The 55393-nt window shown below is 38.3% G+C and carries 50 protein-coding genes, 3 pseudogenes and 1 riboswitch (1 of these 54 running past the window's edge); of the genes and pseudogenes, 11 read left to right on the forward strand and 42 right to left on the reverse strand.

All coding sequences use genetic code 11. From position 1 onward, the window contains the following. From AC1DVK_RS09915 to AC1DVK_RS09925, 3 genes and pseudogenes are all read left to right on the forward strand, one after another. Positions 1-520: the 3' portion of a chromate transporter gene (locus AC1DVK_RS09915; protein ID WP_477626380.1), read on the forward strand. The gene continues 110 nt to the left of window position 1, outside the view; only the last 520 of its 630 coding nucleotides appear in the window; its start codon lies off the left edge, out of view; its stop codon occupies positions 518-520. A 71-nt stretch (positions 521-591) separates the two neighbouring features. Next, a complete protein-coding gene (locus tag AC1DVK_RS09920) occupies positions 592-1137 on the forward strand; it encodes a chromate transporter (protein WP_410861654.1) in 546 nt (181 codons plus the stop codon). Positions 1138-1517: 380 nt separating this feature from the next. Then, positions 1518-1848, forward strand: a pseudogene (locus AC1DVK_RS09925) (transposase); the annotation flags it as partial. On the opposite strand, the pseudogene AC1DVK_RS09930 reads toward AC1DVK_RS09925, so the two are convergent. The 9 genes and pseudogenes from AC1DVK_RS09930 to hutG all read right to left on the reverse strand — a co-directional run. Then, a pseudogene (locus AC1DVK_RS09930) lies at positions 1849-2382 on the reverse strand (D-serine ammonia-lyase); the annotation flags it as partial. Between the two features lie 74 nt (positions 2383-2456). Then, positions 2457-2771 (reverse strand): DMT family transporter, encoded by a 315-nt coding sequence (locus AC1DVK_RS09935; RefSeq protein WP_410861655.1) that lies wholly within the window; start codon positions 2769-2771, stop codon positions 2457-2459. Between the two features lie 39 nt (positions 2772-2810). Continuing rightward, positions 2811-3140, reverse strand: a complete 330-nt coding sequence (locus AC1DVK_RS09940) for a DMT family transporter (protein WP_477626381.1) — start codon at positions 3138-3140, stop codon at positions 2811-2813. A gap of 29 nt (positions 3141-3169) precedes the next feature. Continuing rightward, a complete protein-coding gene (locus tag AC1DVK_RS09945; RefSeq protein ID WP_477626382.1) occupies positions 3170-4042 on the reverse strand; it encodes a Cof-type HAD-IIB family hydrolase in 873 nt (290 codons plus the stop codon). 626 nt (positions 4043-4668) lie between these two features. After that, on the reverse strand, positions 4669-5985 hold the full coding sequence (locus AC1DVK_RS09950; protein WP_477626383.1) for a Na+/H+ antiporter NhaC family protein: 1317 nt from the start codon (positions 5983-5985) through the stop codon (positions 4669-4671). Positions 5986-6177: 192 nt separating this feature from the next. After that, positions 6178-6285: riboswitch (SAM riboswitch) on the reverse strand. A 323-nt stretch (positions 6286-6608) separates the two neighbouring features. Continuing rightward, a complete protein-coding gene (locus AC1DVK_RS09955) occupies positions 6609-7280 on the reverse strand; it encodes an SOS response-associated peptidase (protein ID WP_477626384.1) in 672 nt (223 codons plus the stop codon). Positions 7281-7340: 60 nt separating this feature from the next. Then, the gene (locus tag AC1DVK_RS09960; protein WP_155727292.1) at positions 7341-7496 is read right to left on the reverse strand and encodes a hypothetical protein; all 156 of its coding nucleotides are present in this window, start codon (positions 7494-7496) and stop codon (positions 7341-7343) included. Between the two features lie 280 nt (positions 7497-7776). Beyond that, on the reverse strand, positions 7777-8982 hold the full coding sequence (gltS, locus tag AC1DVK_RS09965) for a sodium/glutamate symporter (RefSeq protein ID WP_477626385.1): 1206 nt from the start codon (positions 8980-8982) through the stop codon (positions 7777-7779). Between the two features lie 29 nt (positions 8983-9011). Next, positions 9012-9968, reverse strand: a complete 957-nt coding sequence (gene hutG, locus AC1DVK_RS09970) for a formimidoylglutamase (RefSeq protein WP_284470995.1) — start codon at positions 9966-9968, stop codon at positions 9012-9014. A 123-nt stretch (positions 9969-10091) separates the two neighbouring features. Here hutG and AC1DVK_RS09975 point away from each other — a divergent pair, with 123 nt between their 5' ends. Next, entirely contained in the window at positions 10092-10994 is a 903-nt protein-coding gene (locus AC1DVK_RS09975; RefSeq protein WP_477626386.1) for a LysR family transcriptional regulator, read from the forward strand. A 157-nt stretch (positions 10995-11151) separates the two neighbouring features. Here AC1DVK_RS09975 and ggt read toward each other — a convergent pair whose 3' ends face one another. From ggt to AC1DVK_RS09995, 4 genes are all read right to left on the reverse strand, one after another. Beyond that, on the reverse strand, positions 11152-13227 hold the full coding sequence (gene ggt, locus AC1DVK_RS09980) for a gamma-glutamyltransferase (protein WP_477626387.1): 2076 nt from the start codon (positions 13225-13227) through the stop codon (positions 11152-11154). A gap of 240 nt (positions 13228-13467) precedes the next feature. Beyond that, positions 13468-15462, reverse strand: coding sequence for a TRAP transporter permease (locus AC1DVK_RS09985; RefSeq protein WP_477626388.1), 1995 nt, complete (start codon positions 15460-15462; stop codon positions 13468-13470). Further along, the gene (locus AC1DVK_RS09990) at positions 15455-15961 is read right to left on the reverse strand and encodes a DUF1850 domain-containing protein (protein WP_061462879.1); all 507 of its coding nucleotides are present in this window, start codon (positions 15959-15961) and stop codon (positions 15455-15457) included. The genes AC1DVK_RS09985 and AC1DVK_RS09990 overlap by 8 nt, the downstream gene beginning before the upstream one ends. Positions 15962-16045: 84 nt before the next feature. Beyond that, positions 16046-17020 carry a TAXI family TRAP transporter solute-binding subunit gene (locus AC1DVK_RS09995; RefSeq protein ID WP_061462878.1) on the reverse strand — a complete coding sequence of 325 codons (975 nt, stop codon included), beginning with the start codon at positions 17018-17020 and terminating at the stop codon, positions 16046-16048. A 453-nt stretch (positions 17021-17473) separates the two neighbouring features. On the opposite strand from AC1DVK_RS09995, the gene AC1DVK_RS10000 reads away from it, so the two are divergent. Beyond that, a complete protein-coding gene (locus AC1DVK_RS10000; protein WP_289320521.1) occupies positions 17474-18388 on the forward strand; it encodes a LysR family transcriptional regulator in 915 nt (304 codons plus the stop codon). Positions 18389-18773: 385 nt separating this feature from the next. Here AC1DVK_RS10000 and AC1DVK_RS10005 read toward each other — a convergent pair whose 3' ends face one another. After that, a complete protein-coding gene (locus AC1DVK_RS10005; protein ID WP_125162106.1) occupies positions 18774-19112 on the reverse strand; it encodes a YmaF family protein in 339 nt (112 codons plus the stop codon). Positions 19113-19389: 277 nt separating this feature from the next. On the opposite strand from AC1DVK_RS10005, the gene AC1DVK_RS10010 reads away from it, so the two are divergent. The 3 genes from AC1DVK_RS10010 to AC1DVK_RS10020 are packed head-to-tail and all read left to right on the forward strand — an operon-like array spanning position 19390 to position 22376. Next, a complete protein-coding gene (locus tag AC1DVK_RS10010) occupies positions 19390-20424 on the forward strand; it encodes a FecCD family ABC transporter permease (RefSeq protein WP_061462876.1) in 1035 nt (344 codons plus the stop codon). A gap of 12 nt (positions 20425-20436) precedes the next feature. Next, positions 20437-21441, forward strand: a complete 1005-nt coding sequence (locus AC1DVK_RS10015) for a FecCD family ABC transporter permease (protein WP_410861839.1) — start codon at positions 20437-20439, stop codon at positions 21439-21441. Between the two features lie 20 nt (positions 21442-21461). Beyond that, complete coding sequence (locus tag AC1DVK_RS10020) at positions 21462-22376, forward strand: ABC transporter substrate-binding protein (RefSeq protein ID WP_477626389.1); 915 nt, start codon at positions 21462-21464, stop codon at positions 22374-22376. A gap of 602 nt (positions 22377-22978) precedes the next feature. On the opposite strand, the gene AC1DVK_RS10025 is transcribed toward AC1DVK_RS10020, so the two are convergent. Beyond that, positions 22979-23806 (reverse strand): TrmB family transcriptional regulator, encoded by an 828-nt coding sequence (locus AC1DVK_RS10025; protein WP_289337668.1) that lies wholly within the window; start codon positions 23804-23806, stop codon positions 22979-22981. 139 nt (positions 23807-23945) lie between these two features. On the opposite strand from AC1DVK_RS10025, the gene AC1DVK_RS10030 reads away from it, so the two are divergent. After that, positions 23946-24575, forward strand: coding sequence for a homoserine/threonine efflux transporter (locus AC1DVK_RS10030; protein ID WP_477626390.1), 630 nt, complete (start codon positions 23946-23948; stop codon positions 24573-24575). 169 nt (positions 24576-24744) lie between these two features. Here AC1DVK_RS10030 and AC1DVK_RS10035 read toward each other — a convergent pair whose 3' ends face one another. The 6 genes from AC1DVK_RS10035 to AC1DVK_RS10060 all read right to left on the reverse strand — a co-directional run bounded on the left by AC1DVK_RS10035 (position 24745) and on the right by AC1DVK_RS10060 (position 31185). Beyond that, a complete protein-coding gene (locus tag AC1DVK_RS10035) occupies positions 24745-25242 on the reverse strand; it encodes a PTS sugar transporter subunit IIA (RefSeq protein ID WP_054397421.1) in 498 nt (165 codons plus the stop codon). A 220-nt stretch (positions 25243-25462) separates the two neighbouring features. Continuing rightward, positions 25463-26437 (reverse strand): carbohydrate kinase family protein, encoded by a 975-nt coding sequence (locus AC1DVK_RS10040; RefSeq protein ID WP_289337670.1) that lies wholly within the window; start codon positions 26435-26437, stop codon positions 25463-25465. Between the two features lie 16 nt (positions 26438-26453). Next, a complete protein-coding gene (locus AC1DVK_RS10045) occupies positions 26454-27926 on the reverse strand; it encodes a sucrose-6-phosphate hydrolase (protein ID WP_289320525.1) in 1473 nt (490 codons plus the stop codon). A 69-nt stretch (positions 27927-27995) separates the two neighbouring features. Further along, complete coding sequence (locus tag AC1DVK_RS10050) at positions 27996-29444, reverse strand: sucrose-specific PTS transporter subunit IIBC (protein WP_477626391.1); 1449 nt, start codon at positions 29442-29444, stop codon at positions 27996-27998. 193 nt (positions 29445-29637) lie between these two features. Continuing rightward, entirely contained in the window at positions 29638-30633 is a 996-nt protein-coding gene (locus tag AC1DVK_RS10055) for a LacI family DNA-binding transcriptional regulator (RefSeq protein ID WP_477626392.1), read from the reverse strand. Between the two features lie 276 nt (positions 30634-30909). Continuing rightward, on the reverse strand, positions 30910-31185 hold the full coding sequence (locus tag AC1DVK_RS10060) for a hypothetical protein (RefSeq protein ID WP_289337672.1): 276 nt from the start codon (positions 31183-31185) through the stop codon (positions 30910-30912). Between the two features lie 195 nt (positions 31186-31380). On the opposite strand from AC1DVK_RS10060, the gene AC1DVK_RS10065 reads away from it, so the two are divergent. Together AC1DVK_RS10065 and AC1DVK_RS10070 are read left to right on the forward strand one after the other, a co-directional pair. Beyond that, complete coding sequence (locus tag AC1DVK_RS10065) at positions 31381-32556, forward strand: SLC13 family permease (protein ID WP_089363114.1); 1176 nt, start codon at positions 31381-31383, stop codon at positions 32554-32556. A 330-nt stretch (positions 32557-32886) separates the two neighbouring features. After that, complete coding sequence (locus AC1DVK_RS10070) at positions 32887-33909, forward strand: NAD(P)H-dependent amine dehydrogenase family protein (RefSeq protein ID WP_061462869.1); 1023 nt, start codon at positions 32887-32889, stop codon at positions 33907-33909. A gap of 291 nt (positions 33910-34200) precedes the next feature. On the opposite strand, the gene AC1DVK_RS10075 is transcribed toward AC1DVK_RS10070, so the two are convergent. From AC1DVK_RS10075 to AC1DVK_RS10175, 21 genes and pseudogenes are all read right to left on the reverse strand, one after another. Continuing rightward, on the reverse strand, positions 34201-34956 hold the full coding sequence (locus AC1DVK_RS10075) for an IclR family transcriptional regulator (RefSeq protein WP_477626393.1): 756 nt from the start codon (positions 34954-34956) through the stop codon (positions 34201-34203). A gap of 207 nt (positions 34957-35163) precedes the next feature. Further along, positions 35164-36891: a PAS domain-containing sensor histidine kinase gene (locus AC1DVK_RS10080; RefSeq protein WP_477626394.1), complete on the reverse strand. Its 1728-nt coding sequence runs from the start codon at positions 36889-36891 to the stop codon at positions 35164-35166. 20 nt (positions 36892-36911) lie between these two features. Next, positions 36912-37373, reverse strand: coding sequence for a GAF domain-containing protein (locus tag AC1DVK_RS10085; RefSeq protein ID WP_410861823.1), 462 nt, complete (start codon positions 37371-37373; stop codon positions 36912-36914). After that, on the reverse strand, positions 37363-38016 hold the full coding sequence (locus AC1DVK_RS10090; protein ID WP_061462865.1) for a response regulator transcription factor: 654 nt from the start codon (positions 38014-38016) through the stop codon (positions 37363-37365). Before AC1DVK_RS10090 ends, AC1DVK_RS10085 begins: the two co-directional genes overlap by 11 nt. A 101-nt stretch (positions 38017-38117) precedes the next feature. Then, positions 38118-38768: a sensor histidine kinase gene (locus tag AC1DVK_RS10095; protein WP_061462864.1), complete on the reverse strand. Its 651-nt coding sequence runs from the start codon at positions 38766-38768 to the stop codon at positions 38118-38120. A 177-nt stretch (positions 38769-38945) separates the two neighbouring features. Continuing rightward, the gene (locus tag AC1DVK_RS10100; protein WP_410861821.1) at positions 38946-40451 is read right to left on the reverse strand and encodes a nitrate/nitrite transporter; all 1506 of its coding nucleotides are present in this window, start codon (positions 40449-40451) and stop codon (positions 38946-38948) included. Next, a complete protein-coding gene (locus AC1DVK_RS10105) occupies positions 40444-40731 on the reverse strand; it encodes a hypothetical protein (protein WP_410861820.1) in 288 nt (95 codons plus the stop codon). The genes AC1DVK_RS10100 and AC1DVK_RS10105 overlap by 8 nt, the downstream gene beginning before the upstream one ends. Beyond that, positions 40718-41029, reverse strand: a complete 312-nt coding sequence (locus tag AC1DVK_RS10110) for a hypothetical protein (RefSeq protein WP_089363119.1) — start codon at positions 41027-41029, stop codon at positions 40718-40720. The genes AC1DVK_RS10105 and AC1DVK_RS10110 overlap by 14 nt, the downstream gene beginning before the upstream one ends. 187 nt (positions 41030-41216) lie before the next feature. Then, positions 41217-41744: a QcrA and Rieske domain-containing protein gene (locus tag AC1DVK_RS10115; RefSeq protein ID WP_061462859.1), complete on the reverse strand. Its 528-nt coding sequence runs from the start codon at positions 41742-41744 to the stop codon at positions 41217-41219. Between the two features lie 11 nt (positions 41745-41755). Continuing rightward, positions 41756-42316 (reverse strand): 4Fe-4S dicluster domain-containing protein, encoded by a 561-nt coding sequence (locus tag AC1DVK_RS10120; RefSeq protein WP_061462858.1) that lies wholly within the window; start codon positions 42314-42316, stop codon positions 41756-41758. Next, entirely contained in the window at positions 42317-44485 is a 2169-nt protein-coding gene (locus AC1DVK_RS10125; protein ID WP_477626395.1) for a molybdopterin oxidoreductase family protein, read from the reverse strand. After that, positions 44472-45554, reverse strand: coding sequence for a hypothetical protein (locus tag AC1DVK_RS10130; protein WP_477626396.1), 1083 nt, complete (start codon positions 45552-45554; stop codon positions 44472-44474). Before AC1DVK_RS10130 ends, AC1DVK_RS10125 begins: the two co-directional genes overlap by 14 nt. A gap of 310 nt (positions 45555-45864) precedes the next feature. Next, positions 45865-46860, reverse strand: a complete 996-nt coding sequence (locus AC1DVK_RS10135; RefSeq protein ID WP_477626397.1) for a 5-oxoprolinase subunit C family protein — start codon at positions 46858-46860, stop codon at positions 45865-45867. After that, on the reverse strand, positions 46860-47624 hold the full coding sequence (pxpB, locus tag AC1DVK_RS10140; protein ID WP_477626398.1) for a 5-oxoprolinase subunit PxpB: 765 nt from the start codon (positions 47622-47624) through the stop codon (positions 46860-46862). The genes AC1DVK_RS10135 and pxpB overlap by 1 nt, the downstream gene beginning before the upstream one ends. A 13-nt stretch (positions 47625-47637) precedes the next feature. Beyond that, positions 47638-48429, reverse strand: a complete 792-nt coding sequence (locus AC1DVK_RS10145) for a putative hydro-lyase (protein ID WP_061462853.1) — start codon at positions 48427-48429, stop codon at positions 47638-47640. A 76-nt stretch (positions 48430-48505) separates the two neighbouring features. Further along, positions 48506-49645 (reverse strand): NRAMP family divalent metal transporter, encoded by a 1140-nt coding sequence (locus AC1DVK_RS10150; RefSeq protein ID WP_155727518.1) that lies wholly within the window; start codon positions 49643-49645, stop codon positions 48506-48508. Positions 49646-49765: 120 nt separating this feature from the next. Beyond that, a complete protein-coding gene (locus tag AC1DVK_RS10155; RefSeq protein WP_284471014.1) occupies positions 49766-50527 on the reverse strand; it encodes a LamB/YcsF family protein in 762 nt (253 codons plus the stop codon). A gap of 321 nt (positions 50528-50848) precedes the next feature. After that, positions 50849-51058: a hypothetical protein gene (locus tag AC1DVK_RS10160; protein ID WP_477626399.1), complete on the reverse strand. Its 210-nt coding sequence runs from the start codon at positions 51056-51058 to the stop codon at positions 50849-50851. 22 nt (positions 51059-51080) lie between these two features. Next, on the reverse strand, positions 51081-52205 hold the full coding sequence (solA, locus tag AC1DVK_RS10165) for an N-methyl-L-tryptophan oxidase (RefSeq protein WP_477626400.1): 1125 nt from the start codon (positions 52203-52205) through the stop codon (positions 51081-51083). 1084 nt (positions 52206-53289) lie between these two features. After that, a pseudogene (locus AC1DVK_RS10170) lies at positions 53290-53928 on the reverse strand (amidohydrolase family protein); the annotation flags it as partial. Between the two features lie 103 nt (positions 53929-54031). After that, positions 54032-55354 carry an MFS transporter gene (locus tag AC1DVK_RS10175; RefSeq protein ID WP_477626401.1) on the reverse strand — a complete coding sequence of 441 codons (1323 nt, stop codon included), beginning with the start codon at positions 55352-55354 and terminating at the stop codon, positions 54032-54034. Positions 55355-55393: the final 39 nt, after the last annotated feature.

Genomic DNA, 55393 nt, shown 5'->3' on the forward strand with positions numbered 1-55393 from the left:
AGAAGTAGTGGAGAAGAGAAAATGGCTGAAAAGCGAAGAAATTACGGATGTTTTTGCATTATCTCAGTCTGTACCGGGAGCTGTCGCCGTTAACTCCGCCACCTTTATCGGCCATCGAATTGCCGGAATGAAGGGCGCAATGGCAGCTATGATCGGTGTTACACTTCCTACCTTTTTAATTGTACTGCTCCTCGGCATTTTGTATTTTTTCATTCAGGATAATCCAAAGATAGAATCCGCATTCATATCGATTAGAGCTTCCATAGTTGCCATCATCGCCTATGCGGCTATCAAGATAGGAAAAACGGCTATTGTTGACAAATCAACATTAGGTATATTAATAGTGGGGATCCCAATCCTTTTTTTCATTCACCCTGTTTTAGCTATATTAGCAGGCGCGATAGCAGGTGTTGTGACCATCTCTATTAAGAGGAAATTAGGTTACAAAATCAACATGGACCGAAAAGAAAGGAAAGAAGAAGAGAATGATTTCGAATATTTCATGGGTGCAGGCATATAGGTCCATGAAAGGTAGGTGATATTTCCCTGTTATCGGTTTAAACTAATTTTCAAGAAAGCGTGGGATAAAGGATGACGGAATTGTGGGAGTTGTTTAGCACCTTCTTTATTATCGGATTTGTATCGTTTGGAGGGGGATACGCCATGATTCCCGTAATAGGATCGGAAGTCTCACAGCATGGTTGGATGACGACGCAACAATTTACCGATGTAATCGCCATTTCCGGCATGTCCCCAGGTCCTATCACCACCAATAGTGCCATTCTCGTTGGCTATTCGACTGCTGGATTAGCAGGAGCCATATCATCTGCTCTCGGAATCCTGCTTCCTGCAATTATAGTCATAATCGTTATAGCCACCTTCTTCAGCAAATTGAATCATTATCCAATTATTCAATCGATGTTTTATGGACTAAGACCCATTGTCACTAGTTTAATCCTTTTTGCAGCGATAAGTTTTGCCATTTCCAATCATATGATAGCTATGAACTTTTCATGGCATACGATAAGCTTATTACTTGTTTTTGGATTATCATTATTTGCCTTATTGAAATTACGATGGCATCCAGCTTATGTCCTTATTCTTTCTGGATTAGTTGGTGTTGTCTTCTATTCATAACGACTCATTTTTCCGTTCAACACACTTCCATGTAATCTCTAAATCTTGGACATACTGAAAATATGACTGATTGGTATGGAAACGAAATATTTGTTCAAGTGAAACATTATCAAACAGACATATTTTTTAAAATGGTGCGATGGTACAACCTGAGTTTCGTGATTTTGTGGAAATGAAGGAGGAACGTGGATTTTCCGCCGTTCATCAATATGGGCAAAAGTTGGTTCCATAAATTAAAGAAATATCAAGCAGGAGAATTCGAATTTATAGTTCAGATGAGGAGCGACTTTGTTACTTTCTAAATATTGATTGAATAGGCTACACGGACAGAATTTTTAAGGTCAAGTAGACTACAGATACTACATTTGAGGAGAATCTACATGGCCAAAAGAGAACGCCGAACATTTACCGAAGCGTTCAAACAACAGATTGTGCAGCTGTACCAAAATGGTAAGTCAAGAAAAGAGATTATTCGTGAGTATGATCTGACTCCTTCTTCTTTAGATAAGTGGGTGGGTCAGTGTCAGAACTCGGGTTCTTTTAAGGAAAAAGACAATCTAACTGATGAACAAAAGGAACTCATGGAACTCCGAAAGCGAAATAAGCAACTCGAAATGGAAAATGACATGTTAAAGCAAGCCGCGCTGATACTAGGACAAAGTAAATGTGATTAAGAATAATCAGCATAAATACTCGATATCAGCAATGTGTAACCGTTACTCCTTTGCTTTTAAGAAGATCTTTTTTCCATATCCTTGCATCAGCAGACATATGGAAAAAAGAAGTTTCTAAATTTTTCACTATCAAAGATCGAATAATCATCATCTACGTCAATAAACCATGTTTAAGAGCTAATACTTCTGCGTGTTTCAACACGTCGTAAATGCCCCCGCGTGCTTTAATGGAACCTGAAATGGGAAGGTGGCTGTCACATTTCAACAAAAATGTCCCTTCTAATGGATGCTCATACATGTGTGATAGCTGTTGATGCATCGCCGGGATGGGTACAATAGGAGATTCAATGATTCCGTTTAGTTTTCTTGTTTCAGGAAAAACTTTAGCAATGTAAAGAGCAAAACGCTGTAGCCTTTCCTCGGCATCTTTTACATTTTTCTCATTATGTGGCCGCTTTTTAAGTACCTTTTGAAATGGTTCATATTTAGGATTTGGCCAAAATACATCCTTTGTAGCAACTAACTCGTTTATTAAAGGATATTCTTTTATCCAATCTTGAATTGTTTTCATCACTCTTCTCTTCCATAGGTATCGTACCTTTTTTCTTTATCTACTTATTGCCATTTAAAACCCTGACCTTAATGTCAAGAAGTCATTTTAATACCTACAGCCCCTGCAATAATACACATTATAAATAGGGTTAATCTTAAACTTTTAGGTTCATTAAAGAAGATCATTCCTGCTAAAACACTTCCAACAGAGCCGATACTGGTCCATATTGCATAGGCAGTCCCCACTGGAATAGAAGTTAATGACAAAGAAAGAAAATAAAAGCTTAAACTCCCCAAAAAAAGACACGCTACAGAGGGAAGCAATTTTTTAAACCCGTCTGCACGTTTCAGGCTTATAACACTACCAATCTCGGCAAATCCGGCAATAAGAAGAAAAAACCAAGCCATTGAATCATCCCCTAACCATGTATAAATCATATAATTCCTTTAATGCTTAGGTTGTGCTGGATCGATTTTTATTCCAATTATACCCAATATCATTAAAGCCATAAAAAATACTTTTAGTGGATTAATGGTCTCTCCCAAAAAAAGCATCCCAATTACTACTGTTCCCACCGTTCCCAATCCAGTAAAAACGGCGTAACCAGTTCCTAAGGGAATGGAATGTAAAGCTTTTGAAAGTAAAAAGAAACTATAGATTATAATAACTACCGTTACTATACTAGGTATAATTTTGGTGAATCCTTGAGAATATTTAAGACCGATCACCCAGACGATTTCCAAAAGTCCTGCCATTATGATATATATCCATGCCATTTTATCGCTCGCTCCTTCGGCATTGACACTTATTTTTGAACCACGAAGTTCTCCATATATCGATAAATCGCATAAGCTACCCCATTCTCATCATTTTTMAKGGTTGTCGTTGTACAAACAGCTTTTATGRCATCTTTCGCATTTCCCATCGCTACGCTGTATCCAACTTTCTGGAACATGGATAAATCATTGTTGCTGTCCCCGATTGCCATAGCCTGATCTAAGGAGCCATTCATCAAWAAAGCCAATTTTTCAAGGGCCATTCCTTTTGAAGCTCTTTTACTAGTAATTTCAATGTTGTGATCAGCAGATGAAACAACCATCAACTCATCAAACTGTTTGAATTGGTTCCATGCTTCCTCTAATTTCTTTTTATCAAAAGAACATGCTAATACGTTATAGAATTCTTCCTCCTGTTTTAAGATATCATGATAGTTTTCAACTAAAACATATCCAAACTGGTCAAATTGCCTTTCCGCTACTTCAACTAATTCTTTCATATCTGTATTCAAATCGGCGCTTTTCAAACTTTTAATCTCATTATGGAAATGTTCTCTTCCCTTTTTAAGAGTATAAATGGCTTTATCAGTAAACACTTCGTAATAATAATTMCGTTCATCTAACCATTGGAGAATAGATTCGACACAATCTTTAGTTATCGTAATAGAAGAAATGCACTTTCCGCTTTTGGAATGAATGGTTGCGCCATTTGTCCCGATTACAAATGGSGMAATMCCGGCTTTTTCACAAATTGTTTGAACATCAAAATAAGCCCGTCCTGTTGAAATAACKACTTCAAAGCCTCTATCTTGGGCATATTGAATCGCCTTTATATTTTCATCACTAATTTCATTCTGGTCGTTTAATAATGTTCCGTCTAAATCTATCGCAATGAAACTCATGCTATATAGCTCCTTTTCTCATTCAATCTATTAAATTCTCTTTCTAGCTTTTATCTGCTCTCAATAAAAAGCCAATCTTAATGTGGGATTTTTAATGTTTATTACTGTTTATTACGGTTCAATCATAATTTATCAATATAAACCCCACATTAATCCAATGTTAAGGTTTTGTAAATCAGGTCTTAATTTGTCCAATTCACCTGCTCTTATTTTCATTGTCAACTAGAAAAAAGCCTCAACAACTTACCGTAAAGAGGGGAAAGTAAAGGCAAATCTATTAAAGATAAAGTGAAAAGTTTTTTATTCAAACATATCACTCTTTTCAGTTCGTCATTAAACAAAGCTCCTGTTTAGCTAAATAACACTTATGCAAAAAACTCTCTTGAAACAAGAAATTATCGGTCTTATAAAGAAATTTTCGTTACAAAAGAAAATAAGCCTGAACCAGAGTAAATGGTTCAGGCTTATTTTTATTAGTTTAAACTAATAACCTTATTCATAAATATCTTTTTTCATACCAAAATATTTTTGGTCGCATATCGGTGCCAAACGGCAATTTTATGGTAATGTCATAACAACACCCTGAATCCAATGATTCAGGGTGTTGTTTCAAAATTATTCTCATTTTAAGAAGTACGTTTCTTCGCTTCATCATTTCCCGCCTGAAACCGTGGAAAACCAATCAAGATGGCAATAATTCCACAAATCCCAATAAGTATTGGGTAATAAGAATATGGCAAGATGCTTATAGGGGAAATCTTTGCTACCCCTGCTGCAACAAGGAGCTGTGCCCCATATGGAATCAACCCTTGGATGCTACACGCAAAAACGTCAAGCAAGCTCGCCGATTTACGTGGATCAATCCCATATTTCTCGGCTATATTTTTGGCTAGCGGCCCGGCAATGATAATCGAAATCGTGTTATTTGCCGTTGAAAGGTTCGTCAAACCAACAAGCCCGGCAATGCTGAATTCCGCTCCTTTTTTTGATTTGCTATTTCGGGTCACAAGGTGGAGTAAATAATCGATGCCACCATTATGTTTGATTACAGCTACCATACCTGCAATTAAAATGGCAAGGAAGGAGATTTCATACATTCCCGCCATTCCTTCCCCAACCTTTTGAATGACACTCAACGGTTGATAACTTCCATCAGCCAAGCCGATAATTCCGGCAAATACAATTCCGATGGAAAGGACCAGGAACACATTGACTCCTGCCAATGCGGTGATCAATACGCAAAGATATGGAACGATCTTCACCCAATTATAAGCATGTTGGGAAATGTCGGCTTGTTCACCCATCGTTAAAATTCCAAGGATGGCACATGTGATGATGGCCGCAGGTAAAACGATGAAAAAATTCACTTTAAACTTATCCTTCATTTTTGTTCCCTGTGTCCGCACTGCAGCGATTGTCGTATCCGAAATGAAGGATAGATTATCCCCAAACATCGCACCACCAATAACGGCCGCCATTGAAAGGGCAAGCGAAATATCTGTTTGCTCACTAATTCCAACCCCAATAGGTGCTAGGGCAACAATCGTTCCCATGCTTGTCCCCATAGATAAAGAAATAAAACAAGCAATAATGAAAATCCCTACCATCAATAGATTTTGCGGAAAAACAGCCAAGGCAAGATTCACTGTTGATTCAACTGCCCCCATGCCATTTGCAACCTTGGAAAAAGCGCCAGCCAAAAGGAAAATGATAACCATTAACATGATATTGGAGTCCCCGGCACCTTTACAGAAGATTTCAACCTTTTCATTGAAAGTCTCTTTCCGATTCATTGCCAATGCAGCTGCTGATGCGATAGAAATCGCAACAATCACCGGAAATGAATAAAAATCTTTCGTAATGATTCCGGAGCCAATAAATAAAATTAAAAAAACGACAAATGGGATCAATGCCCAGGGATTCCCTTTATTGTTTGCACTCATGATGAACACCTCTTTTTATTTTTCGCATGACATGTGTCACAGCCCTTATTCTTTTAACAGTTTTTGCAAATAACGCTAATAATAACCTGATATGCCCACTAATGGAATCAACAGCCTTAAAACTGTCGGCATAAAAAAAGACCTCTTCCTTTAAACAACAAGAAGAGGTCTTTTAATTTATAAAAAACGCCCCCCTTATCTTTCAGGCAAAAATTAGCCTGCTGGATTTGGCACAGCACTCCTATTAAGTCTGCTGCCGAGACATCTTCGGGCCAGTCCCTCCGTCTCTCTTGATAAGAAGATCTACATTATATAATTTATCAAATATTACGATATCCACCAGAAAAGTACCAGGCTGGAAACTCGCCGAAACCATCTGAGTTTGTGAAAGTGACATCGAAAGCCATATTGAAAAGCAAATATAAGAGTACAGCATTTTATGTATTTTCGCAAGGTTTAGTTTTAAAGAATTTCACATGTGGACCTTAATATAATAAAGGGCCTTTTACAGGTGCAGAAAATAAGGTTTTTTCAATAATGATTTACTTGTTATACTATGATCCAAATCCTGTCTTTTATCAGGAAGGAACTAAAAATAAAAAGAGGTCTAAAGAAAGGACCTCTCAGCAAATTTGTTGTATCAGGTTAGGTGAATTATTTTTAGTTGAGTTCACATCAGTCGATACCTCAAATGCTTCCATCTGTTCAGGATCGAATGATTTTAAATACTGCTGCAGATATGCAGGATCATTAATGGATGGATTCAACCAATCTTTTTCATCTTCAGGTTTTAGGATGACAGGCATACGATCATGAATGCTGGTCATTAGCTCATTAGGAACGGTCGTTATAACTGAGCACGAATAAATGTTGATGCCCTCTGGAGATTTCCAGGATTCCCAGAGACCGGCCATACCAAATGGAGCATGATTCTTAAGCTTTATTCGCATGGGTATTTTTCGCTCGGGTCCCTTCTTCCACTCATAAAAGGAATCAGCGATTATCAAGCATCGTTTCTTCTTATACGCATTCTTGAAGCTTGCCTTCTCAGCAATGGATTCCGCTCTGGCATTGATCATTTTGTAGCCCACTTTTTCATCTTTTGCCCAAAAAGGAATGAGTCCCCACCGAAGATATCCAAGTCGATTCCTAGCCCCGTCATTAATGACGGATAGCACGGAGTGGGAAGGTGCAATATTGTAACTGAATTGGTATTCTTCATCAAATGATCCTTGAATATCGAACCGGTCTTTTATTTCTTCAATGTCAGTGAAAAGGGTGAAACGTCCGCACATAATATCGCCTACCGTTTTAAGATTTATTACAGTGTAACAAATGGAACGGGCAGGTACAAATCAGCGTTCTAAAATCCTGATGTCGGTAAATGGTTGATTGAATAATTCGCTGGAAATCAAAAGTGTTCCAAGGACCTCTCTTTCATCTTCAGCTTTAATGATTTCCGACAAAATTAATGTACTGCCATTCCTGACCGTTACATTATATTCATTCATAGGATCCCCCCTCATAAGGCTAGATGGTTGTTATTATAAACCAAAAACCTACAAGTATCATTATCGACCTTTAGCAGAGTCGTGGTTAATCCGCTATTGAGGAGCCTATACAGTGGCTCCATTAAACTTGATTACCCTTAAGATTAATCACCCGAAGCAATCCGAGACCCTCATTTCATAGTAAAGGAAGCTTGTAATCTTCCATTTGCATTCAAAATAACATATAGATAAAAAAGACTGTCCATGAATGAAATCATAGACAGTCTGGTCAGAAGGTTTTTCACTTCAACAAATTTATACTGGTAATGATAATAGGGATAGCAAAAAGGTCGATGAGGAATGCCCCTACGATCGGTACGATAAGAAATGCCCTTCTCGAAGGACCAAATTGACCTGTAATGGCAGACATATTTGCCATTGCGTTGGGAGTTGCCCCTAATCCATGTCCGATAAAGCCACCAACCATGACAGCTGCATCATAATTCTTACCTAGTAATCTGAATAATACCAATGTACCAAGAAGTACTATGAAAAATACCTGGACGAAAACAATTAGAAGCATCGGCAATGCCAAATCGGCCACTTCCCATAGTTTTATGCTCATTAAGGCCATAGATAGAAAAATTCCCAATGTTACGTCTCCGATTAGATCGATGCTTTTCATATCCACAGCTTCTCTTTTAAAACCATCAAGAATATTTCTAACGATAACCGCTACAAACATTGCTCCTACATAGCTCGGCAAAACAAAACCGGTTGAACTCGAGAAAAGCTCTCCTAAGTAAGAACCTGCTGCCATACAGAATGTTATGATCAGAATCTGGATCATGAAGTTTTGGGCGTTGATCCCTTTGGATGAATCTCCGTTCGCTTCCACGGCTGCTGCCACTTCATCATTAATATCAGCTTCGGATGGCTGTAATTTATACTTAGTGATTAAATATTTAACGGATGGACCACCAGCTAACCCGCCTGCAACCAAGCCAAAGGTTGCTGCTGCAAGTCCAATGGATAAAGCGGAACTAACCCCAAGATCTTCAATTGTCCCGCCAAATGCAGTAGCTGCCCCATGGCCTCCTTCCATCGAGATGGGGCCCATTACTACTCCTAATAAAGGCTCTAAATCAAGTACGGTTGCAAGTGAAACTCCTATTATACTCTGAAAAAGAGCCAGGGCGCCACAAGCCAGCCAGTAAATGACGAGCAGTTTCCCACCTAGCTTAACAAGTTTAAAGCTTGCCCCTAACCCTACAGTTGTAAAGAAAGTAAGCATGAAAAGGCTTTGTAAAGTAGTATCCAATGTTAAATTGATCAATCCAGCCTGTCTGAAGATTGTCACAAGTATCGCGAACAATAATCCTCCCACTACTGGAGCCGGTATGCAAAACCTTTTAAGGATGGGGATCTTCCCAATTAACAGTCCACCCGCCAAAAGCAGTGATACGGCGAGAAATAAAGTTGTGATTTGATTTAATTCCAGATTCATCGTATGTCTGCCCCCAGATGTATAATTTATTATTTAAAATGCAGCAATACCTCATTTATTAAATGTGCTGCCAATGTAACGGTTTTATTATTTTCGTCCAACGAAGGATTCACTTCCGCGATATCAAAGGAGAGGATCTTTTCGTTTGATACGACATGCCTAATAATCGCACGGACCAATTTCGGATTCAGTCCAAATGGAGAGGGTGCACTTACCCCTGGTGCGTAGGCTGAATCAATAACGTCAGTACATAATGTAAGAATGATGAAGTCATTTTTTTTAACGAATTCATTTATCCGCTGCTTGGTTTCATTCATTTCGTTCAATGACAAATCTTCTTCCAATATGTAGTCGACCTTACTCCCCTCAGCAGTTTTAAATAGGGCCTTCGTATTTCCCTGTTTCTGAATTCCGACACATAAATATCCACAGCTTTGATCTTCGTCCAAAATCTGTTTAAACATCGTTCCTGATGAACTTTCTTTTTCATAAGGCCTCATATCAAAGTGAGCATCAATATTAATAATCCCCAATCTAGCCTTTGGTCCAACGTATTTCCTTATCCCAAGATAATGACCATAAAGGGTTTCATGTCCTCCGCCAAGTATGATAGGAATCGCTTTACTCTCCAATATCTGGGCAACAGCTGATCCCAGTTGAGCTTGGGCATCCTCCATCTCTGAACCTTCACAGATTACATTTCCAGCATCCACCAGCTCGGTTTGGGAGGATAAATGACATGGTAATTTCGCCAAGGACTGCCTTATATGATCAGGACCCTCTGCAGCACCAATCCTGCCTTTATTTCTTTTGACGCCTTCATCACATTTGAAGCCAATCATTCCAAAGGTTCTGGATGCTTTGGGAGAGGTGTTTAATTCCGAAATCGGTGACAAACGCACTCTTTGGTGGTACCTGAAGCTGTCCATTTCAGAATGGGAATCAACCCTTCCATTCCAATAATCTAAAATCGGTTTATTATACATAATTTCTCCTTTATTAAAAAAATTCTGAAATATCTTTTTTTAAAATTATAATTGAGATAATATATAATTACCAATACAAAATTTTAATATATCTATAGTTTTAAACTATAGAAAGGAGAATATATGGATCTTCGCCAACTACGTTATTTCACTACCGTTGTCCAGGAAAAGAATTACTCTAAAGCTGCTAAAATACTGCATATATCTCAACCTTCCTTAAGTAATGCCATAATGAAATTAGAAAAAGAAGTTAGTTTTCAGCTTTTGGAACGTAATACAAGGGGACTTGAGCTTACGGAAGCAGGGGGGATTTTTTATACGAGATCTGTGGATTTGTTAAGAAGATTCAATAATTTTCAAGTGGAACTTGAGGAGATGAAGCATGTTGGAAGTGGAACAATATCTATAGGTTCCATTGAATCATTCAAAATCTGGTTCCCGAAGATAATCAGGAATTTTAAAATCAATTATCCTAATATTCATTTCAAAGTCAGGGAAATATTGGGAGAAGAAAAGGTTATCGAATCGTTAAATCGGTTTAATGTTCATTTCACCATCACGAACCAGCCAATTAACCATGAGAAAATCATATCTGCACCCCTATACAATGAAAAATTCGTGCTTTTGGTCCATAAAGATGACGAATTAAACGAAAAAGAGTCTATCACTTTCCAAGACCTTGCAAAGAAAGAATTGATCATCAGTACAACTGGATTTCAAACAAGAGATGATATCTTAAAAGCATTCAAGCATGAAAAGGCACTTCCCAATATTATTTACGAAATAGAAAGACTTGAAACAGCTTGCAGTTTGGTGGAAGAAGGACTTGGTGTTACAATTTTACCGGAAAGCTATGTAAAATCCGTTACAACAACCGATACTGCAATCCGTGCAATAGAATCTAATTTTTTGGAACGGACTGTATACCTGGCCTACTTGAAAGATCGATATCTGTCACCTGCGGTATGTAAATTAGTTGAGGAGATGCATCGCTTTTTTAATGAGAGTGATAGGAACGACTACTAAAAAAGCAAAACTTCACTGAAAAATGCACAAAAAATATTCCCCTTCTGCACAATGCACAAGGGGAATATCATTAGTCTGGATCGTTTCACTTCCAATATCCTTCTTACATCTTTTTAAAGGAATCCCTGTCTGGACTGGTTATATTAGTCAGGAGAAATCAATTCGTGACGCTACCATCATCGTCGGGATCTTCAAAATCCGCTGGATCTTTTTCCAATAGTGCCTCTTTGTCTGTTTCGTTCCATTTTGTTTTATATCCTAACGATTTCGCTACTTTTAACACCGGTAAATACGATTTTTTATCTGGTTCATATGTTTCTAAGTCACCTGCTCCAATTACACCCAATCCAAGTAGCAATTTGTCTGATTGGATATAGGGTTTTTCATCTATCAGTTTCATTTGTTCAGCAGTATAAGGATAAACGGCTCCATTAACCTTTAAGGTAAACGGTCCTTTCTTTTCTTCTTTTATTTCTTTTGGCTTTTTAGCTTTATAGGAAACATCATACGCTCCTTGAACAGTTCCTTCTCTCGTATTGTCGGCTCCTCCATACATTTTCCCTGTTTCATAATCAAAAATGACAGCTTGCACATTACCGATATGTTGGGGTTTTTCTTCATAAACATGGCCTTTTGCCATTAACTCCAGCCTTGTATTTTGTTCAATTCCCGGTTCCCATCTAACTGTAGGATAACCAGCAGAATAAATACGTGGAGCTAGTATGGCATCTTGAATTCGCATATGATGATCAAGCACATTCATAATCGTTTCAGATACGGATGCTATTATCGTCGCTCCGCCTGGTGAACCAATGGCCATGAAGGGATTGCCATCTTTTAATACGAAGGTCGGGGACATACTGCTTCTTGGTCTTTTTCTTGGTTCCACCTGGTTAACGCCCCCCGGTGTGGCATCAAAATCCGTCATTTCATTATTAAGCATGAATCCATAATCAGGTACCATGATACCCGATCCGAATACTTGCTCGATTGTAGTCGTATAAGCAACCATATTTCCCCACTTATCCATTACAGAAAAGTGAGTCGTTTGTCCGATCGGGGTCTGCTCTTCCTTAACGTTCTTCATTGAAGTCGGTTCTTTGCCCTCATACTTCCATGGATCGCCTGCTTTGACATCAACTGTTGATCTATTTGGATTAATGAGTTTTCTTCTTTCTTTTATATAATCTTCATCCAATAGTCCTTTAGTAGGTACATCATAAAAATCTTCATCTGCCATATAGGCAGCTCGATCGGCATATGCGAGATGCATGGCTTCCGTTAGATAATGAAGATACTCAGGGGAGTTAGCCCCCATCTTTTGTACATCGTATCCTTCCATAAGCTTCAGGATTTGTTGGATCGTCAAACTGCCTGAACTTGGTGAAGCTGCACCCACCAATTCAAAGCCCCTATATTCCGATCTAATTGGTTCTCTCTCTTTCACCACATAGTTTTCCAAATCCTCTTTTGTCATCGTTCCTTCACGTTTTTGAACTTCTTTGGTAAGTGCTTCTCCGATTTCACCTTTATAAAAAACGTTGGAACCTTGTTCTTTTATTAACTTAAGAGTCTTTGCCAGATCTGGCTGAACGAGGGTATCTCCCTCTACCAATGGTTTTCCATTTGGCACAAAAACTTTTGCAGCCGCTTGGTTATTTTCAAGTTTTTTTACATTTTCGTCGATATATTGAGCTGTCGCCCAATTGACTTTTACCCCTTTTTCAGCTTGTAAAATAGACTGGTCGATAACTTGAGATAATTTCAATGTTCCATATTTCTCAAGAGCAGTTTCTACCCCTAAAAGTGTTCCGGGAACTGCAACCGCTTTCCCAGATATGTGCCGTTTACTAAAAGGTATAGGTTTTCCCTTTGAATCTAAAAAAAGTTCAGGCGTAACATTTTGTGGTGCCATTTCGCGACTATCGATCATCGTTATTTTATTTTCCTTTTTATTGTAGATCATCATAAAACCACCGCCGCCGATTCCAGACATCATTGGCTCAACTACATTTAACGATAATTGAATGGCAGCTGCTGCATCGACTGCATTTCCACCTTGTTTTAGTATCTTTATACCCGCTTCAGCTGCTAACGGATGAGAAACTGATACGATTCCATTTGTAAAACCCTTTCCCATTGACTTATCCACTCCGGGGACACTTGCAAAAGCTGGTGTGATCATACAAAAGAAACTGAAAGTAACTAAAATAAAACTTTTTAAAAATTTCATGAATTAGTCTCCTTTCAAAAACAAAATTGGGATTTCACCATACGGCAAGTGGATATACGGATGACCCTCGATCTGCAAGTCGGGAATATACTGGTTAATCTCTAAATTGAAGCAGTATGCACATTCCCTTTGGCTGTTAGATAAGTTCTCTCAATGATGATTCAATTCAAAAAATCACCCCCCCTGAATTTTCACCATGACTCTTCACTAACCTTTACATCCGGATTGAAAATTGAAGCCTCAACTTTTCTCTATACTTTGCTTATGTTCCAAGATATTGGGGCTGTCGTATTTGTCGCTCTTTCCAAGATATTGTAAAGCCAGCAATACGATAAATGTAGTTAACCCAACGATGTCCGATATCGTTTCAGGATAGATTAATAGTAAACCAACGATTATAGCGAGGATTCTTTCTATCCAGTGCATTCCCCTCATCCAGTAACCTATAACTCCAGCACCAATTGCAATCATGCCTGACAGCGCTGTAAGAACGACCCAGGCGACCTCCAGCCAAGTTGTATCGATCATTAGTAATTGTGGAGAGAGAACAAAAATATACGGAATGATAAATGCAGCAATAGCCAGTTTTGATGACTGTATCCCCGTTTTTATCGGTTCACTGCCCGCTACCCCTGCCGCTGCAAATGCCGCTAATGCAACTGGAGGAGTTATATCTGCTATAATGCCAAAATAGAAGACAAATAGATGTGCAGATAAATCAGGGACGCCAAGCAAAATGATCGCAGGTGCTGCAATCGTCGAGGTGATCACATAGTTGGCAGTTGTAGGTGATCCCATTCCTAAAATAATTGCCGCTACCATCGTTAGCATCAGTGTTGGAATTAAATATCCACCAGAGAAATCGATTAATCCATTTGCCAATTTCAGCCCAAGCCCTGTTTTCGTAACTATTCCTACAATAATGCCGGCTGCTGCGGTTGCAGCAGCAACCGCAAGTGCAGTCCGGGCTCCATCCACTAATGCATAAATGATATCGATGAATTTCATGCGGACATCCTTGTTTATGAATCCTACAAGAACTGAGATAAGAATGGAATACAAGGCTGCATGTGTAACCGTTATATTCAGCATGAGCAGGAAGATAATGGCGATGATCGGAATTAACAAATAAAGTTTACTGATCACTTCCTTTTTATTTGGCATTTCTTCTTTCGTTAGTCCACGTAATCCAAGTCGTTTCGCTTCAAAATGGGTCATGATCCAAATTCCTGAAAAGTAAAGGATAGCTGGAATCGTAGCCGCCTTTGCTATATCCCAATACGTAATCCCATTCCCAATGAATTCAACCATTAAAAATGCCGCCGCCCCCATGATCGGAGGCATTAATTGACCGCCAGTAGACGCGGCTGCTTCCACTGCCCCTGCGAATTCCTTCTTGTATCCAAGATTTTTCATCATCGGTATTGTAAAGGATCCTGAAGTGACAACATTAGCCACAGAGCTTCCGCTGATCGTTCCTTGCAGAGCACTGGAAAAAATCGCAACCTTCGCAGGTCCCCCTATCCTTCTACCGGCAATAGACGTTGCAAGATCATTGAAGTATTGCCCGACACCCGTACGGACAAGAAAGGAACCAAATAATAAAAACAGGAAGATGAATGTCGATGAAACAGCTAACGGTGTACCTAAAATGCCCTCTGTCGAGAAGAACATCGTTTGCACCAAACGTTCCAGCGTTAAACCGCGATGAGAGAGGAATCCTGGCATATACTGACCAAAAATCCCATAGAAAACGAATAATAAAGCAATGACCATAATAGGAAGCCCTACTGCTCGTCTAGTTGCCTCTAAAACTAGCAGAATGGCCATTAAACCAACCGCAAAATCCACAGCGCCTAAACGTCCTACATTCATGACGATATCTTCGAAAAATAATGGCCAATATGCACCTACGCCTATACTAAGGATCGCTAAAATGATATCGTACCAAGCAACTTGAAATTTTCCTTTCTGACGCTTCTTCCGGTTTGCAGGAAAAAGTAAAAAAATCAAGGAAAGTGCAAACCCTAAATGTATCGTCCGTTGGATTTGTGCTGTAAAAACACCAAAAATAGCAGTATATAATTGGAATAACGAAAAAGCTAAGAGTCCAAAAAATACAATGTGTCCCAAGACGCCGGTTAATTTCCTTGTCCCTGCTTCAGGATCGTACTTTTCCAATAATTCCTGTTGTTCCGCTTCGGTTAAATACTCCATTTTTTCCTTATCAGCCATGAATCTTCACTCCTTTCAACTGTTCCCATATTGAAATTCTTTCCGATGAAATCCTGACCCATGTTCCTGGCTTAATAAAGTCTGCCAATGTATATGTTTTTTTATCATAAACTAATCGATGGTTAGCTCTAACTTGCCCTACACGTAAATCTATATAAGCGAAATTGCGATTCATATTTTTTATGAAGTAGATACCATCTTTCTCTTCAAATACTTCCTCCCCCTCTGCATTAGAAGGCATACCGACCGCAAAATCACTATAAGCAAGTTCGGTTTGTTCGATTTGCTTATCGGATAAACGATATGATTCCAGTACCTCCGAGAGGTGGATGGAGTGTGTATACTTAATCTGGAAGTTTTTTTCTCTTTTCAATGGCAAGTACGCGACTAATTCCCCTTGGTCCTGGTAGGAAAATGCAATTACATGCTTATACGGAAAAAATAATAGAAAAGCGATGATCAGAGGTGTACCAAAAGCCATGAATATCTTGAATTTCATAGGTACCCCTTTCAAAATCTGAAATCCCATTCAGAAAAAACGAGGCCGATAGGCCACATATTGCGAGCTACCGACCAAATTTCATTACTTGGAAACACCTTTTTCTTTAAAGTATTTTGCAGCGCCAGGGTGAATTTCCATATCCCCTAATCCTTCAAGTGCAGTCTCTGCTGTAATGAACTTGCCCTTGGCATGTGTGATTTTATCCGTGTTGTCATATACCGCTTTTGTCATTTCATACACTAAATCTTCATCAAGATCCTTTGTAACCACTAACATTGCTTTAACAGCAACTGTTTTAACATCGGATTTGATTTTATACGTACCGCTTGGAATTGTGTCTTCTGCATAGTATGGGTATTTTTTAACCAACTCTTGAATCTTGTCCTCTGCAATAGGCAGGATAATAATATCATTTTGTACGGATAGCGCATCAACTGCACCAGTTGGTGTACCGGCCGTAATGAAAGCTGCGTCAATACTTCCTGCTTGGATTCCTTCCGTCGACTCATCGAAAGAAAGATTTTGTCCTTTAATATCTTTCTCAGTCAACCCATGGATCTCCAGGATTTGCATTGCATTGATGTAAGCACCAGAACCCGGTGCACCTACTGATACCTTTTTACCTTTCAAATCCTCGACTGATTTAATTCCACTCTTTGCCGTCGTTACAATTTGAACCGTTTCAGGATATAAAGAGCTGATCGCTTGTATATTGTCTATAGGCTTGCCATCGAACATTTCTTTTCCTTCAAGTGCATATGCGGCGATATCCGTTTGCGAAAAAGCGATTTCAGCTTCTCCAGCTCTTAAAGTTTCCATGTTTTCAGCCGAGGCACCAGATGTCTGAGGTGTTATTTTCGCTTTTGTTTTATCAGAAATGATTTTGCCAATTTGTCCCCCAAGTGGATAGTATGTACCTCCCGTTCCACCAGTCAACAAACTCAGGTTTTGGTTTCCGCTGCCGGATACTTCTTCCTTACTGTCTCCGCAGGCCGTTATAATACCGGTCACTGTCAGAATCATAACCAATAAAAAGTACTTATTAAACTTTTTCATAAAACTCCCCCCCATTGTTTTTCATCATCTGCAAGAGATGATACTATTATTATTCTACCGACCACCCCACTTTTCCTTTTTTTTGCAAAATTAGACACAATAACTAAAAGTCCCACTATCGATTAAAAAGTTTTATTTATCTCAAGTAAACAAGCAGAGATTTGTAAAAACGCCTGATTAAATTCGGAAAATTCTGTTATTTAATGAGTTCATTATCCTCTTTATTACATTTTTATCCTTAATTTAAGGATAATATTGACTCTTCCGTTTTAGAAATATATTATTGTTATAAACTTATAAGTCTTTATTATAAAAATACAAACTTTTAACATATTTCTAGCCTTTAATCGTTATATACAAATATTATTTGAGAGGGTATATTTGAGGTCCGCCCTTCCTTTTACCAGCTATTTTTAGTGTGTATTTTCAAATCTGACTAAAGTGGGTGATTGTTTGAATTTCCTATCCCTCCGCTATTTCATAGAGGTTTCTAACCATCTTAGTTTCAGTGAGGCTTCCAAAACCCTGCATATATCCCAGCCAGGACTTAGCCAACAGATTTTATCCCTCGAAAAACAATTAGGCCTTAAACTATTAAATCGAACGACAAGAAAAATTACATTGACGGAAGAAGGAGAGTACATCTATAAAAAACTTGCCCCTTCCTTTGAAGATATTGAGAAAACAGTGAATTACATAGTTGAAAATAAAACCATCCCCAAGCCCAAAATGAAGATTGCTACTGTCCCCTCTGCAGCTAGCATATATATCCCGAAGTTATTGAAAAAGATAGTGGGGGAATACCCGGAAACAGATTTTTACCTGCATGAAACAACATCCTCAAGAGCAGTGAAGCTCGTAAACCAACAAAATTATCACATCGGTTTCATCCGAACGCCCATACACAATAACATCATCGCAAATGAAGGATTAAGCATGATTGAATTCAAAAGGTTCCCTTTACAATTAGTCGTTTCCATTGATCATCCACTAGCCCAAAAGGATGCTATACACTTATACGAAGCAAGGGACGAATCTTTTATCCATTATGATGCCGTCCAAGCGCACTCCCTTCAATTCCTTTTGGAAAAGGCTTGTCTGACTGCTGGATTTTCACCTAAAGAATTATGTAAAGGATCCGAATTATTAACGATTGCCAACCTTATATCCAATAACTTAGGTGTTGCTCTCATGCCGAAAGATATGGTGAGTTTGTTGGGAAAAAGCAAAGTTAAAGCATTGAACATCGATAACTCTGAATTATTCAGTTCCATATCTGCAGTTTGGAAAAACACGGATGATGCGTCAATGCTGACTAAGCATATTTTAAAAACGTTAAAGAATGATCAGACTTTTTACGATATATGAGATTCTTGGCTTAAAAAGCTGCGAAACAACTCGGAGTGTGAAAAACCATTTAGTATTAATAATATTTGTTAACACTTTACCTTTTAAATGATTCATTTTTTGCATTTTGTAAAATTTCAAAAAAAGAGCCCCTCTCGATTAAAAGGAGGGGTTCGAAATAACGGGTTACGCATAAAGTGAAAAAAGCCCCATTTCTCGTTTATGACACTGAGAAATGGGGCTTTTAATTTTGGATAATTTCACTTCTAAACTTCGTTAAATAATTTATCACTGGTTATTTGAAAAACCTCGAATCGGATAAAACTCTACTAAAATTATCAAAAAAAAGAAAACATCAGGGGGCGTTCAATCCCCCTGATGTTTTCTTTTTGAATATCATGTACCTTTATTTATTCCCTGGAGCAGGTTGATCGACCCCTCTAACTCGATGTTTATGCCCATCATCTTCAGTTGTGTAAAAATCATAATAATGAACGTGCATTCCATTGCCAACAGGAATGGCTGGTCCCGAATATGCCTTATAATAATGGTTATGCCCATCCTCAAATACCACATATCCTTCTGTATAGTGAATATGTTCTCCCTCTTGTGATGGAATTGGCGGGGATGTTACATCCAGACATTGATGGACATGGCCGTCCTCTACAGATGTATAATCAACGGACCCATGATTATGATGTGGAACAAACCCAGAAACAAAATCATCTTTTCCTACCTTGTTCAATCCATTCACCCCTTATATATTAATTATCATAAATTCTATAAACTATATGCTTGGAACAATAAGGAGATTCGTAACAATCATAATTAAAAAATCGTAAAAGTACACTTTTACGAACGATTTTCCTGCCTACTGGAGCCTATGTGAACATATACAAACAATTCAATATTTTAACAAATTAACGTGTTAAAAAAATAGATTGATTTCAGCAAAGAGTAAAGATATAATCATCATGATAATGATTATCAATTCCAATGAACAGTAAAGGATGAATTAAAAAATGTTACATAATCCCTCTCTAAAGGGACTCAAAAAGCGTTCAAATGGTTTTCTGCTATTGTGTTTATTCATTCTGGTGATTATTGGATTAGTGCTGTGCCTATTTTTGGCTGTAACATTTGGAGCAAAAGAGGTTAGCATCAATACGGTGTGGTCAGCGATTTTTGATTATAATCCCACACTGACACAGCAACAGATTATCCACGAACTACGGCTTCCACGGGTGATTGGCGCTGCATTAGTCGGAGCAGCTTTTGCAGTTGCAGGTGCTTTGATGCAAGGAGTCACCCACAACCCCTTAGCTGACTCAGGAATACTTGGTATTAACGCAGGGTCAATGTTTGTGGTAGCCCTTAGTTTCGCTTTCTTTCCAAATATACCATATGCTGTCTTGATGGTTTTTTCATTTATAGGAGCTGTGTTGAGTACATTATTCATTTATATAATAGGCTCATCTGTGCCGGGAGGATTAACACCTATAAGGCTAACAATCTCAGGTGCAGTGATAGCAGCGCTCCTACATTCACTTAGTTCAGGAGTGGCCATTTATTATGATTTGAGTCAGGATTTAGCATTTTGGTATGCGGGAGGTGTAGCAGGGATAAAGTGGAGTCATTTGAAAGTGCTTGCTCCTATTATTCTTATCGCAATTATTTGGGCAATTTCATTAGGTCGATCTGTATCACTCATTTCAATGGGCAATGATATTTCCACCAATCTTGGTGTGAATACGAATCGTATTAGAATACTAGGAATGATAGTAGCCGTTATTCTGGCAGGAGTTTCTGTTTCGGCCGTTGGTTCAATAGGTTTTGTTGGACTTGTAATCCCACATATTTCACGAAAATTGGTTGGAGGATATTATCAGCTCATTATTCCAATGTCAGCATTATTGGGTTCGATTCTGTTAATACTGGCTGATCTGGGTGCCAGAACGTTGAACCCGCCTAGAGAGCTGGCTATTGGTATAATGGTTGCCCTTGTCGGTGTTCCTTTTTTCCTCTATATTGCTCGTAAAGTAGGGAGGGACTTATAGGTGAAGCGTCATATGAATGCAGACAACAAGAGGGCATATATAGTTACTATGGTATTTATTTTTATTAGTATAATTGCAGTATTAATAAGCTTGAATACAGGTACACTGCGAATTTCACCTTTAAAAATAATCCAAACGCTTTTTGGCAACGGTGATTTTAAAAGTTCTACTGTGCTATTTGATTACCGTATGCCACGAATCTTGATTACCATGTTGGCGGGAGTTGGATTAGGAATTTCAGGTGCAATCCTACAAGGTTTATCGCGTAATCCTTTGGCAGATCCAGGAATTCTAGGCTTACATGCAGGTGCGTCCTTTGGTCTGATTATCTTTGTAACCTATTTTCATTCATTAGATGAAAAAGCATCAATCCTTATACCGTTATTTACCTTTTTAGGCGGAGTCTTAACTGCTTTTCTTATTGTTTTACTTGCCTATGATCGTTACAAAGGCATACTGCCCATTCGCCTTATTCTCATTGGAATTGCGATTTCTGCTGGTTTTAGTGCTATTACACTTTTTCTGTCTCTTCGTCTTGATGAAGAAACCTACTCATTTGCTTCAAGATGGTTGGTTGGTAATGTATGGGGAAGAGATTGGATCCATGTTATTGCCCTTTTTCCGTGGATCCTTATTTTAGCACCTTATGCTTACTTCAAATCTAACACATTAAATGCCTTATCACTAGGTGATGAGGTAGCGGCTGGACTTGGTGTTTCTGTTCAAAAACAACGTTTGCTGATGCTGGTAACTGCTGTTGGTTTGTCATGTGCGAGTGTAGCAATGGCCGGCGGTATTGGATTTATTGGTCTAGTTGCCCCGCATCTTGCCCGTCGGCTCGTCGGCCCGATGTACCAGCATTTCCTTCCTGTTGCAGGGCTTATAGGACTCATTATTTTGGTGCTTGCGGATACCATCGGCCGATCCATATTTCATCCAAATGCTATTCCAGCTGGTATAGTAGTCGCTGCTATAGGAGCTCCCTATTTTCTTTACTTGCTCACAAAAACAAAATAACTTTTCAATTAGGAGAAAAAATGAACAAGAAAATTACTATTTTATTTAGCATTATGTTAATTCTTATTTTGTCGGCTTGCGGACAGACATCTTCAAATGATAGTAAATCAGCAAAAAAAAATAAACCAGAGAGTGAAGAACCTAGAATCGCTTCACTTTCCATCCACCTAACAAATGATTTACTTGCATTAGATATAACTCCAGTTGGTTCTGTAATTGGTGGAGAATTAAAAGATTTTCTGCCGCATGTGAAGGATCGATTAAAAGATACGCAAAAGCTTGGACCCGTAAAAGATCCAGATATGGAAGCGTTGATAGAACTAAATCCTTCTGTGATTTATCTTGATAAAGAATTTTCAGGACAAGATGTATCAAAATATGAAAAAATCGCACCGACTCATGTATTTAATCTTGATGAAGGAACATGGAGAGATCATTTAAAGTCCGTTGCTAAACTTGTCGACCGTCAACAGCAAGCAGAAAAGTTCATATCAGATTATGAAAAACAAACAAAAGAAGTCAAAAATTTAATTGAAAATAAACTTGGTGAAGGCAGTAAAGTAATGGCAATCCGTGTTACTGCAAAGGAGTTACGAGTATTTAGTTCTGAAAAGCCAATGGGACCTATCTTATTTCAGGATTTAGGTTTTAAACCTGCCAATGGTGTTGAAAAGATTGATAAAAATCTGCCTTACGAAGTCATATCTCAAGAAGTTCTTCCAGATTTCGATGCAGATGCTATATTTGTCATTGTCAACAGTGACGATGAGTCTCAGACTGCTTTTAAACAGTTGGAAGATACACCCATTTGGAAAGGGTTGAAAGCAGTTAAAGGAAAACATGTATACGTAGTTCCGGATCAGCCATGGCTTGACTATTCAGCACTAGGAAATAAAATGGCCATGGAAAACGCAAAAGAAATCTTTTCAAAATAAATAGTGTTATTTTTGGGTTAAGATGAACGGGGAATTTTTACGCTAAGCGAAATTTCAAACTAAAAAAGTCGATTCCTGTACGTTAAGGAATCGGCTTTTTTTAGTTTGCTTCTTCAAGTAAAGCACTGTGAGATTGAGAAGATTTATACTTCAAATACCTTATTTTTTGCATTCGGGCTTAACACTTTTTCCGGCTTTAAAACTGCTTATAGCTTTCCATCATTGACTTTATTGACCCACTCACCAGGGTTCCCTTTCCTAAGGCAATCACATCGGCTTCACCTTTTTCAATGAAATTTTCTGGAACTTCTAATTGTCCATTGACTATTGCAGGATTCTCCCGTATTTTTTCGCTATAGATGAAAATGATGCTTCGCTAATGCGTGCTTCCATGCTTCAAATCCATCCATATTCATCAATCATTATTAGTAATTCCCACCTAGCAATATTCGCCACTTGGGATTGCCAATAGACGCTGGATGATGGTGTTAAAGCTAGCTTGAATTGTTACTGAGCCCCACACTACTTCATCAAAACGATGATTAATAAAAAAGTAATGCTTTTCTTTTTATGTTGTTAAAACAGGAAAAAATAGTACAAATCTAGTCAACGTAATGTTTCTTAAAATCTGGATGGATAGAGAATTTTTTACGTAAATTGGCAAGGTTTTCACCAAAACTTTCTTCTAAAAGCTCTCTATGTTTCTCCATAATTTCCATGAGATACAAATCATGAATCATGACTTCTGTAATTGGCATTACCAAACCTACATGCATTGTCCATGCCGCACGACTATCTTTACCCAGCGAGACAATACCTGCTACTACTTCTGAGTCATCTCCACTAATAACAAGCCATCGTCCACCATACTCTTCTGTAATTTCATGACCCATATAATGGAGGTAAACATTAGCAAAATCACATACGATTTCCCCATAAGCAATAATTGTTACATTGACCCCTCTAGTTGCTGCCTGTCTTAGTTCAGACTCCAATTCTTCGAATTCCTCTTCCCAAATCTCTAAGAGGATTCTTTTTTCAGCAGATAATATACAAGCTTTAACCTTTTCGAGTATTTCATTGCGTCCAGTGATATTCCAGATATTTTCACGGTCATTTGCAGAACTTTCAAACTCCGCTAATGATTTTTCTGCCAGTTCAAAATTCTCTTCTGCTTTCATTCGACGGTTTTTTATTAGCTCCTTTGCAGGAACAGGAGTATACTGTGGTGTGTTCCCAGGACTAACCAGAATATCCCCTCTTATTGCGAGACCGTCCAGAATTTCATATATTCTTGAACGTGGTACACCGGAGTTTTTTGCTACTGCATAACCAGTCAATGGCGATTCTTCCAATAAGGTAAGATATGCTTTCGCTTCATATTCGGTAAAATTTAGATTTTTTAATGTTTCTAAAATGTTTTCTTTCATAAATCCTCCAACACAACCTTAGTTGCTACCTTAGTAACTAATATTTTAGCAAAATCTGTTGACCTTTTCCATAAGCATCCAATATACTTAATAAGTAGTTACTTGAGTAGCCACTAACAAACGAAAAGGGAGAAATAGTATGGATAGCTTACTAACTTACATATCAATAGTTGCAATGATGGTTATTATACCCGGAGCAGATACTATGCTCCTAGTGAAAAACACGCTTCGCTATGGTCCAAAAGCTGGACATTATACCGTTCTTGGAATGGCAACGGGACTTTCTTTTTGGACGCTTATTGCTATTCTTGGGTTATCTGTTGTCATTGCAAAGTCTGTTATTCTTTTCAGTACAATTAAATATTTGGGAGCCGCCTACTTAATTTATTTAGGGATTAAAAGTTTTTTTACTAAAAGCGCTTTTTCTTTAAAAGAAATACAAGCACAAGCAAATACACCCACGAAGTATTTAAATCGGCATAATAAGGATTCCTTTATGCAGGCATTACTTAATAATATTCTTAATCCAAAGACTATTTTAGTTTATATAACAATCATGCCGCAATTTGTCAATTTGAATGGAAATGTAAACCRGCAATTGATTATATTAGCCTTCATCTTAACCTTACTCGCTGTATTATGGTTTCTATTTCTTGTTTATCTAATTGATTACGCAAAAAAATGGTTGAACAACTCCAAATTCCAGAAAGCGTTCCAAAAATCAACTGGCTTAATTTTAATAGGTTTTGGCATTAAAACAGGAATATAAATTGTATAAAACAAGTTCAAATTATCACCTAAAGTAACACAATTCCGTTAAGTTATGATACCAACTTAGTCAAAATAAAAACACCCCATTTCTGGGGTGGACATCTCTTGGTCATATGTTCTTTAGTTCTTTAGTTCTTTAACGAGTTTCTTCTATTTTACTCATTCTCCTATTTTAAGGTAACTACCAGAACGGTCGTTTTACCGGCTACAGATTGTCCACTATAGTGATACTCTAAATGTGTCACAATGTCTCCATTGGTAATGATCATCGGTGTAATAGTACTTGATGCTTTTTCCTTTACCAGTTCAAGGCTGTAGGTGACCAATATGTCTCCTGCTTTAACCTGGTCACCTTCTGCCACACAAACGGAAAACCCTTCTCCTTTCATGTTAACCGTGTCCAATCCAATATGGATCAATATTTCCAGCCCTTCTGCCGTTTCCAATGCAATGGCATGCTTCGTCGGGAAGACATTGATGACTTTTGCATCAGCCGGCGCCACTACCTTCCCTTCGATAGGAAAGAAAGCAATACCATCTCCCATCATTTTCTGTGAAAAAACTGGATCCGGTACATCTTCAAGCTTTAAAATTTCTCCTTCAATTGGCGATACTAATTTTATTTCCGAAATTTTTGTTTTTTTTCCAAATAAGTTTTTTAACAAGGTAATACCTCCTATTATTTTTAATATTCTGGCTGAACAACAAATTTCTTAAGCAATCACTTTTTTGATTTGTTCTTTTAGCTGGTCTGATTTCGGTCCAAAAATTGCCTAGATGTTATTTCCTATCTCCAAACCACCAGCAGCTCCAAGGCCTTTTAATCGGTCCTTATCAACTTAGCAAGCCAATCGGTCGGTACTTTTCCGTTTAGGGCAGGCGCCATTATTGATCGATTTGCTGCAGTTGATAAATCGCTTCTTTGGCCGGAATGGAAGAGATTGCTCCTTTTCCAGTCGTAGTAAGAGCGCCACTAGCGTTTGCAAAGCTTAGGATTTCTTGGTGATGAAGTTCAAGAACTTCTTCCAGATTTCCTTGCCGAACGTCTTTTTCCAATAACTGATACAGCAAGCCTCCGATAAATGCATCCCCAGCCCCTGTTGTATCCTGTACGCCGACGCGATACCCGGTTGATTCGTATTTTTTACCTCCTACATATAATTCGGCACCTTGAGCTCCTTTTGTATAAATTACTGCTTTAACAGCACCAGTAAATAACGAAGAAACTGCTTTTTCTTTATCAGTAATCCCGGTAATAAACTCAAGCTCTTCATCAGAAATTTTCAAAATATGAACCATTGGAACAAACTCTAAAATAGTTTTCCGGCATTCTTCAGGATCAGTCCAAAGCGGAAGGCGGACATTTGGGTCAAAGCTGATGATTCCGCCTTTTGCTTTTAGAGAAGCAATGGCTTTCACATGCGCATGCTTCATAGGACTTTCCACTAAATCGACTGAACAGAAGTGGAGGAGGTCGCCGTTTGCAAACCAGCTATCGTTAATTTCAGTCTCATGAAGCAGCAAATCTGCAGAAGGATTGCGGTAGAAAGAGAAATCACGTTCACCATTTTCAAGCAAAGATACAAAAGCAAGGCCTGTGTTGGCTTCATTCGTTCTCGTAATTTTATCTATTTTCACGCCGGCTTGCTGCAATTGTTCTAAAAGAAAGTCCCCAAATGAATCCATTCCGAGCTTAGTAATTATCGATGCATTGCCGCCATTTCTGGCAACTGATACAGCAACATTCGCTGGAGCGCCTCCTGGAGCACGCTCGAATTCCATTACATCTTTTAGTGCGATTCCTTTTTGAAGGGGGATAAAATCAATTAATACTTCACCGATTGCATATAAATTTCTCATACCTTACCTCTCGCTTTCATACATAACTCCATTTTTTTGCTTGAAAAGTGGTGCTTCCAGATAATGCAAAGAAACGAATTTCATTTCTGTTTTCACGAGGGAAAATCCTGCTCGTGAATACTTCTTCACCGTCATTGATGAAAATCTCAACAGAAGAGGTATCTACAAATAAATGAAACTTAATTTTTTTGGTATTCACAAAGCATTTTCGGATTGTTCCATAAGCTTCTCCAACGGTCTCACCTGAAGAAGAGCGGTCAAGAATGACTTTTTTCTCTACAGTATCATATTTAATGACCGTTTTTTCATCATCACCGGCCCTGAATTCAATACCAAATTCAACGGCATCGTTGTTTTCAAATTCACATACCATTTCATAGGATACTCCTTTGAATTCTTCATACATGTTCTTGGTGTTCTTCAAAACACCTTTTACTTTAGTTTCCTGCCTGCGTAGCGCTTGAAGTTCCTGCACTGGCCGCTGAATCAGTTTACCGTTTCGAACAGATAATTCTCTTGGCAGTGTTAAACAATGCGCCCAGCCATTTTTGTCTGTGGGTAGGTCGATTTCAGGCAAGCCCATCCATCCGACAAGGATACGCCTTCCGTCAGGATTAACCATTGTTTGCGGCGCATAAAAATCAAAGCCTCTGTCAAGCTCCTGAAAAGAGCCATGTGATAATGAGTGGGTTATTGTATCTAGCTTGCTGCCAATAACATAACCGGATTGATAAATATTGTGGTAAAGGTCTCCCTTGGACTCCAAACCCTGTGGAGAAAACATCAATACACCATAGTTTTGCAGTTCAAAATAATCTGGGCATTCCCACATATATCCAAAAGTTCCAAGGTCAGTTTGTAACTCTCCTTCAAATGTCCAGTTTACTAGATTGGAGGAACGATATAGGACGACACATCCTGTTTTGTCTTTCCGCTGTGCACCGATTACTGCATAAAAGTTATCATTTTCTCTCCAAACTTTCGGGTCGCGGAAATGATTAGTATATCCTTCTGGTACGTCCCGAATGAATGGATGGGTCAATTTTTCAATTTGTCCCGTTTTCTCCATGATGGCGATACATTGATAGGGATGTCTTTGCCAATTCTCATCACGGGTGTTCCCGGTATAAAATAAATATAGTTTTCCTTCATATTCAATAGCACTTCCGGAATAGGCTCCATGGCTGTCATAATAATCATCCGGTGCGATCCCGATGCCGGCATTTTCCCAAGAAACAAGATCTTTTGATTTCGTATGATACCAATACTTCAACCCATGTACAGGACCAAGCGGAAACCATTGGTAGAATAAATGGTACTCACCATGATAAAAAGAGAAGCCATTAGGGTCATTAAGTAGGCCGGATAAAGGCTGTATATGAAAGGTTTGTCGCCATGTGCATTCATTTACTCTTGTTTGCAAATTTTGCAGCTCTACCTGATTAACATCTTCAACGCGGCGATAACGCTGTTCTTTTGTCCAGCCCATGTGATCAGACTCCTTTAAAAAATCAGATGACTGTTCCTTGTTTCGAACAGCCCTTTTCATATTAATAAATTAGGCTGCTTCTTTTCGAGAAAGGGCAGCAACTTTTTTATCTGTCCGATTTGCTAAACTGAATGTTGCGATAAAGGCAACCGCAAAGGAAATGGCCATACCAATTATATAAAAGATAATTGTATCTGTTTTTATGGAAATAATCCCTGGTAGACCTGCAGCGCCAAGTGCAATCGCCTTTACTTTGAAGAAGGTGACGAAAGCAGAAGCCACTCCTGAACCTATAATTGCTCCAATAAATGGATATCTCAGTTTTAAGTTAACACCGAACATTGCAGGTTCTGAAATCCCTAAAAGAGCCGAAATACCCGCTGCAGATGCCGTACCTTTTGTTTTTTTATCTTTCGTAATGAAAGTAACTGCAAGGGTTGCTGCACCTTGAGCAATATTGGACATTGCTGCAATTACGAAAATAAAAGAGCCCCCAGTTTTTGAAATATCAGAAAGTAATTGTGTTTCTACAGCAATAAAGCTATGATGCATACCTGTGATGACGATTGGTGCGTAAAGAAGTCCAAATATAGCTCCTCCGATAAAACCAGTTCCATCATATAAGAAGATGAGACCGTCTGTTAATAAGTTCCCTGTAGCACGAGTAATCGGTCCTACTACTGTGAACGTTAAGATACCAGTAATAAAAATTGTCAATAATGGTGTTAGAATATTGTCTAGTGCGGAAGGAATGACTTTTCGCAAATACGTTTCTATTTTTGCTAAAATAAAGGAAGCAACAAGTACTGGCAACACAGTGCCTTGATATCCGATTTTTTCAATTTCAAATCCAAGAATATTCCAGACCTGAATTTCACCGCTTACTAAGGCTCCTCCGTATCCCCAACCATTCAATAAGTCAGGGTGAACCATTAGCATTCCAAGTGTAGCACCCAGATAAGGATTTCCGCCAAACCGCTGTGTGGCAGAGAAACCGATTAAGATTGGAAGGAATACAAATGCTGCGTTGGCAAATGTATTAATTAGAGCTGCTAAATCTGCGAATCCCGGGTTAGCTTCGACAATGGATTGCCCTGCAATAAATAAGTCAGGTGCTGTGAGCAAGTTGTTAATCCCCATCAATAGACCGCCGGCAACAATTGCAGGAATAATAGGAACAAAAATATCAGAAAGCATTTTTACAAAGCGCTGAAGCGGATTCATTTTCTTCGAACCAGCATCTTTTACATCTTTCGTCGACATTTCAGTAAGTCCAGTTAGCTTTGAAAACTCTTTGTATACTTCATTAACGGTTCCCGCACCGATAATAATCTGGTATTGTCCTCCAGTTGAATATGTTCCCTTTACTGCATCCATCTCATCTAGTTTTGCTTGATCAACTTTATCTTCATCATGTAAAGCTAAGCGGAGCCGAGTCGCACAGTGTGCTGCAGCTGCCACATTTTCTTTCCCGCCGATTGCCTCCAATATTTCCTTGGATACTTCTTTATTATTCATAATGATCCTCCTTTTAAACGTTTATAAACGCTGACTTGGAACCGGTTCCGTTTGAATTCAAAAAAATATATGAATATATTAAGCAACGGAACCGGTTCCAGCATAAACCAAAAAAATATAACATCAACAAGTTGATTCACAGAAACCGGTTACATTTTAGAAGGGAAATATTTGGTAACCGATTTCATTTTGATTATAATCGGTGTAGTAAACGATTGTCAACGCTTTCTCGTTCAATAATTTTATATTTTGATAGAGATAATTTTGGTAATTCTTCCCCATTAACAAGCTTTACGATACTCTTAGCTGCCATTTGTCCTGCTTCTTTGTAGTAAAATTTCGCTGTAGTTATGCCTGGGTGTATCATATCTGTTACTTCATAACCTCCAAATCCAGTGATTGACAAGTCTTCTGGGATTTTCAAACCTCTTAAATAAGCTGCTTTCAAAGCACCAATCGCTATATTATCAGTTGCACATACGATAATAGAGGGAGTGAATTCCTCAATAATAGAAGGGACATTGATTAATGCATCTGTTATGCTGAAGCTTGTTTCATAATACCTTACTTTACAGTCTGGTTTTTCATCTATCGCCCGCTGAAATCCTTTTTTTCGCATGACTCCTACAGCAATATCTTTTCCTGTTACGCCCAAAAAAGCAATCTTACGGTGACCTTTTTCCAGCACATGTTTTCCAAGATCATATGCTGCTTCATAATCATTGTGTATGATGCTGTGAATTGTTTCATGCTGCTGACCAACCAGTAAAACGGGCAATTGCAGCTCTTTGAAGGCCTCTAAATGGGCGTCTGTAACTTGGGATGGAAGCAAAATCATTCCCGCAACCTTTTGCTTAGCCAGTGTGTAAATATTTTCAATTTCCCGATCTAAATCCTGACCGGTATTTGAGATCAGCATTTGATAATTTAGTTCTCTTAATTGTTCATCAATGCCAATTAACGTATGAGAAGAAGCATACGAATCAAGTCTCGGTACAATGGTACCGATTATATTAGTTTTCTTTGCTTTTAAACTTTGAGCGAAGGCATTAGGAGCATAGCTGGTTTCATTTATCACACGTTCGATTTTATTTTTCGTTGCCTCACTAACAGAACCATTATTTAGATAACGTGAAACTGTACTCTTAGCAACTCCGGCAAGCTTCGCGATATCAGTAATTGTAACCAAAGCATTCATCTCCGTCTTTATATGGATTTATCTATTATACACCAATATGTTTAGTAAATTAAGAGGTGAATATAGTTGATTATTTAAACAGGAAATTTTACAACATTATCATTGTAAATTTAAATGTAAACGCATTCACGTCCAATCAGGAGGTGAAAAATATGGAAATGAGTAAAGAGGTTACATTTATACAATGATAAATAGAACTGACCATTAAGAGAAAAAAATCCTTTCTTTTCTATTTACCTCCTCTTCCTAAATGGGTATAGCACTCCATCAAACCCAATTACGAAACATTTCGTATACTTCCTGATTAGTTTTAACATTACCAGGAAATACACCCATAAGTTCATTATAATAGTATTCTTTATCACTAAATAATGCTTGAAACTCCTTATCATCTGCGAAATCATTAAAAAACAAGTCCATTGAACTGTCTTTTCTTACCCAAGCAAATGCCTCTATAAGTGGAGTGAACTCATATTTCCAATTATCTACATGAAGGTGATTACCAGTATAGTTTTCATCATTAAAATAATCTTGATTATTCATTGACTTACCTTATTGAAAAATGTTGACAAACTATTGGCTGGTTTAGTTCATTAAGAGGTACCACCTAATCCCCATCAAGCCAAGACAAATCATTACCCCCATAACTAAAAAATGCTATTTTTCTGTAATTCCATGGAAATGATGGTGTTTTTTAAGTGTATGTTTCAAATGTAAGAAACAGAGTAATGTAGTAGAATAGATAGTACTGGAGGGGGATTTGATGAAAGAATATATTTATGTGAAGTACGAAAAAAAGTGAACTTGAAATTTGGAATTTTAAAAAAAGACATTGTATTTACCATCTCACTCTTGTTTGCAATCGTAAGCTGTTTATTCCATTCACCAAAACTGGAATATATTGATTTTAAAGTATTAGTCAGTTTATTTAATCTTATGCTCGTAGTTAAGGCTCTGGAAGATCTTAAACTATTGGATAAGTTCGCCATTGCTATACTGAGTAAATGTCATAATAGTAAAAGTGTTTCAGCAATCCTAATTTTATTATGCTTTTTTAGTTCCATGCTTGTAACGAATGATGTGGCATTAATAACATTTGTACCATTAACACTTATAATTAGTAAGATTATACAAACTTCTATGTTAGATACTATTATACTAGAGACAATTGCGGCTAACATCGGAAGCAGCCTAACTCCTATGGGAAATCCTCAAAATCTTTATATATTTACTAACTACGGAATAAGGCCCATACAATTTTTTACAACAATCCTTCTATTAGTGGTTCTTGGAATTATTCTATTATTCTTTCTTAATCAAAGATTGAATAGTAAAACACTGGAAATGGAACTTCCGTATATTTCTATAAAAAATAAAAAAAGGGCAACAGTATGGGGAATTCTATTTGGCATCATATCTGCATCCATACTTGGGGTTTTAAGCTACAAACTTGCGTTCATCATCGCTTTGGGAACCGCATGTTTACTTGATATAAAATTATTGAAGAAAATTGATTATTTATTGCTTATTACTTTTATATGTTTTTTTATATTTATAGGAAACATATCGGATTTAAAGGTAGTGCACACATTTGCAAGCGAACATCTCAAAAGTCCTACATCTATCTTTTTCAGTTCCATAATTTTAAGCCAACTGATAAGCAATGTACCAGCTGCGATCTTTTTATCAAAATTCTCCGTGAATTGGCAGCCTTTATTAGTAGGTGTAAATTTAGGTGGACTTGGTACGATAGTTGCTTCCCTCGCAAGTGTAATTTCATTTAAACTTTTTATTAAGAGAGATCCACAAAAAAGTAAAATGTACCTTATAAGGTTTAGCTTTTATAACTTTTCGATTTTAGCTCTTTTAACTCTTGTTTATTACTTTACAATGAAAAATCAAAATTTCTTTTAATATAGGTTTAAACAACTTTGGGTTTTTTATATTGGATTTGCCTTAACATATGCCTATAGGGGTGCCGCCATATGCCCAGCAAGCTAGGGCATATCATTACCCCAAAAACAAAAAAACGCTATTCTTTCTGTAATATGTAGAAAGGATGGTGTTTTTTTATGTGTCACGCGGTTTCAGGTGAAGCAACCTCTTTTGCATATAGCCACACATTCATTGCGGTCATTCCTTTTATAACGATTATTTATAAATATATAAAAATTAACTATTTTTATTATTTATCTCTCAATGTTAACATTTTGTTATACCTTATTTTGAAAGGATGAGAGATGAATGGCTAAACAATATTCTGAATTTACAGTATTCGGACTCGGCCCCATTGGCATTGAAATACTACGCAGTGCTTACCAAACCAATCCACAATCGATTTTCGGAGTTGTTGATATTGATCCCGATAAGATAGGTAAGGACATTGGCTCACTCATCAATGAAAAGGAAACGAATAAGTGTGTAGTCTCCCATATAAAGGAAGTAAGGACTGACGCTGACCACCCTGTCGCCCTTCATGCAACTGGTTCAAACGCACAGCAAGTATGGCCTCAAATCAAAGAGCTTCTAGATCATGGATTTTCAGTGGTTTCCACCTGTGAGGAGCTTTCTTTCCCTTGGCATCGCTATCCTGTACTTTCACAGGAAATAGATGATTACGCTAAAGAAAAGGGACTTAGTGTCATTGGGACCGGAATTAATCCAGGCTACATAATGGATACTATGGCCATTTCTTTTTCTACAGTATTGACGACGGTTAATAAAATTAGGGTCAATCGTAAAGTGGATGTTTCGAAAAGGCGCCTTCCCTTACAAAAGAAGGTCGGAATCGGGATGACCAAAGAAGAGTTTGAATTTTTAGCTGAACAAAATAAAATTGGACATGTAGGACTTGAGGAGTCTGTCAGATTAATCGCTTATGGGCTCAATTGGAAACTTTCAAGTGTACTCAATACAATTGAACCAACGATTGCAAGCGAAAATATTACCGTTCCCCTAACTACCTTAAAACCTGGGGATGTTAAGGGGCTTCATCAAATTTCCACGGGCAAGACCACTGACGGAAAGGAAATTCACCTGGATTTAACGATGTCTGCAGGTATTAAACAAGAAGATGAAATCGTTATCGAGGGGAACGAAACCCAAAGATTGATTGTTCCAAACGGCATCTTTGGGGATACTGCAACCGCTGCAATGATTATCAATACCGCTAAGCAAATTGATGCCCTCCGTAAACCAGGTTTACTTACAATGGCTGACATCGGGGTGCCGAGAAATATAAATCAATCAGACTTTGTGCATATTTAGAGGCAGGCAGACCAACGATCATCCGTATGATTGTGACCAGATTCAAAAGCTTGAATATAGCGATGTAGATTGCTTACTTTATTTGCATAGGTGAACCATCTCAAATGGTTCACCTATGCATCTTGGCTCAGCAGTAAAAAAAAGACAAAAAACCACCATGATCGGTGGCTTTGCAGGTTATTCCCTTTTCATTTTTTATATAGGAATCAACCCGATTATGTAAGTCATCCTAATTAAGGAAACTATCGATTTAAAAGATGATTGTTTGGAAAATATCATTTTCTAGTATCTTTAAGATTTTTTAGAACCTAGTTTCATGGAAATTTCCTTGGCGGCTTTCGTTACTTTGTCAATCAATTCAGGCAAGCGATCTTCCTGAAATCTAGCCTCTATCCCAGCCACACTAATGCCAGCTACTATTTGATCTTTGCCATTGAGTATCGGCGCACTCACCGCTTTCGTATAATTCTCCAGTTCAGATGAAGTTATCGTGTAACCTTTCATTCTAGCTTCATCCAAAGCATGACGAAGTTTATCTTTATCCATTATCGTTCCAATGGCAATTGGTTTTAATTCAATACTTTCCAAATAAGCTTTACGCTCTTCTTCTGGCAAATACGCTAGTATGATTCGAGAGTCGCCAGCGTATAATGGCGAACGCCTTCCAATAGATGTATAAAGTCGAACAGGATGCAATGTGTCCACCTTTTCAATGTACATGGCTTCGTCCTTATCCCTCACAATTAAATTCACTGCTTCTTCTACATCATCCCGAAGGTCTTTCATGATGGGATAGGAAATTGATCTGATATCCAAACGCTCCCCTACCAGTTGACCAAACTGCAAGAATATCAGTCCAAGTGAATAATGACCGTCATCGTCCCTTGTTAAAAATCCCATTTCTTCTAATGATCCCACCATACGGTGCAAAGAGGTTTTCGGCAGGTCGGAAAGTTCCATCATCTCATTAAAGGTGAGTTTCGGATGATTTATGAAAAGGGTAAGGATCTGCATGGACTTCACGACGGTTTTGTTATGTGCCTGCATACTTTTTCTCCTTCATGTTTTTAATTTTTTAGTTAATAATTCATTAGATAGGTGTTTTCTATTATAAAATATGAGCACTTAATCCTATTAGCTTCTTAGCGTTTTTCTTCAAAACTTTCAGCTTTAGTTTTTGAGGCATAGTTCTAACTGCAGCCCCAATGGGAACCCCCCCAGGAATTCCTTGCATATAAATTGACTTGGATTTCTCTACAAAGGTATTTCCAAAAATACTTTTGTCCCTCTTTCCTCTACTGAATGAATGGAAAGGTTTCCACCTGCAGCTCTGGCTCTCTCCTCCATACTGAATAAGCCTACGCCACGGGTAACCTTTTCAATATCAAAGCCCTTTCCTTTATCCTCTATGACCACACGAATTTCTTCATCAATTTCAGAAATCGTGACTCTTGCTTCTTGAGTATGAGCATATTTACGAATATTCGTTAATGCTTCTTGGATTATACGGTAAATGGTAATTTCTTTGTTTGTGTTCAGACGGCAATTTAAATAACAGTCAAAATGGACCCTGATATGGTGATGCTCTGAAAACCGGACCAAATAAGAGCGAATGGCAGGAAACAAACCAAGATCATCGAGTACTGATGGCCGCAGTTCCCATGATAGGTGTCGAAGTTCTTCGATTATTTCAGTCGCTTCATCTCGCATCTGATCTAACAGGGGATGACTCATTTCTGCCTGCAGCCTGATAATCGTGATGAGATGGCTGTACAGGTTTTGTCCGATACCATCGTGAAGCTCGCGGGAAAGGCGTTTCCTTTCATCTTCCTGAACATCAATGATTTTACCCGTCATTTTCTGAATCTCTTCTTCCGCAATCTTCCTATTGGTCACTTCATGGCGAATCGCCAAATACTGGTAAGGTTTATTGTGCTCATCAAGAAACGGAACTATTGTCGTATCTACCCAATAATAAGTTCCATCCTTGGTCATATTTTTAATCTCGCCTTTCCATACATTCCCGGATGAAATCATTTTCCATAGATCATTGAAAAATTCTCTAGAATGAAATCCCGAGTTAATAATTCGATGATTCTGTCCAATCAGCTCTTCCTTTGAAAATTTGGAAATCCTGCAAAATTGATCATTAACATATTTGATGGTCCCTTTTTGATCGGTTATTGCTACAATTGATGAAGCATCCAAAGCAAATTGAAAATCGACCAGTTTGTGTACGGATTTTTTCAGTTCCTCTACAACTCGTTTATATTCGGTAATTTCCTTCCGAATTGCCAGGTATTTATACGGTTTCCCCATTTCATTTAAGAAAGGGACAATTGTGGTATCTACCCAATAATAGGTTCCATCCTTTGCTCTGTTCTTAACCTCGCCTTGCCATACACTTCCTGCTGAGATTGTTCTCCAAAGATTTTGCATAAATTGCTTTGAATGATGACCTGAATTGATAATTCGATGATCTTTCCCTAAAAGCTCTGATGCTGAATATTTGGATACCTCACAAAATTTCTTATTGAAGGATTTTATCTTGCCTTTTTCATCTGTAAAAGCAACAATCGTTGATTCATCTATTGCGTACATTATATCAACCAGCTCATTTATGGGATAGGATTGATTTTGATTAAGCCGTGATTGGTCTTTCACTTTATGGAACACGACTAAGTAATGGATCTCTTTTTCAAGAGAAAAGGCATTCATCCTGAAAAAAAGGGAAAAAGCATGACCATCCTTGTGAATTCCGAACTGGTGGATTATTTCCCCTTCCCCTCTTGCCTGAAGGTTTGCTCCTGGCATAAGATTCAAAAGTTTTTCTCCTATTAATTCATGATTTGAATAACCAAAATTTTCATATACCCGTTGATTCGCAAAAGAGATGATGCCAGATTCATTGACGAGAATTGTCGCATCGCCGGACCCAGAAAAATTCTCTTTTTCCTTTTCCAAATGATTATTCCAGTCCATTCATAGTCCTCCTGTTGCCGTTAAATTGAGCTGTTTAATTCCTTTTCCAATTTTTTCGCTGCATCAAGGATCGTTTGCTGGTCACTTTCAGAAATAGGCTGAGTTGTTCTATTACCTACCAATAATACTCCTTTGAGAACAACTTTAAATTGAATTGGAACTGCGAAAGCGAATCTAAGATTTTCCGCGAGCATGATAGGGTATTCTAGTGCTTTGCCGAGGATATTATTAGGAAAATCTTCAATTTTCATCGGCCTGCCTGTAGAGATGACCTTACCTGCTATCCCTTTCCCATATCGAACAGTTATTCTTTTGTATTTATCATTTCTGTTCCCGGCGGCATAATGCCAGCTTACATCTGGACCGTTGCTGTTTTGTAAAGCAAGACCAACAAAATCACAGTCCAACTCTTTTAATACTCGTACACACGTTTGTTTAAATGGTTGACCTTTTCTTGATTGATTGTACACGTTAAATTCCATGCCCTAATAACCCCTTTTTTAAAGCAAATGCAACAAGTTCAGGTCTTGTTTTCATCTGAAGCTTCTCCATCAGGTTTCCTTTATGGGTTTCAACCGTTTTCACACTTATGACAAGTTGTCCGGCAATTTCTTTATTGGAAAATCCTTTCGCAATCAATGTCAGCACCTCTTTTTCACGGTCCGAAAGCAGATTGAAAATATCAGAGGTCCCCTGCTTCACACTGCCTATGTATACTTCCATTAACCTTTTTGTTGCAGATGGATGAAGGTAAGCATTTCCGGTCGATACAGAGCGAATAGCTAGTAATAATTCTTCATGTGGTGCACTTTTTAAAATACAGCCTGAAGCCCCCGCTTGAATGGCTCTGAATAAATATTCTTCATCATCATGCATTGTAAGTATTAATATGGATACTTCAGGCATTAGTTTTTTCAGCTCTGAAGTTGCTGATAAGCCATCTTTCCCATGAGGCATGCTTAAATCCATGACTACCACATTAGGCTGGTGCTCTAGCGCTTGCTGTATTCCTTCGTTCCCTTCAGAAGCTTCCGCTATGACTTCCATATCAGCATGATTATTTAATAGCATCTTTAAGCCCATTCTTACAACGGCGTGATCATCGCAAAGCAAAATTTTTATCAAAGCTGCTCCCCCTTTGCTCTGTTCGTATATGTAGTGTTATTAGTTGAATATGAAACAACAACGGGGATTGCTCAATTAGCAAACCCCTTGTTTAGTACATTTTAATATAATGGAAGGGAAATCTCTATAGAAGTCCCCTCATCTATTTTTGAAAATATGAAACATTTTCCTCCAATCAAATGCATTCTTTCACTCATGGCTGCAAGCCCGCTCGACTTATTCATAGCGGTTTCCACCTCAAACCCTTTTCCTGAATCTTTAATCATGATCAATAACCTGCTTTTTTTCCATTTGAATAGTATGCTTGCCTTCATCGTATCAGCATATCTGGCTATATTCACTAATGCTTCCTGGCAGACTCTGAAAAGTGTAATGCTTTCTCTATCAGATATTTTCGATTCAACACCCAGATTCTCTATCTCAACTTCAATGCCATATGTTGAAGTGTATAATTTTATATAGCTTTTCATAGCAGAAATCAGCCCCAGAGTTGTAAGGGTTGGAGGATGCAATTCCACAGCCAAGAGCCTGATTTCTTGAATTGTCTTTTCCAATAACTGATTCATATCGCCTGCATAGCTTTTCATGGCAGGCTGTTCGATTTCCTTTTCAATGAGCTGCATACCTGTAAAGAGACTGTAGAGGGACTGTCCCACACCTTCATGAAGCTCCATTGCAATTCGTTTAATCTCTTCTTCATGAGTTTGAATAATGTAAGAACTAATGTTTTTTTTGAGTGGCTTAGTATTCATTCCCACCCTCCTTACTTGTTTGTCGCAAATTATCGGACAGACCGACTTACGCCACGTCCTCCCAAAAGTTACGCTTCCTATCGAGCGATGTATTCTTGTTCAGTGGGAAAGTTTGCATTATATTTTTGTACGTCAAAAGCTCCGCTTCAAGACTGAGAATTTACTATATATTATTCTTTATGCTTTTTTCACTATATTACTTGAAATGTCACTAAACATCCCGGCATATTGAACGACATCCCCGGCATCATTTTTTATTGCACTTATTGTCAGCCATTGTAGATATTGTTGCCCATCCTTCCGGCTATTCAAGATTTCACCTTGCCAGAAACCATTTTTTTTAATAGAATTCCATAATTCCTCATAAAAAGTTTGCGGTTGTTTACCAGACTTAAGTATACTAGGATTCTTTCCAAGTACTTCATTTTCCTGATAGCCTGTAATTTTAGTAAATGCAGGGTTTACTGAAATGATTTTACCACTGATATCGGTGATCAAAATGCCTTCTATTGTATGGTCAATCACTTCTTTGGCAAGCCCCATTTTACCTTGGAAATACATCCAGACAACTAAAATCAAACTTGCGAGGGCAACTTCGGACAATGCCATGAACCCGATTGCATAATGACCTGTAATATTGAATAACAAGGATAAAATTAACGGAGGGAAAAATCCTCCCAAACCACCCATTGCTGACACAATTCCATTCACAATACCAGCCTGCCTTTGAAAATACATCGGCACAAGCTTAAAAATGACACCGTTTCCTATTCCAGCACAGAGAGCAATGCTTAAACAGCCGAATGTGTACCATCCGAATGATGGAGCAAAGGATAGGATCATGGCTGAAACCGTATAAACACCAAAAACAAACATGAGCAGAATAAGAGAATGGAAGCGGTCGGCTAGCCACCCGCCAATTGGTCTCATAAAAGTAGCAAGGACAATAAAGCCAGCTGTCCTTACACCGGCATCAACTTTATCTAATCCAAAATTCTCTACAAGGAAGTTTGGCAGATAAATAGTGAATGCAACAAAAGAACCGAATGTTATAAAGTAAAATAAGCTTAGCAGCCACAGTTTTTCATTTTTGTAGACACCCTTAACTTGTTCTAAAAGCGGGGTTTTTACTTTCGGTTCCTTTTTATCCCCCAATAGGAAGTTACCAACGATAAAGACTGACAAAATCACAAGATAAACCTGTACGGTTGTCGACCAGCCAAACTTCGTAGCTACAGCGGGGGCTGCGAAAGCTGAAATGGCCGTTCCGAGGTTTCCTGCACCATAAATTCCGTTAATAAAGCCATGGCGTTCCTTAGGATAATACTTAGGTAAAGAAGTTACTCCAACAGAGAATACGGCTCCCCCAATTCCCAGGAAAAGCCCCCCAATCAACAAATCAGCAAGAGAATCCGCGATACTGATATAATAAACAGGGAATAACAGCGATATAAAGCTAATCAGGAAAATTTTCCTGGCCCCGAACTGATTGGCGTAAAAGCCAAGTGGAATGCGAAGGATAGATCCTAAAATAACCGGGACAGCTGTTACCAGTGCAAGCTGACCATCCGGTATATTGATATCTTCTTTAATAAAAGGCAGCAGGGAAGAAATTAATACCCATACCATAAATCCTACAACGAGATTTAAGGTGTGTAATGGCAGCTGAATTTTTTTAAACATCCTGACCACTCTCTCTTCTAATTATATATTGTAAACCCGATTTTTCATCAAAAGCCACCCATTCATTTACACTTTTAGTCACAATCGATACCAATGGGACAGCAAAAAAGTTAATGTCGTCAAAATAAATGCGCAGATGTGTGATGTCAGGACAAAGCTCCACCTTAACAATCGTTTTTGTAACGAAAGAAGCTTTATCCTGGCCACCATCATCCAGGATGGCTACGCTTGCTTTTTCTGATACTAACGGTTGTATATCTTCTATTTTAATGGGCTCCACAGGTATTGCACCCCCTCTTTGTCATGTAAACGTTTAGTTGATACCCGTGCAAATGTTTCCAGAATAAATCTCCTGCATGAATCTCGATAAATTCAATTGCTTCCTCTTCAGACTCCCATCTGCTCATTCCTTTTACTTCAGCAACTACAATATCGACCCCATCGATTGACTTTTCATCTAAATACCAGTTTAGTCGGACATCTTTAAAAAGGTCTGAAAGGAGCATATCGATTTCAACAGCAAAATTTCCAGATGCTTCTTTTATAAAACAAAAATCAAGGTACGTTTCACTGTTCATTTACATTCACGCCTTTTCATTTTTCGTTTTTTTATATGTAAATAACGCTAAGGGAAACACCACAATGTTTAATCCCACGAATATTAAAACATTTACATAATTTTCATAATAATATTGGTGAACCATAAATTGGGTAAATACAATATTCATCATAAGGAAGGCACAGAGCAACGCGACCCCAATAAACTTAAGCCTCATAACGCTTCACCCTTACTGCGTATACCGCTCCATTTTCCACTTTCACCTGAATCTCAGGCAGCGGCCTTCTTGGCGGACCCGCAGTTGGAGCACCTGTTTCAACATCAAATTTCCCATGATGGCAAGGACAAACCATCTCTCCCTCTTCCTTCACCCAGAAAACCGGGCAGCGAAGATGTGTGCATGCATTTTGGTAAGCTGCATATTTCTTTTCTGATAATCTGATCAAAATGGCATCATCATGATCACCTGGAAATTTAAAATTCATTGCGTCACCAATTGCAAGTTTGCTTACATCTGTGATTTTTTTGTGAGGATACTCCTTCTCCCCAAGCCCCATCAATTCTTTAGCCGCTACCGCCCCCCAAGGGAGGGAGGAAATGGCGAATACGCCAGCAGCACCCACTAATGTTTTCATGAACCCACGTCTGTCAAGCTTTCTTTCATTATTCCGTTCAATATTATGAGTGTAATTATCTTCATTAAAGGGAATTTTATTATTTTTATCTGACGGCATCTTAATCCCTCCTAATATAACTTAGTTATCCCCTGTAAAATACCTGGGAGATTTACCTTAACGTTCGTTTCACTTTCAAGATATGGCAGGCTAGTCACCCATTTTCCATTATCTAGATTAAATTGTTTTCTCTTATTTTCAATTTCTTCATCGGTCAACCATTGAAGTGTATTGGATGGGCAAACACTTGCACACATTGGCGGGATACTGTCTTTTGTCCGGTCGATACACAAATCGCATTTGTACATTAGGTTTTGTTCAGTGTCAAATTTCGGTATTCCGTATGGGCAAGCAATCGTACAATTTTGGCAGCCGATACATTTTTCAACGAGTGCTGATAATACGGCACCTGTCTCATGGATTTGGATTGCCTGGGCCGGACAACTCCTTGCACAGGCCGGATTCACACAATGAAGGCACATAAGAGGCATCGTTTGCCGATTAACCAGAGGGTTTACATCATATACATAGTTTCTGTTCCTCTCTTCATGCCCCCCGCATTGTGTACAAGCCGCTAGGCATGACCGGCATCCTATACAGTTTTCAAGTTCTAAGTAGAGCCTCTTTTTCATTTATTGCACCTTCTTTATTTCGACTTTTTCCATTTGAGCTGCACAGACTTTAAATTCCGGCATACGGGAGATTGGATCAAGCGCTGCAATTGTTACTAGATTGATAGATTGCTCGTGGCCAAAGTGGTATGGAACAAATAGAGTGTCTTCACGAATGGCTTCTGTAATTTTCACTTTATAGATTGCCTCGCCTCTTCGGGTAAATAGACGGACTTTATCTTCATTTTCCAAATTGTATTTTTTTGCTAATTCCGAATGTACTTCGACATACGGTTCCGGACACATATCGCGCAGGAACTGGATTCTTCTCGTCTGGTTCCCTGATAGATAATGGTAAACGACACGTCCAGTTGTTAAACGAAGCGGATATTTTTCATCTGGCTCCTCAGCAGGGGGCCGATAAGGAAGCGCACAAATTTTCGCTTTACTGTCTGCGTGATAGAATTTTTTATCCAGGAACATATGCGGCGTTCCCTTGTCATTGTCATCCTTACAAGGCCAAAATACTCCGTCCTGTTTGTCAATCTTATCCCATGTAGCGCCGTAATAATCGGCATTTCCGCCTTTACTAGCCAGTCTGAATTCATCTGCCACATCTTTTGCAGTTTTCAAATGGGAAAAATATCTTCCTCTCCCAAGACGTTCTGCAAGCTCTACTTGTATTTGCCAATCGGGCTTAGAATCTCCGATAGGTTCTTGTGCCTTATTTATCTTAATAATTCGTCCTTCAAGGTTTGTAACTGTTCCTTCATCTTCTGACCACGTTACAGAAGGCAGGATCACATCCGCAAACTCTGCTGATTCAGAAAGGTAGAAATCCGAACACAACATAAAATCCAGGTTTTTCATCGAACTTCTGACGAAATTTAAATTCGGCGCAGATACTGCAGGATTAGAACATAGCAGATACAATCCGCGGATCGTTTTTTGTTCCATCAGTTCAAACATTTCATAAGCAGAAACACCCGGCTGAGGCATTTCTTCCGGTGTGATTTTCCATACTTTACAAACTTCTTCTACATGTTTAGGATTTGTAATTTTCCGGTATCCTGGCAATAAATCCGCTTTCTGACCATGCTCCCGACCACCCTGTCCGTTTCCTTGACCAGTGAATGTTGCTACACCAGACTTCGGACGGCCAATCTTACCTGTTACAAGCGCCATGTTTGTATATCCGGATACATTGTCAACACCCTTATGCTGTTGTTCAATTCCACGGGCAAACATGACAACTGCATTCGGTGCTTTTCCATAAATCTCTGATGCGCGAATGATCTTTTCCGGTGAAACACCTGTAAGCTCACTCGTATATTCCGGCGTAAATTCTTTTACTAGCTCTTTTGTTTCTTCAAATCCGTTTGTATGATTATTAATAAACTCTTCGTCAGCATAACCATTTTGAATTAATAAATTTAAGATTCCATTAGCAAGGGCAAGATCCGTTCCCGGTTTCAGGTCAAGGTGCAGATCTGCTCTTCTCGCAATAGGCGTTTCGCGGGGATCCACCACGATAATGTAACCGCCTCTTTCTTGTACGTTCCAGACACGAAACATAGAAGTTGGATGGCATTCTGCTGTGTTGCTTCCTGCAATAAATAAGCAATCTGTTTCATGAATATCTGTCCAGGGTAATGTTGAACCTCTATCTACGCCGAAAGAACGAAGGAATCCCCCGGCCGCACTTGACATACAGAAACGGCCATTATAGTCAATGTAGCGTGTTCCAAGAGCCACACGTGCAAATTTTCCTGTTAAATAGCATTTTTCATTTGTCATTGATACGCCACTGAAAACGGATAATGAATCTTTTCCATATTTTTTTTGAAGCTCACTGAATTTTTTCGCGATTAAATCATATGCTTCATTCCAGCTTGCTTCACGAAAGCCTTCCTTTGTTCCCTTTAATGATGCATCATCACGAATAAGCGGTTTTAAAATACGATCATCATGGTTCGTCTGCTGGTAAGCTGTAACCCCTTTTGGACACATTTTCCCAACCGTTACAGGCCAGTCATAACGTGGTTCAACCCCAATGATTTTATTTGTCGCTCTATTTACCCTTAAATTCATTCCGCACTGCATTCCACAATACGCACAATGCGTTTTGACCAATGTTTCATTCGGGTGTATCACATTCTCTACTTCTTTAAAAAACTTATCCCTTTGCATTCTGGTTTGCCTCCTTAACTTTTAGCTCATGGATAGGGAAACCGGAAAATTGAGCAATCCGGTATTTTCTTCGACAAGGTAGGCACATTTCAGCGAGATGATGGCCTTCCTTCGTTTGAAATTCGATATCATTCACGCCGAGAACCTCTACGACATCTTTTGATTGTTCTGATGAAACAAACTCATCACCACATACTTTGCATCCTTTCATGGATTGTTCCGCATAATGCTCTCTGTAGTTTCTTGCAAATACACTCAGTGGGCGGAAAGGTATGTGAGCAAGTTTTCCGAACGGAAGATAAATCAATGTAATAATGACTGACCACTGATGAATCAGGGACATAGCTGGCTGTCCTGTACCATGCAAAAAGATGTTCATGAACGTTAATGCCAATCCTGTAACACTGACTAATAACAGCATAAATAATGGAAGAAAGTCATACATGAATTTTTGTTCTGCTCTTGCCTGCATATTTTTCAAGCGGCGGTAAAGTGCCATGCATACTCCCGTGATAACCATTACAGCAGTAATGTTCAGAGCGTTATATGATAAGTCCGCAATGATCCCATCAGCTGGTACTGTTATTACCTTGATCCCCATTGCGATGATGTTGTAGTAGCCATTGTCGTMCATGGTGAAGTACATCCATCCAAAAACTAGGGGGAATGTCACAAAACAGGAAAGAATACATCCCCAGCCGATTAGAACGTGCTGAGTCCATCGGTAAATTCCCCTATTCCAGATGAAATTGTATGTTGCTAAATGTTCAACCGATGTTTTAGGCGTTGATTTTTTAAATAGAAGTTTGATGCCTTTTTTTATGAAAATCTTTGTTGGCGGCCTTTCTCCCCATGCGATAAACCTGTAAAAGAACCCCCCAATAAAAATAATCGTCCCCACCATATAGCCATAAAGGTTTAAATCTACGTGTGTAAACATTCTCGTGCCAAAAAACGATAAGGTTACAAGTCCGCAAACTGCTAGAAACATAGACTTGGCAAAATGTGATGCAAAAGCATTATCCATTGATTTTCCTGTTTTTTGATTTGCTGCTACTTTTGCCTGCATTACTATTCCTCCTCATTACAATTACCATACCTTTATTGTAAGAGGTGCCCCGATTTTTCCATATCGGGGAACTTCCCCATCCTAAGGGGAAAATTCCCCTATCTTTGAAAATAAAAAAAACAGTTCTAATGTGCAGAACTGTTGTACTATATTTCAATTAAATTTTCTCTTTTCAAATTTTTATCTTGTAATGGAGGAGAACCGTTGGAAGTTTCTCTTAATATTAGCTTTTTAGGAGAATGAACCAAAAAAGAAAGAACCCTAATATTAAGAGTACTTTCTTCCTTTTTGTTACTTCTTGATGAAGTAACTATATAACCTGCTGTTTTTTTAGGGCTAATGAAATCGAAACCTTCAATTCTTTCAATTGTTGTTCTTTTTGAAGGAAAAGCTGCTCGGCTTCTTTTAAGGTTACTCGTGAAAATTGAATGGATTCCCCTGGTTTGATCTGGGCGATCATTGGTAAATCTGCCGTAATAACCTGAGCTATCTTAGGGTATCCTCCCGTTGTTTGGCTATCCGCAAGGAGAATGATCGGGTTTCCATCAGGAGGAACCTGAACAGAGCCGTTAGTTACTGCTTCAGACAATAGCTCACGTTTCTCGTTTAACTCAAGCAAAGGGCCAGATATCCTATAGCCCATACGATCAGATTGGTTTGAAACTTTAAACAAATTCTCTGTAAAACTGACTTTACTGGAGTCCGTAAAATAATCGGATTGGCTTCCATCTATGAAACGAATAGCTGGCATGCGACTTGGCATAAACTCCTTATCATTGACAAACCACTTTGGAGCGGTGAACGATTCCTTAAATTCCCGGTTAATTAGAATAGTAGAAGTTACATTAAAATCCACAACATCATCCACTTTTAACGCTCTTCCTTTAAAGCCGCCGATTTCCCCTCTTAAATATGTGCTTTTACTATTCATAACTGTAGGAATAGCGTATCCTCCCGCAACAGACAAATAAGACCTACAACCTGATTTACACCCTTCAAATCGAAGAATGGTGCCTTTTTTCACATAAACAGGCTTCCACATTGGTACAGTCTGACTGTCAATAGTAGGTGATAAATTTCCACCTGTTATCGCGATCAAGCAATTTTTTTCTATTTTAAGTGTCGGACCCATTAACGTAATTTCCAGGGCCGCTTCACCTTCTTTGTTACCAACTAACATATTGGCAATTCGAAGGGAATATGGATCCATTGCCCCGCTTATAATCACCCCATGTTGCTGAAATCCTTTTCTTCCAAGATCCTGAATACTAGTTAATAATCCCGGCTTGATTACACGCAGGCTCACTATACCCCCTCCTTTAGAATCATTTCTTTATACTCTTGAGTAGAAATTGGATGGAATTTCACAATGTCTCCTGCTTGTAATAAACTTGGGGGATCTACATTTGGCAAGAATAGTTTGGTTGGCGTTTGTCCGATTAATTGCCATCCACCAGGTGTTGATATAGGATATACTCCCGTTTGCATACCAGCAATTCCTACTGCCCCTGCAGGAATGGTCATTCGGGGAGAGGAACGCCTAGGCGCTGAAATTTTTTCTGATAGTCCACCGAGAAATGGAAAGCCTGGTGCAAATCCAATCATATAGGCCAAATACTCGCCGTTTGAATGAATATGGACGACTTCATCAGTAGTTAAATTATTATAACGGGCTACATATTCCAAATCAGGGCCATATTCATTCCCATAACAAACGGGAATGGACACCGTTCGATGTGAGAGCTTTTTATCTTCTTTCAAATCCTCTAATTTCGTTTCCAAGATCGAACGTACCACTTCATAGGGAGAAATGGTTTCAGTTTCATTGCTTTGTTTTTGATTCTTATAGATAACTAGAGGGTCGTAAAAAACCGTCAAATTAGTAAAAGCCGGGACACATTCTATATATCCAGCAAAAGGTTCATCTTCAAGCAAATCCATAAACATTTTAATTTTTTTGTGGATGCCGTATTTCATTTCATTCCCAAATGTAATCACGATTGCGGAATCGCCTAAGGGAGACAGTACGCATGTAGTTTTATTCAAAAGCTTTTCCGGCATAGAACTCATCTCTTTCTGTCTATTATAAAACGCCTAATTTTTCATCACGAATATCCGTTATAAACATATATCCTGGTGCATGCGTAATCATAATCGACGGTTTGGTTTCCATTGCGATAGATTGAGGCGTTACACCACAAGCCCAGAAGACTGGCACTTCTCCTTCACGAATCGTTACTGCATCACCAAAATCAGGTTGCTGTATGTTAGAAACGCCAATCGCCTCCGGATCTCCAATGTGGATTGGACCACCATGAACAGCAGGAAAACGCGATGTAACTTGAGCCGCTCGCACGACATCTTTTTGAGGAATCGGACGCATGCTCGCTACCATTTTCCCGTGAAATATCCCTGCTTCAATACATGAAATATTCGTTTTATACATTGGTACGTTACATTCCTCTTCAATGTGACGAATCGATATATCATTATTCAAAAGGGCGTGTTCGAATGTAAAGCTGCACCCAATTAAAAATCCAACCATATCATCTTCCCAATAGTCTGAAATATCCGTTACTTCTTCCGCTAATTCACCATCTTTATATACCCGATATTTTGGAATATCTGTACGTATATCAGCAGACTGGGCAGCAAATTTAGGAATAGGAGAACCAATCTCCGTTACGTCTAGAAGTGGACAAGATTTAGGATTACGCTGACAAAATAATAAAAAATCAAAAGCATGTTCTTTTTTTAAAATTGCAAGGTTTGCTTGTGCATAACCGTTTGCGATTCCAGCAGTTGGTTTAATCCATTCATTGTTGCGGATCATTGCGCGCCATTCAGCCGGAGTTGCTTGCGAAAGATTAATCATATTAACATCTCCTATAAGTAACTAGCAGTTTTTCACAAACTGCTAGTCGTATGAATTAGATTGAATCTTTTAGTTATTAAAATAGTGATGGCAGTTGATTAATCAAAGTATATCCGCCCATTAACGCCATAACAATTACCACGAACACACCAGAAATCGTTAACCATAAAGGATGTTTATAATCACCCACAATATTCTTCTTATATGCCGCAATTAAAAGTGTACCAAGTGCAATTGGTAAAATCAGACCATTGATTGCCCCTACTACAAGCAGCACTTTAACCGGTTTGCCAATTAACATAAAGCAAAGTGTTGAGACGACTATAAAGCCAATTATAATCCAATTAGCCCTTTTATTTATTTTTTCACTGAATGTTCTGATAAACGACACAGAAGTATATGCAGCGCCAACTACTGATGTGATTGCTGCAGCCCACATAACAATACCAAAGATTTTATAACCAACATTTCCAGCAGCAAGTTGAAAAACGGATGCCGCAGGGTTTCCTGAATCAATTTGCAAGCCTTTAGATACAACGCCTAGAACTGCTAAAAATAAAGCAATCCGCATAACTGTGGTTATTAAAATCCCCATTACTGAACTCTTTGTGACTTCTGGCAGTGCTCCTACACCTTTTACGCCTGCATCCAATAGACGATGTCCACCAGCAAATGTAATATAGCCACCTACAGACCCCCCAACCAAAGTAACAATTGCGATAATGTCAATCTTATCAGGGGCGAATGTCTTCACAACTGCTTCTCCAATTGGAGGAGCAGTTGTCCATGCAACATATATCATCAAACAGATCATAAAAAAGCCGGCAATTTGTGTAAAGCGGTCCATCGCTTTACCCGCTTCTTTTACAACAAAAATTAATATTGCAATAACTGCACTAATTGCTGCTCCAGTTGTAGGGGATATTCCTGTCATCGCATTCAGACCAAGTCCAGCACCTGCGATGTTCCCTATATTAAATGCGAGCCCTCCCATAACAATGAGTGCCGCTAGAACATAACCCAGGCCTGGAAGAACCATGTTTGCAATCTCTTGTCCCCGTTTTTCAGATACAGCAATAATGCGCCATACATTTGTTTGTGCAAAAATATCAAGAATTACTGAAATTAGAATTACAAACCCAAAACTCGCTGCAAGACTTTGGGTATAAACAGTTGTCTGCATTAAAAAACCCGGTCCTATGGCTGATGTTGCCATAAGAAATGCTGCACCTAGTAATAATGTCCGGTTAGTTTTTGGCTTAGAATGATCTTTTTTCTCGTCAGGTATATTTTTAATTGGCTCCAATGGAATCTGCCTCCTAGGTGTTTGTAATTTTTATTTAGAAATAGACTTAACTGTAATTTCAGATATTTCTAAGGATTTTTTTACATGACGAGCAAAGGTTAAAGCATGTGTTCCATCCCCATGAATACAAATGGTATCTGCCTTTAAAGTCACATCAGTCCCTTGCTGTGACAAAACCTTTCCTTCTTTAACCATTCGAACTACCTGTACAACAGCATCATCATCATTTTCTATCATTGCATGCGCTTCCATTCGAGAAGTCAATGAACCATCTTGTTGATATGTCCGATCCGCAAACACTTCACTAGCTGTTTGTAAACCAATCGTCTGTCCAGCACGTATTAATTCACTTCCAGACAGGCCAAATAAAATGAGCTCAGGATTAATCTTGTATACAGCCTCTGCAATGGCAAGGGACAACTCTTTACTCTTTGCCGCCATATTGTACAAAGCACCATGTGGTTTAACATGTTGCATATTCCCGCCTTCAGATTGCAAGAAGCCATTTAATGCACCTATTTGATAGACAACAATATCATAAGCTTCCTGTGGAGAAATATTAATATTGCGTCGGCCAAAACCAATTAAATCTTGTAATCCTGGGTGGGCACCAATTTTTACATCTTTCTCTAATGCAAGTTGAACCGTTTTTCTCATAACGGTAGGATCGCCAGCATGAAATCCACACGCTACATTGACAGATGTTACAAAGTCCAAAATCTCTGCATCATTTCCAATTCGATATGTGCCAAAGCTCTCACCTAAATCAGAATTCAAATCAACTGTATTCATTGTACACTCCTCCTATTTACAGAAATTTCGAACAATAAAACTTATAAATATGTAGAAAAAAATAAGTATTTCACTTTCAACAAATTCCGAAATTCGGAATTGCCGTTTCATATTTCGGAATATTCTTATTCTATCATTTTTTTTTTATTTCGACAATACTTTGTTAGATAACCTAACATATAGTTAGATTCAAAATCTGAATGGTAGAATATTAAGTAATAATAAAAAAACCATTGTTTCCTATAATAAGGAAGCAACGGTCTTGATTACAAGTTTAAAGGGAAATGTATATAATTACATTCGATGCGAAACGAAAAGGACTTATTTTATTTGGCTGTTTTCACATACTTTGTTGCTATTCACCAGGTAGTGAGTTGTGGTTGATTTCTCCTCCAGATGCTCGCTTTCCTTGGTGCGGGCGGTGAGCCTCCTCGGCGTAAACGCCTGTGGGGTCTCACCTGTCCCGCTGCTCCCGCAGGAGTCTCGCACTTCCGCTCCAATCAACCTTAAATAGTTTCGTTTTAAAAACAACAATCTTTACGAAAAGAGCCTTTTATTTAAATCGTTTTATAGAAAATACTGTGATATCATTCTCACTCTTACCTGAAATAATAAGGTCACTTAAAATCTCTCCAATAACACTACTGAATTTAAACCCGTGCCCTGAGAAACCTGCTGCAATAGCAATGTGTGGATAATTAGGATGTGTATCCACAATAAAGTTCTCATCTGGTGTCATTGTATAGATGCAGCTTTTTCCATGTTTTATTTTTTGACCGGTAGGCATAAATTGTTGTAGAAACTGTACCAAATCCCCCTCATCTTCATCCAATACACCAAACCGTGCTATAGAATCATCGGGATTAATGTAATTTCCTCCATCATGTCTTCCTACTTTTAAACCACTGTCATTTATACTTGGAAAGCCATAGTATGTACCTACAGACGTATCAAAAGTGAAGGCCGGGAAATTTTTGTAATTATATAATTCATTTGCTTCAAACCATGCAAATGTTTTTCTGATTGGGGCTAGAGGAACATGTAAGTCTAACATTGCTAAAAGTTTTGGTGACCATGCTCCTGCTGCAACAACTAAAGCTTCTGCGTAGAAAGTCTGTTCATCAGTTTTGATCGTGACCCCATTACTATGAACAAATATCTTCCTTACTTGGCTATTCACAATGATGTTAGCACCATGTGACTCCGCAAGTTGTTGATACGCTCGAATACACTCTTCACTTTTTAACACACCCGAAGTCGATTCAAAGCAACCTATATAATCTTCTGGCAGTGAAATACCTGGCCACCTTTTATGGATTTGATTTGAATCCAGGATATCTAAAGGTAAATTAAATTTTTCTGAACTCGCGATTACTTGATTAATAAATGTGGATTTTTGACTGCCAGCATTCAGTACACCTGTTGGAAGGAATAACTGTTTTCCCGTAAGTTTTTCTAATTCATTCCATAGTTTTTGTGATTTAAGTGCCAAAGAAACATATTCTTCACCTTCTCCATAGGCATGTCTAATAATTCTTGTTTCTCCATGATGACTGCCTTTATTATGAGGAGGAACAAAAGAGTCTAATAATAATACCTTTTGTCCATTTTTAGATAGAAAATATCCTGCCGACATTCCCATAGATCCAGCTCCAATTACAATTACATCATAATGCATTCTTTTCTTTCCTCCTCCCAATTTTGATGATTGGATATTTTCGAAAGTATAGGTTGTGATAAAACTGTGCTTTCAGATATAAGCGTGCTGAAAATAAATAAATTCCTAACTTAATGAAAAAGGGAGCCGCTTTACTGAGATTGGTCAGAGTAAAACAGCTTCCACTATAGTTTTTAGAACTCAATTTCACCAATCGCCATTTCGACTAGATTGACTATCTCTCCTTCATGAATTTGCCCATAAATCGTTTCAATATCAGGATAAAAAAACCGATCTTCCTTTACCATCGGGACTTGGTCGCGTATTAAATAATCGGTGACGGTTTCCCGCAGCTGTATATTGTGGAATCATGTAGCCGCTATTTTACCCTGGATTTACTACTAAGAAATTAGGAAGTTCACTAAGGTGATGGTTTACTAGGGGCATCGTCAATTGTGAATTTTTGTTCGTTCAAAGAATCTCCTCCATTTTTTGATTTTTCAGATATATAAATCCAAAAAAATACCATTATTTCAATTATCCGGTAGCACCCCTGAAGTTTTCAGTTCACATAAAATAATGATATTTTGCCGACCCTACCAAATAAAGAATGTACACCTGCATGCAAGTTAGAAATTTACTTACAGGTAGTTTTTCATTTTATGGTTAAGACTAATACTATAATGAAATTACAGCAATGAAAATTATAAAATAGTATTTTTTTATAATTTATATCAAATCATTCTAACTTTTTTGTCTTTTTAATTAAGAATATATAGTTTCAAGGTTTGACAAATTGTTTATCATTGAAATAAATGACTACACTAAGGACTTTACAGCCTTCTATTACCTCAAATTTTTCCCTTGCTTCCTTTTCTGTGTAAAACTCAAACATTTTAAAACCATTCTTCGAATGGATAGTGATTATCCATATAATATCTCCTCCACATAGAAGGGTTTATTCCACGATTCCCTTAAAATACCTTTACTTAATCTTCACTGTAAAGCGGTAAAGTGTTTAACGCTGACAATGGGTAGGATGATAATCCACCATCCTACGATTCAGCACTATTACATGTTGACAAGTACTTCTATAGCCCATTCCATCCGCTGGATTTCCGACTTCAAGCGAACCTACCTTTTCTTGCTGTTGATTGCACAAGAAGTATTGTATGTTACCGCCGTAAGTGCTTCAGCAGGTGTAAAACGCATCGCGATTCATGCCAGGTTCATGACAAGAGGCTTAGAAAAGTCGGCGGCGAGGATCCGGGATTGCAATCGGTCTAAATGGCAACAGCTACACCTTCCTCAACCATTCAGCGTCCTTGGGCCGCATCTTCTCTTAAATTCAAAGCTGTGGCTGGAAGCAAGCGGGCAATKGTTCCTGACTTAGCCATTACTTGAATCCCTCTTCGGAAGCCTTTAATAAATGCTCAGCAGAAATAGCCCCTATTTTGGCAGCTAGTTCCGCGCCCTCGTTTGGTTCTATTTCATCAGCATGAATTTTAGGATCAATCCGTACTTTTTCCCGGCCTTTAAAATACCCTCTGATTGTTCAGGGGTAAAGACTCCCTTTTCACAAAAGCCATCAATCATTGAATTCAGCAAGCTTTTATTCAGAGAAGATTGGAAGCATATCATTAATCAGATGATCGACAAATTCATCCTCATGGCCCTTATAATCCTTGGGAACCGCATGGGCTCTCATAATAGTAGGAACTGGGTCAATCGGATGCTCTTCCTGTTACTTCTTCTGAAATGAAGCAACGGCTTTTTTATTCTTTTTAAAGTGAAATGAAATAAATATTAAACATAATCTGTTATCAATACACACATGATGACTTATCTTAGCTAACCAGATTATGGGTAGTTTCAGATGAGTTACCTTGTTTGCCTGGTTTCACGAAAACCATGGCTATCATGCCAATCGTTACGGCTATTGAAGCTGCGATAAACATGGCATTATATCCATATATGGCGACAAGACTTCCTGTTAGGGTTGGGGCAATAATAGTCGCTAGATTCGCAATAAAATGAGTTACTCCCCCAAAAGTTCCTGCTTTATTTGGTTCTGTATCCAGAACCACAATCCAATAGATGGAATTTGGTAAATAATTAAAGGCATTGCCTATACACATTAATGCAAGTACTGCTGCAGCACTCTCGACAGTTGGGATCAACATAAAACAAACAGCTGTACAAAATAAGGATACTACTGTGAACCAAGATCTGGCAATACGTAGATTCCCTGTTTTTCTACGTAATATATCCGAAATTTTACCACCTAATAGTCCAGTGATAATAGCTCCTACCCATGGAATCATACCAATATATGAAAGAGAAGAAAGTGAATAATTAAATTCATCTTGCAGATATTTTGGGGTCCATGTAAGTAATAAAATATTTACATATAAAAAGGCAAAATATCCAATGGCATTAAATACTAACGTAGGGTTTTTAAAAAAATGGTACCATGGCACATTTATTTGTTCGTCTAATTTCGTCTCACCTTTAATTAAAATATCCGCTCTTCGAATTTCTTCTAGTTCGGTTTTCGAGACTCTTGGATGATCTTCAGGTAAGTTTGTAAATACTTTATTCCAAATTGCTACCCAAATAAAGCCTAATATACCGAGAATAACAAATGTTACTTTCCAGTTAGTGAATGTTAGAAGACCTACTACGATGGGTGCAGTAATTAATGCTCCAATTGGCGTTCCAACTAATCCAAGTGCTACAGCAAACCCTTTTTCTTTAGGGGATACCCAGTTTGCCATCGTTCGGTTCATCGTTGATAAGGTAGGTCCTTCAGCAAACCCAAATAATACACGAAATACAGCAAATCCTGCTAATGCTGACCCTCCAAAAAATGCTGCACCTATGTGACCTGCGAATATTGTCCCGATTTCAAAAAAAGACCATGTGGTTCCAGCAATGATCCACATGAATTTCGGGCCTTTTTTATCTGCCAATGCTCCTCCAAAAAGTGCGCCGAATATATAACCATATCCAAAGTAACCTAGTATTGCTCCCCAACTTACTGGATCTAAATTGAACTCCTTGATGATTTCAGCTTGGGCATATGAAAGTGCACCTCTATCAATATAATTAATGATTGTAATAAGAATAATCATAAAAATGATAAAATAACGATAGTTATTTCTCAACATGTAATCCCCGCCTTGATGTTTATTAGAGAGCAGCAATAC

This window comes from Peribacillus sp. P4_B1 (assembly GCF_056402395.1).

Bases quoted from the DNA above. Each gene is read 5' to 3' on its own strand.
- AC1DVK_RS09920 (WP_410861654.1), top strand. From the start codon at position 592: ATGACGGAATTGTGGGAGTTGTTTAGCACCTTCTTTATTATCGGATTT.
- AC1DVK_RS09935 (WP_410861655.1), bottom strand. From the start codon at position 2,771: ATGGCTTGGTTTTTTCTTCTTATTGCCGGATTTGCCGAGATTGGTAGT.
- AC1DVK_RS09940 (WP_477626381.1), bottom strand. From the start codon at position 3,140: ATGGCATGGATATATATCATAATGGCAGGACTTTTGGAAATCGTCTGG.
- AC1DVK_RS09950 (WP_477626383.1), bottom strand. From the start codon at position 5,985: ATGAGTGCAAACAATAAAGGGAATCCCTGGGCATTGATCCCATTTGTC.
- AC1DVK_RS09955 (WP_477626384.1), bottom strand. From the start codon at position 7,280: ATGTGCGGACGTTTCACCCTTTTCACTGACATTGAAGAAATAAAAGAC.
- AC1DVK_RS09960 (WP_155727292.1), bottom strand. From the start codon at position 7,496: ATGAATGAATATAATGTAACGGTCAGGAATGGCAGTACATTAATTTTG.
- gltS (WP_477626385.1), bottom strand. From the start codon at position 8,982: ATGAATCTGGAATTAAATCAAATCACAACTTTATTTCTCGCCGTATCA.
- hutG (WP_284470995.1), bottom strand. From the start codon at position 9,968: ATGTATAATAAACCGATTTTAGATTATTGGAATGGAAGGGTTGATTCC.
- AC1DVK_RS09975 (WP_477626386.1), top strand. From the start codon at position 10,092: ATGGATCTTCGCCAACTACGTTATTTCACTACCGTTGTCCAGGAAAAG.
- ggt (WP_477626387.1), bottom strand. From the start codon at position 13,227: ATGAAATTTTTAAAAAGTTTTATTTTAGTTACTTTCAGTTTCTTTTGT.
- AC1DVK_RS09985 (WP_477626388.1), bottom strand. From the start codon at position 15,462: ATGGCTGATAAGGAAAAAATGGAGTATTTAACCGAAGCGGAACAACAG.
- AC1DVK_RS09990 (WP_061462879.1), bottom strand. From the start codon at position 15,961: ATGAAATTCAAGATATTCATGGCTTTTGGTACACCTCTGATCATCGCT.
- AC1DVK_RS09995 (WP_061462878.1), bottom strand. From the start codon at position 17,020: ATGAAAAAGTTTAATAAGTACTTTTTATTGGTTATGATTCTGACAGTG.
- AC1DVK_RS10010 (WP_061462876.1), top strand. From the start codon at position 19,390: ATGTTACATAATCCCTCTCTAAAGGGACTCAAAAAGCGTTCAAATGGT.
- AC1DVK_RS10015 (WP_410861839.1), top strand. From the start codon at position 20,437: ATGAATGCAGACAACAAGAGGGCATATATAGTTACTATGGTATTTATT.
- AC1DVK_RS10020 (WP_477626389.1), top strand. From the start codon at position 21,462: ATGAACAAGAAAATTACTATTTTATTTAGCATTATGTTAATTCTTATT.
- AC1DVK_RS10025 (WP_289337668.1), bottom strand. From the start codon at position 23,806: ATGAAAGAAAACATTTTAGAAACATTAAAAAATCTAAATTTTACCGAA.
- AC1DVK_RS10040 (WP_289337670.1), bottom strand. From the start codon at position 26,437: ATGAGAAATTTATATGCAATCGGTGAAGTATTAATTGATTTTATCCCC.
- AC1DVK_RS10045 (WP_289320525.1), bottom strand. From the start codon at position 27,926: ATGGGCTGGACAAAAGAACAGCGTTATCGCCGCGTTGAAGATGTTAAT.
- AC1DVK_RS10050 (WP_477626391.1), bottom strand. From the start codon at position 29,444: ATGAATAATAAAGAAGTATCCAAGGAAATATTGGAGGCAATCGGCGGG.
- AC1DVK_RS10060 (WP_289337672.1), bottom strand. From the start codon at position 31,185: ATGAATAATCAAGATTATTTTAATGATGAAAACTATACTGGTAATCAC.
- AC1DVK_RS10070 (WP_061462869.1), top strand. From the start codon at position 32,887: ATGGCTAAACAATATTCTGAATTTACAGTATTCGGACTCGGCCCCATT.
- AC1DVK_RS10075 (WP_477626393.1), bottom strand. From the start codon at position 34,956: ATGCAGGCACATAACAAAACCGTCGTGAAGTCCATGCAGATCCTTACC.
- AC1DVK_RS10080 (WP_477626394.1), bottom strand. From the start codon at position 36,891: ATGGACTGGAATAATCATTTGGAAAAGGAAAAAGAGAATTTTTCTGGG.
- AC1DVK_RS10085 (WP_410861823.1), bottom strand. From the start codon at position 37,373: ATGGAATTTAACGTGTACAATCAATCAAGAAAAGGTCAACCATTTAAA.
- AC1DVK_RS10095 (WP_061462864.1), bottom strand. From the start codon at position 38,768: ATGAATACTAAGCCACTCAAAAAAAACATTAGTTCTTACATTATTCAA.
- AC1DVK_RS10100 (WP_410861821.1), bottom strand. From the start codon at position 40,451: ATGTTTAAAAAAATTCAGCTGCCATTACACACCTTAAATCTCGTTGTA.
- AC1DVK_RS10110 (WP_089363119.1), bottom strand. From the start codon at position 41,029: ATGAACAGTGAAACGTACCTTGATTTTTGTTTTATAAAAGAAGCATCT.
- AC1DVK_RS10115 (WP_061462859.1), bottom strand. From the start codon at position 41,744: ATGCCGTCAGATAAAAATAATAAAATTCCCTTTAATGAAGATAATTAC.
- AC1DVK_RS10120 (WP_061462858.1), bottom strand. From the start codon at position 42,316: ATGAAAAAGAGGCTCTACTTAGAACTTGAAAACTGTATAGGATGCCGG.
- AC1DVK_RS10125 (WP_477626395.1), bottom strand. From the start codon at position 44,485: ATGCAAAGGGATAAGTTTTTTAAAGAAGTAGAGAATGTGATACACCCG.
- pxpB (WP_477626398.1), bottom strand. From the start codon at position 47,624: ATGAGTTCTATGCCGGAAAAGCTTTTGAATAAAACTACATGCGTACTG.
- AC1DVK_RS10145 (WP_061462853.1), bottom strand. From the start codon at position 48,429: ATGATTAATCTTTCGCAAGCAACTCCGGCTGAATGGCGCGCAATGATC.
- AC1DVK_RS10150 (WP_155727518.1), bottom strand. From the start codon at position 49,645: ATGGCAACATCAGCCATAGGACCGGGTTTTTTAATGCAGACAACTGTT.
- AC1DVK_RS10155 (WP_284471014.1), bottom strand. From the start codon at position 50,527: ATGAATACAGTTGATTTGAATTCTGATTTAGGTGAGAGCTTTGGCACA.
- solA (WP_477626400.1), bottom strand. From the start codon at position 52,205: ATGCATTATGATGTAATTGTAATTGGAGCTGGATCTATGGGAATGTCG.
- AC1DVK_RS10175 (WP_477626401.1), bottom strand. From the start codon at position 55,354: ATGTTGAGAAATAACTATCGTTATTTTATCATTTTTATGATTATTCTT.